This is a genomic window from Paenibacillus sp. NPDC056579 (assembly GCF_042793215.1).
GTDB lineage: Bacteria > Bacillota > Bacilli > Paenibacillales > NBRC-103111 > Paenibacillus_S.
This window is the reverse complement of record NZ_JBHTVD010000010.1, coordinates 173,014-230,684: the sequence shown is the minus strand read 5'-3', so window position 1 is coordinate 230,684 and position 57,671 is coordinate 173,014. Positions and strand designations below refer to the sequence as shown.

Annotated in this window: 54 protein-coding genes (2 of these 54 only partly in view); 42 read left to right on the top strand and 12 right to left on the bottom strand. The window is 53.1% G+C overall.

From position 1 onward, the window contains the following. Nucleotides 1–489, top strand: the 3' end of a protein-coding gene (locus tag ACFQ88_RS30865; RefSeq protein WP_379460367.1) for a GTP-binding protein. The gene continues 1,221 nt to the left of window position 1, outside the view; only the last 489 of its 1,710 coding nucleotides appear in the window; its start codon lies off the left edge, out of view; the stop codon is at nt 487–489. A 208-nt stretch (nt 490–697) separates the two neighbouring features. Here the strand turns inward: ACFQ88_RS30865 and ACFQ88_RS30860 are convergent, their stop codons facing one another. From ACFQ88_RS30860 to ACFQ88_RS30850, 3 genes are all read right to left on the bottom strand, one after another. Next, nucleotides 698–1,324: a TetR/AcrR family transcriptional regulator gene (locus ACFQ88_RS30860; protein ID WP_379460365.1), complete on the bottom strand. Its 627-nt coding sequence runs from the start codon at nt 1,322–1,324 to the stop codon at nt 698–700. 9 nt (nt 1,325–1,333) lie between these two features. Then, nucleotides 1,334–1,795 carry a hypothetical protein gene (locus tag ACFQ88_RS30855; RefSeq protein WP_379460363.1) on the bottom strand — a complete coding sequence of 154 codons (462 nt, stop codon included), beginning with the start codon at nt 1,793–1,795 and terminating at the stop codon, nt 1,334–1,336. 199 nt (nt 1,796–1,994) lie between these two features. Next, nucleotides 1,995–2,255, bottom strand: coding sequence for a YkgJ family cysteine cluster protein (locus ACFQ88_RS30850; RefSeq protein WP_239634106.1), 261 nt, complete (start codon nt 2,253–2,255; stop codon nt 1,995–1,997). Between the two features lie 211 nt (nt 2,256–2,466). Here ACFQ88_RS30850 and ACFQ88_RS30845 point away from each other — a divergent pair, with 211 nt between their 5' ends. From ACFQ88_RS30845 to ACFQ88_RS30760, 18 genes are all read left to right on the top strand, one after another. Next, a complete protein-coding gene (locus ACFQ88_RS30845; RefSeq protein ID WP_379460361.1) occupies nt 2,467–3,207 on the top strand; it encodes a hypothetical protein in 741 nt (246 codons plus the stop codon). Nucleotides 3,208–3,404: 197 nt separating this feature from the next. Next, the gene (locus ACFQ88_RS30840; RefSeq protein WP_239634108.1) at nt 3,405–4,298 is read left to right on the top strand and encodes a LysR family transcriptional regulator; all 894 of its coding nucleotides are present in this window, start codon (nt 3,405–3,407) and stop codon (nt 4,296–4,298) included. Between the two features lie 145 nt (nt 4,299–4,443). Next, nucleotides 4,444–5,478 (top strand): LLM class flavin-dependent oxidoreductase, encoded by a 1,035-nt coding sequence (locus ACFQ88_RS30835; RefSeq protein ID WP_379460358.1) that lies wholly within the window; start codon nt 4,444–4,446, stop codon nt 5,476–5,478. An 89-nt stretch (nt 5,479–5,567) separates the two neighbouring features. Continuing rightward, the gene (locus ACFQ88_RS30830) at nt 5,568–6,902 is read left to right on the top strand and encodes an LLM class flavin-dependent oxidoreductase (protein ID WP_379460356.1); all 1,335 of its coding nucleotides are present in this window, start codon (nt 5,568–5,570) and stop codon (nt 6,900–6,902) included. A 30-nt stretch (nt 6,903–6,932) separates the two neighbouring features. Then, nucleotides 6,933–8,279 (top strand): LLM class flavin-dependent oxidoreductase, encoded by a 1,347-nt coding sequence (locus ACFQ88_RS30825; RefSeq protein WP_239634111.1) that lies wholly within the window; start codon nt 6,933–6,935, stop codon nt 8,277–8,279. A gap of 19 nt (nt 8,280–8,298) precedes the next feature. After that, nucleotides 8,299–9,936 carry an ABC transporter substrate-binding protein gene (locus tag ACFQ88_RS30820; protein WP_379460353.1) on the top strand — a complete coding sequence of 546 codons (1,638 nt, stop codon included), beginning with the start codon at nt 8,299–8,301 and terminating at the stop codon, nt 9,934–9,936. A gap of 19 nt (nt 9,937–9,955) precedes the next feature. Beyond that, nucleotides 9,956–10,882 (top strand): ABC transporter permease, encoded by a 927-nt coding sequence (locus ACFQ88_RS30815; RefSeq protein WP_379460351.1) that lies wholly within the window; start codon nt 9,956–9,958, stop codon nt 10,880–10,882. Nucleotides 10,883–10,952: 70 nt separating this feature from the next. Further along, nucleotides 10,953–11,846 (top strand): ABC transporter permease, encoded by an 894-nt coding sequence (locus tag ACFQ88_RS30810; RefSeq protein WP_239634114.1) that lies wholly within the window; start codon nt 10,953–10,955, stop codon nt 11,844–11,846. Nucleotides 11,847–11,860: 14 nt separating this feature from the next. After that, nucleotides 11,861–13,927 (top strand): ABC transporter ATP-binding protein, encoded by a 2,067-nt coding sequence (locus tag ACFQ88_RS30805; protein ID WP_379460348.1) that lies wholly within the window; start codon nt 11,861–11,863, stop codon nt 13,925–13,927. A 211-nt stretch (nt 13,928–14,138) separates the two neighbouring features. Beyond that, the gene (locus ACFQ88_RS30800; RefSeq protein WP_239634116.1) at nt 14,139–14,990 is read left to right on the top strand and encodes a transporter substrate-binding domain-containing protein; all 852 of its coding nucleotides are present in this window, start codon (nt 14,139–14,141) and stop codon (nt 14,988–14,990) included. Nucleotides 14,991–15,011: 21 nt separating this feature from the next. Further along, nucleotides 15,012–15,737 carry an amino acid ABC transporter permease gene (locus tag ACFQ88_RS30795; RefSeq protein WP_379460346.1) on the top strand — a complete coding sequence of 242 codons (726 nt, stop codon included), beginning with the start codon at nt 15,012–15,014 and terminating at the stop codon, nt 15,735–15,737. After that, nucleotides 15,727–16,437: an amino acid ABC transporter permease gene (locus ACFQ88_RS30790; protein WP_345774071.1), complete on the top strand. Its 711-nt coding sequence runs from the start codon at nt 15,727–15,729 to the stop codon at nt 16,435–16,437. The genes ACFQ88_RS30795 and ACFQ88_RS30790 overlap by 11 nt, the downstream gene beginning before the upstream one ends. Continuing rightward, nucleotides 16,434–17,186, top strand: coding sequence for an amino acid ABC transporter ATP-binding protein (locus ACFQ88_RS30785; RefSeq protein WP_239634119.1), 753 nt, complete (start codon nt 16,434–16,436; stop codon nt 17,184–17,186). The genes ACFQ88_RS30790 and ACFQ88_RS30785 overlap by 4 nt, the downstream gene beginning before the upstream one ends. A 33-nt stretch (nt 17,187–17,219) precedes the next feature. Continuing rightward, complete coding sequence (locus ACFQ88_RS30780) at nt 17,220–17,729, top strand: GNAT family N-acetyltransferase (protein ID WP_239635355.1); 510 nt, start codon at nt 17,220–17,222, stop codon at nt 17,727–17,729. A gap of 12 nt (nt 17,730–17,741) precedes the next feature. Next, nucleotides 17,742–18,209, top strand: a complete 468-nt coding sequence (locus ACFQ88_RS30775) for a DinB family protein (RefSeq protein WP_379460343.1) — start codon at nt 17,742–17,744, stop codon at nt 18,207–18,209. After that, nucleotides 18,206–19,396: an amidohydrolase gene (locus ACFQ88_RS30770; protein WP_379460341.1), complete on the top strand. Its 1,191-nt coding sequence runs from the start codon at nt 18,206–18,208 to the stop codon at nt 19,394–19,396. Before ACFQ88_RS30775 ends, ACFQ88_RS30770 begins: the two co-directional genes overlap by 4 nt. A gap of 11 nt (nt 19,397–19,407) precedes the next feature. Further along, on the top strand, nt 19,408–19,998 hold the full coding sequence (locus ACFQ88_RS30765) for a GNAT family N-acetyltransferase (protein ID WP_379460339.1): 591 nt from the start codon (nt 19,408–19,410) through the stop codon (nt 19,996–19,998). Further along, a complete protein-coding gene (locus ACFQ88_RS30760) occupies nt 19,995–21,221 on the top strand; it encodes a M20 metallopeptidase family protein (RefSeq protein ID WP_379460337.1) in 1,227 nt (408 codons plus the stop codon). The genes ACFQ88_RS30765 and ACFQ88_RS30760 overlap by 4 nt, the downstream gene beginning before the upstream one ends. 80 nt (nt 21,222–21,301) lie before the next feature. Here ACFQ88_RS30760 and ACFQ88_RS30755 read toward each other — a convergent pair whose 3' ends face one another. Continuing rightward, a complete protein-coding gene (locus ACFQ88_RS30755) occupies nt 21,302–22,168 on the bottom strand; it encodes an aldo/keto reductase (protein ID WP_239634124.1) in 867 nt (288 codons plus the stop codon). Between the two features lie 84 nt (nt 22,169–22,252). Between ACFQ88_RS30755 and solA the strand changes: the two genes are divergently transcribed. The 3 genes from solA (at nt 22,253) to ACFQ88_RS30740 (ending at nt 25,229) form a co-directional block, all read left to right on the top strand. Beyond that, nucleotides 22,253–23,389: an N-methyl-L-tryptophan oxidase gene (gene solA, locus ACFQ88_RS30750; RefSeq protein WP_239634125.1), complete on the top strand. Its 1,137-nt coding sequence runs from the start codon at nt 22,253–22,255 to the stop codon at nt 23,387–23,389. A 109-nt stretch (nt 23,390–23,498) separates the two neighbouring features. Continuing rightward, nucleotides 23,499–24,071, top strand: coding sequence for a xanthine phosphoribosyltransferase (locus tag ACFQ88_RS30745; RefSeq protein ID WP_239634126.1), 573 nt, complete (start codon nt 23,499–23,501; stop codon nt 24,069–24,071). A gap of 342 nt (nt 24,072–24,413) precedes the next feature. After that, nucleotides 24,414–25,229, top strand: a complete 816-nt coding sequence (locus ACFQ88_RS30740; RefSeq protein WP_239634127.1) for a phosphotransferase — start codon at nt 24,414–24,416, stop codon at nt 25,227–25,229. 79 nt (nt 25,230–25,308) lie between these two features. On the opposite strand, the gene ACFQ88_RS30735 is transcribed toward ACFQ88_RS30740, so the two are convergent. Together ACFQ88_RS30735 and ACFQ88_RS30730 are read right to left on the bottom strand one after the other, a co-directional pair. Next, a complete protein-coding gene (locus ACFQ88_RS30735; protein ID WP_239634128.1) occupies nt 25,309–25,470 on the bottom strand; it encodes a hypothetical protein in 162 nt (53 codons plus the stop codon). A 79-nt stretch (nt 25,471–25,549) separates the two neighbouring features. Then, nucleotides 25,550–27,478, bottom strand: coding sequence for a PAS domain S-box protein (locus tag ACFQ88_RS30730; RefSeq protein ID WP_379460333.1), 1,929 nt, complete (start codon nt 27,476–27,478; stop codon nt 25,550–25,552). A 180-nt stretch (nt 27,479–27,658) separates the two neighbouring features. On the opposite strand from ACFQ88_RS30730, the gene ACFQ88_RS30725 reads away from it, so the two are divergent. The 3 genes from ACFQ88_RS30725 (at nt 27,659) to ACFQ88_RS30715 (ending at nt 30,154) form a co-directional block, all read left to right on the top strand. Further along, on the top strand, nt 27,659–28,336 hold the full coding sequence (locus tag ACFQ88_RS30725) for a response regulator transcription factor (RefSeq protein ID WP_379460331.1): 678 nt from the start codon (nt 27,659–27,661) through the stop codon (nt 28,334–28,336). After that, on the top strand, nt 28,333–29,418 hold the full coding sequence (locus ACFQ88_RS30720) for a sensor histidine kinase (RefSeq protein WP_379460329.1): 1,086 nt from the start codon (nt 28,333–28,335) through the stop codon (nt 29,416–29,418). The genes ACFQ88_RS30725 and ACFQ88_RS30720 overlap by 4 nt, the downstream gene beginning before the upstream one ends. Before the next feature lie 163 nt (nt 29,419–29,581). Continuing rightward, nucleotides 29,582–30,154, top strand: a complete 573-nt coding sequence (locus ACFQ88_RS30715) for a C40 family peptidase (RefSeq protein WP_379460327.1) — start codon at nt 29,582–29,584, stop codon at nt 30,152–30,154. 83 nt (nt 30,155–30,237) lie between these two features. Here the strand turns inward: ACFQ88_RS30715 and ACFQ88_RS30710 are convergent, their stop codons facing one another. The 3 genes from ACFQ88_RS30710 to ACFQ88_RS30700 form a co-directional block, all read right to left on the bottom strand. Beyond that, nucleotides 30,238–31,914: an ABC1 kinase family protein gene (locus ACFQ88_RS30710; RefSeq protein WP_379460325.1), complete on the bottom strand. Its 1,677-nt coding sequence runs from the start codon at nt 31,912–31,914 to the stop codon at nt 30,238–30,240. After that, the gene (locus tag ACFQ88_RS30705; protein ID WP_379460323.1) at nt 31,911–32,258 is read right to left on the bottom strand and encodes a phasin family protein; all 348 of its coding nucleotides are present in this window, start codon (nt 32,256–32,258) and stop codon (nt 31,911–31,913) included. Before ACFQ88_RS30705 ends, ACFQ88_RS30710 begins: the two co-directional genes overlap by 4 nt. A 146-nt stretch (nt 32,259–32,404) precedes the next feature. Further along, nucleotides 32,405–33,529 (bottom strand): ROK family transcriptional regulator, encoded by a 1,125-nt coding sequence (locus ACFQ88_RS30700; RefSeq protein WP_379460321.1) that lies wholly within the window; start codon nt 33,527–33,529, stop codon nt 32,405–32,407. A 593-nt stretch (nt 33,530–34,122) separates the two neighbouring features. On the opposite strand from ACFQ88_RS30700, the gene ACFQ88_RS30695 reads away from it, so the two are divergent. From ACFQ88_RS30695 to ACFQ88_RS30670, 6 genes are all read left to right on the top strand, one after another. Next, a complete protein-coding gene (locus ACFQ88_RS30695; RefSeq protein ID WP_379460319.1) occupies nt 34,123–35,055 on the top strand; it encodes an ABC transporter permease in 933 nt (310 codons plus the stop codon). A gap of 14 nt (nt 35,056–35,069) precedes the next feature. Then, the gene (locus ACFQ88_RS30690) at nt 35,070–35,954 is read left to right on the top strand and encodes a carbohydrate ABC transporter permease (RefSeq protein WP_379460317.1); all 885 of its coding nucleotides are present in this window, start codon (nt 35,070–35,072) and stop codon (nt 35,952–35,954) included. A 128-nt stretch (nt 35,955–36,082) separates the two neighbouring features. Then, nucleotides 36,083–36,877: a sugar phosphate isomerase/epimerase family protein gene (locus ACFQ88_RS30685; RefSeq protein WP_379460315.1), complete on the top strand. Its 795-nt coding sequence runs from the start codon at nt 36,083–36,085 to the stop codon at nt 36,875–36,877. A gap of 25 nt (nt 36,878–36,902) precedes the next feature. Continuing rightward, nucleotides 36,903–38,033, top strand: a complete 1,131-nt coding sequence (locus ACFQ88_RS30680) for a Gfo/Idh/MocA family protein (protein ID WP_379460313.1) — start codon at nt 36,903–36,905, stop codon at nt 38,031–38,033. 29 nt (nt 38,034–38,062) lie between these two features. After that, nucleotides 38,063–39,277: an MFS transporter gene (locus ACFQ88_RS30675; protein WP_379460311.1), complete on the top strand. Its 1,215-nt coding sequence runs from the start codon at nt 38,063–38,065 to the stop codon at nt 39,275–39,277. A 144-nt stretch (nt 39,278–39,421) separates the two neighbouring features. Next, nucleotides 39,422–40,930 carry an ABC transporter substrate-binding protein gene (locus tag ACFQ88_RS30670; RefSeq protein WP_239634140.1) on the top strand — a complete coding sequence of 503 codons (1,509 nt, stop codon included), beginning with the start codon at nt 39,422–39,424 and terminating at the stop codon, nt 40,928–40,930. A gap of 84 nt (nt 40,931–41,014) precedes the next feature. Here ACFQ88_RS30670 and ACFQ88_RS30665 read toward each other — a convergent pair whose 3' ends face one another. Together ACFQ88_RS30665 and ACFQ88_RS30660 are read right to left on the bottom strand one after the other, a co-directional pair. Continuing rightward, a complete protein-coding gene (locus ACFQ88_RS30665) occupies nt 41,015–41,737 on the bottom strand; it encodes a response regulator (protein WP_239634141.1) in 723 nt (240 codons plus the stop codon). Beyond that, nucleotides 41,727–43,346, bottom strand: coding sequence for an ATP-binding protein (locus ACFQ88_RS30660; protein WP_379460308.1), 1,620 nt, complete (start codon nt 43,344–43,346; stop codon nt 41,727–41,729). Before ACFQ88_RS30660 ends, ACFQ88_RS30665 begins: the two co-directional genes overlap by 11 nt. Nucleotides 43,347–43,583: 237 nt before the next feature. On the opposite strand from ACFQ88_RS30660, the gene ACFQ88_RS30655 reads away from it, so the two are divergent. The 9 genes from ACFQ88_RS30655 to trxB all read left to right on the top strand — a co-directional run bounded on the left by ACFQ88_RS30655 (nt 43,584) and on the right by trxB (nt 54,122). After that, nucleotides 43,584–44,636 carry a tripartite tricarboxylate transporter substrate binding protein gene (locus ACFQ88_RS30655; RefSeq protein ID WP_239634143.1) on the top strand — a complete coding sequence of 351 codons (1,053 nt, stop codon included), beginning with the start codon at nt 43,584–43,586 and terminating at the stop codon, nt 44,634–44,636. A 14-nt stretch (nt 44,637–44,650) separates the two neighbouring features. Further along, entirely contained in the window at nt 44,651–45,115 is a 465-nt protein-coding gene (locus ACFQ88_RS30650) for a tripartite tricarboxylate transporter TctB family protein (protein WP_379460306.1), read from the top strand. 63 nt (nt 45,116–45,178) lie between these two features. Then, nucleotides 45,179–46,696: a tripartite tricarboxylate transporter permease gene (locus ACFQ88_RS30645; RefSeq protein ID WP_379460470.1), complete on the top strand. Its 1,518-nt coding sequence runs from the start codon at nt 45,179–45,181 to the stop codon at nt 46,694–46,696. Between the two features lie 76 nt (nt 46,697–46,772). Continuing rightward, nucleotides 46,773–47,012, top strand: coding sequence for an HPr family phosphocarrier protein (locus ACFQ88_RS30640; protein ID WP_239634146.1), 240 nt, complete (start codon nt 46,773–46,775; stop codon nt 47,010–47,012). Nucleotides 47,013–47,246: 234 nt separating this feature from the next. After that, nucleotides 47,247–48,710, top strand: a complete 1,464-nt coding sequence (locus tag ACFQ88_RS30635; RefSeq protein ID WP_379460303.1) for a sulfatase family protein — start codon at nt 47,247–47,249, stop codon at nt 48,708–48,710. Between the two features lie 171 nt (nt 48,711–48,881). Continuing rightward, a complete protein-coding gene (locus ACFQ88_RS30630) occupies nt 48,882–50,204 on the top strand; it encodes an ABC transporter substrate-binding protein (RefSeq protein WP_379460301.1) in 1,323 nt (440 codons plus the stop codon). A gap of 82 nt (nt 50,205–50,286) precedes the next feature. Beyond that, nucleotides 50,287–51,207, top strand: coding sequence for an AraC family transcriptional regulator (locus ACFQ88_RS30625; RefSeq protein ID WP_379460299.1), 921 nt, complete (start codon nt 50,287–50,289; stop codon nt 51,205–51,207). 116 nt (nt 51,208–51,323) lie between these two features. Continuing rightward, entirely contained in the window at nt 51,324–53,039 is a 1,716-nt protein-coding gene (locus ACFQ88_RS30620) for an ABC transporter ATP-binding protein (protein WP_379460297.1), read from the top strand. Between the two features lie 132 nt (nt 53,040–53,171). Then, on the top strand, nt 53,172–54,122 hold the full coding sequence (trxB, locus tag ACFQ88_RS30615) for a thioredoxin-disulfide reductase (RefSeq protein WP_239634151.1): 951 nt from the start codon (nt 53,172–53,174) through the stop codon (nt 54,120–54,122). A gap of 85 nt (nt 54,123–54,207) precedes the next feature. Here the strand turns inward: trxB and ACFQ88_RS30610 are convergent, their stop codons facing one another. Further along, nucleotides 54,208–55,401 carry a GntR family transcriptional regulator gene (locus ACFQ88_RS30610; RefSeq protein WP_379460294.1) on the bottom strand — a complete coding sequence of 398 codons (1,194 nt, stop codon included), beginning with the start codon at nt 55,399–55,401 and terminating at the stop codon, nt 54,208–54,210. Between the two features lie 197 nt (nt 55,402–55,598). Here ACFQ88_RS30610 and ACFQ88_RS30605 point away from each other — a divergent pair, with 197 nt between their 5' ends. Both ACFQ88_RS30605 and ACFQ88_RS30600 read left to right on the top strand, forming a co-directional pair. Next, nucleotides 55,599–56,972, top strand: a complete 1,374-nt coding sequence (locus ACFQ88_RS30605; protein ID WP_379460292.1) for a metallophosphoesterase family protein — start codon at nt 55,599–55,601, stop codon at nt 56,970–56,972. 69 nt (nt 56,973–57,041) lie between these two features. Next, nucleotides 57,042–57,671, top strand: the 5' portion of a protein-coding gene (locus tag ACFQ88_RS30600) for an HAD family hydrolase (protein WP_379460290.1). Its footprint extends 108 nt past the window's final position; only the first 630 of its 738 coding nucleotides appear in the window; it begins with the start codon at nt 57,042–57,044; its stop codon lies off the right edge, out of view.

Genomic DNA, 57,671 nt, shown 5'->3' with positions numbered 1-57,671 from the left:
ATCGACCAAGCCATTCAAAGATCCGAACGAGTGGCACAGCTGGATACGGAGATTACGAGAGAGGTTCGTGCTCAGCAAAAAGGACAAACCCCATTGACGCTCTGGTTTACCGGATCGGTTGCGGATCAATCGCCCCTTGCGAAGGAAGTCGAGAAACGTTTGGTATCGTCAGGCTACCATACTATGCTGCTAGAGAACCGCCAGGGAGAGCCGGCGCGGCGAGTGGCGGAAGTAGCCAAATTAATGAATGATGCGGGACTTATTGCATTGGTTTCTAATTCCTTGCATGAAAACGACCGGGCAACGGTGAGAGACATCCTCGGCAAAGAATATACGGAAGTGAATCTAGACGGTTCGTTCGCAGGCAGCTCGAGCACCGATGATGCAGCCGGAAACCCGGTAATCGAAATCGATACAAGCAGAACTTCTATCGAAGAAGCTGCTCGGGTTGTAGTTAGACGGATTACGAATTATGTAGTCAACTTGTAGACGCGTAAGCAAACCGATTGACGTTAGCGAAGTGGGTTTTGAAAAAAATAGTATCCCTGCATCATCGTAACCTAGTGATGCAGGGATATTTTTACATTGATAACATTTATTCGATCGGGGCACCCCGCAAAGTATCACATTTACTTCGAACCTAAAGCTCCACTTTGTGGGGTTATTTTGCGTCCGCGATAGGGTACCGGCATATGGATTACAATGTCCGGACAGCCCGGTTGATGATGGCGACCAGCTCGCTGCTATAAGTCTCCAGGTCGACTTTGCGGGTCAGAGCCGTGTTCAGCATATATTCTCCAATGCCGCCCTGAATCAGATTCGCCATGACGTCGATATGGAATGCACCAAACACCCCCTGCTCCTGTCCTTCACGCAGAATATGCTGCAGCTCCTTCATCAATGAATCCTCTTCATCGTCGCTTATCTTGTAGTACGGGATATCATCGGCCGTCCGGGCGTTAAAAATAATTTCCAGCAGTGCGGCGTTATGGGCGGGATGCGTACCTTGGTAGGCCAGACTCGCCGTAATAAAAGTACTTAGTTTCTCTTGCGGCGTATGTTCCTGACGCACACGGTTCAAAATATAAGTGGTGGACCTTTCCACAAGCTTCATCAGAAGATGGTTCATCAGATCGTTTTTATCGGCAAAATGATAGGAAATCAACGCTGTGCTGATCCCCGCTTTTTTTGCGATCTGAGCAAGGCTGGCTTTGACATAGCCGATCTCGTCCAAGGTCCGGATCGCTGCTTCAATAATCTGCTCACGCCGGGCTTCTGCGATAAATGAGGATTTGCCTTCGTCTTTCTTGTTCTCTTCCTTCATGGCCTCTCCTTATTGACTGTTGTTTGGGTTACTCCTTTTATTCAACACTCCTAGTAAAGCAAATGCTACCACAATGACGGGAATAATCAAATGCTTCGGCTCGCTGAACAGGCGGTCCCAGAACGGTTGAGCTTCTCCTTGAACCAAAGCAAGGACGCCGCGAATGAGGAGTATCATTAAATTGGTCATCAGCATAATCGGAATCAAAGACAACCCGCCTTTTAGTACGGACCAGCCGGAAGAACGGCCTGCTAAGAACAAGACTGCGGCCGCCAAACACAAGATCCCCGCCCCAGCCATGAACACGGCCTTGATCAGACCATGCCAAGCCAACCCGGATAACGCCATTTCGTGATATAGAAGCCAGCTATACCATAAGGCTCCTCCGCCTAGCGCTGAGCTCAGTACAGGAATCCATTTCAATAGCCAGACGGGGTTCTCGTTACTTGTCTTGCTTTCATTGCTGCTCATGCGAATCCCTCCATGATAGACAATTGATTATATGATCAAAAATTTGATCAATCGATCAATAAAATCATAACATCCTTGGACTCCCCGGTCAAGGAGACGAGTACCTATATGTATTCAAAAAAATAAAAAAGCCCTATGCCGCAAAGTCGGCAGGGCTATTGAGTCATGGCTGGTACTGCTGTAGATGCTTCTTCTCAAGCTAGGTGGATGGCTTGGTCGCTTCTTCCATAGCAAGCAAAATTCTGAACGCGTCCTCGTTCGATGGACCGCACATCTCTTCCGTTGGCCGCAAGCTGCCGCAAACGTCCGGACGCTCCGGTTTACCGAACAACAGGCATCGATTCTCTTCCGAAAGCTGGATGCACCGGACGCCGGCCGGCTTCCCCTCCGGCATACCGGGAATAGGGGATGAGATGGAGACGACGATACAGCATGCGGCACAGCCTGGCCTGCACTCCATAGAACAACAACTCCCTTCGCCTGATATGCCTATTATAGCAAAGGATGTACGGACAAGTCATAATGCAGACGGCTGAAAAGGAATCCTTTTTGGCCAGGAAGCCTGTGCAAGCGGTTGTACTTAAGAAAATAGTAAGCAAAACCATACGTAGTTGTTAAGATCACTCTGTTACATTGGTTATGGCTATTTCACGATGTGAGGAGGTTGTGACATGAAATGTGATGTTCAAGAAGTCAGTCAAGGCGGGGGCGGATGGATGTTTCCCGGCCGCTGGATCGGAGGCGCAGCGTTGGTTCTCGGGCCGCTGCTGCTCATGGCGGGAGTGCTGCTCCGGGTGAAATTCCATTTCTTTTTCCCCAATCAGCTTGAAGCAGTACGTACGCATCCGGTCCTAATGACGGTGTCCTACAGCCTTTTCTCCACAGGCACGGTGCTTATGTGGCCCGCTGTAATCATGCTTGTCGGGTTGATCCAGATCAAGCAGCGGGGTTGGGCGCTTTGGGGAGGCGTCTTTGCCGTATGCGGGTTGTTCGCCCGTACGTTTCATTCCGGTGTGGACCATCTTGCTTTTCAGCTCGTACGCCACCAAGGTCTTGATCCGGCAGTGAAGGCTGTGGCGGATTCCTATGGGGCGTTCCACATATTCAGCAGCTTGAATCTTGCCATTCTGCTTGGATGGATCGTGCTCGCTATTGGCGCTTATCGCGCAGGAACGCTCAATTTATTTGGTGCTGCCGCACTTGCCTTGATGTCAGGCCTTCCCTTGGGGGTGCTCAAAGGGACGACGCTGTTCTCGATTGTCGCAGCGGCAGGAGCATGCATTGCGCTTGTACCGTTGGGAATCCGGGTGCTCCGCGACGGGCCGATGCCGAAGGGGAGAACGGCGCTCGGTTGGATCGCAGGAGTACTGGCAGCGGGAGGCGCATTCTTTGCCATAGGCCAGCTGGGGTGAGTGAACGGCGGAAGTGCATGTCTGATAAATAAACTGAAAATTTGTAAAAAATATGATTGACAAACGAACCGTTATCGAATTAAATAATATACAAGTAAACACATTGGAATAATGAAGTATCGACCGGATAACTGGAGATACATCTGCCAAGGAGGCGGGTGTGTCTCTTTTTTTCTCTCAATTAGGAGGCTGATCACATGAACATTGAGAACATAGAAGCATTCGTCTATGTGATCCACTACAACAGCTTCAATAAGGCCGCTGACGCCTTGTTCCTGTCCCAGCCTTCCATCTCGGCCCGGATTCAGACGCTGGAGCGGGAGCTGGACGCCAAGCTGTTCGATAGGGAAGGGAGACATTTTACGTTAACGGAGAAAGGGAAGCAGTTCCTGCCTTACGCCCAGCAAATACTGCAGTCGCTGAAAAAAGGCAAGCAGCAGCTCCGGCAAATGAAAACGGCGCTGCACGAGGTGCGAATCGGCTGCACCGTCTCGGTATCGAATTATATTATTCCCCAAATCCTTCCTCTATTCAAACGAAAGTATCCGGATATCCAGATCAAGCTGATTACTGCGCCTAGCGAGGCGATCATGGAAAAAGTGCTTAATAAAGAAATTGAATTAGGGCTGGTGCGCAACATTACGCATCCGCATGTCGATTCCATCAAATTTTACGAAGATCCCATCAAGCTGTTTGTGTACGAGGACCATCCGTTTCGCCGAATGAACAGGGTGGATATTGAAGATGTTGCGGGTCAACCGCTTGTATTCTTCGAATGCGGTTCTCTGGACTGGATGAAGATTCACCGGTTGTTCGAGACGCTGGACCGTCCGCCGAACATAGAGTATCACATCGATAATGTGGAGACGGCCAAGAAATTGGTGCTGCAAAAAATGGGGATCGGCTTCCTGCCGGCCTTATCGGTTGCTCAGGAATGCAGGGAAAAGCAGCTATTCCCTATCGATGTAGCCTCCCTTGCCAGCCTGTCGCTGCGGACGAATCTGATCGCTCTCAAGGGAGAATGCTCGGACATGTATAAGACCATTCTCGATGTCGGCAAAGAGCTGCATGTGGAGGCGGCGGTAAGATAGATTTGTTCTATTGAAGAATAGAAAAGCCTTATTATCTGGCCCGTTGACGCTCTATAGGCTCGATGATAAGCTTTATCCATGGATGAAAACCAAGCAATCCAATAGGAAATATTGTTTATAAAAATGCGGGAGTGAGGTGTGGAACGTGGGACTGAAGCTAAGCATATTGGATCAAAGTCCAATCGGCGAGAACGAGACGGCGGAGAAAGCGTTTCGCCATACGATTGAGCTAGTAAAGAAGGCCGAAGAGCTCGGCTATTACCGATTCTGGGTATCGGAGCATCACGATTCGGATAACGTGGTCGGATCGTCTCCGGAAGTGCTGATCTCCCATCTGCTGGCGCATACCCGGACGATCCGCATCGGTTCCGGCGGTGTCATGCTGCAGCATTACAGCCCCTATAAGGTAGCGGAAAATTTCAATGTGCTATCGGCGCTGGCACCCGGCAGGGTGGATCTTGGCATAGGGAGGGCTCCCGGAGGACTTCCCCGATCTACAAGAGCATTGCAGCAAGGTGAAGATGCTTCAGCCAAACCGCTTGAAGAGAAGTTGATCGAGCTGGAGCAGCATTTACACCGGAAGCTTCCGGAGGATCATCCGAATTACGGAGTAAAGGCAATACCGCATCCGGAACAGCCGGCCTCTCTCTATTTGCTCGGGACCAGCGTATCCAGCGCGCAATTGGCGGCAAAGACCGGCATTCCGTACGTATTCGCGCAATTTATAAACGGGGATGAAGCGGCGATTCGGGAATCGCTCGACACGTACCGGAAGCAGTTCAATACAGAGGGATCCGTTGTTGCCGGCGCAGCCGCCGCCCGTACACAAGCGCTGCTGGCCGTCTCTGTGATCGTAACGGATACGGATGAGGAGGCCAAAGAGCTTGCCGTTGATTCCAAGCATGTGAAGATCCATTTGGCAAGCGGCCGGACCATTAACGTAAAGACGCTGGAGGCGGCGGAGGAATACGGCCGGCAGACCGACGAGCCTTTCACCGTAGAGGTGAAGGATGCTCCGATCATTCATGGATCCAAAGAAACCGTCCGCAAGCGGCTTCTGGAGCTGCAGCAAATATATGAAGTCGATGAGCTGATCATCGTGGCGGCTATGAAAGGCTTCGATAAGCGGCTTCATGCGTATGAGCTGCTGCACGAGGCGTTTTCGCAACAAACCGTCTGAAGCAGCTGTGCGAACCATATTGTGAATCGATAGTGTGAAACAATTTGTTGTGAAACAACTGAATGAACAAATCATGGGAGGAATATACGATGTCCAAACAAAGACAAATCAAATTCGGAGCGATTATTCATGGAGTGGGGGGCAACATGTCGGCTTGGCGTCATCCGAAAGCGGTAGCGGACGCAAGCGTCAACTTCGAATTTTACAAGGAGCAGGCGCAAAAAGCGGAAGCAGGCAAATTCGACCTCGTATTTATCGCCGACGGCTTATACATTAACGAAAAATCGCTGCCGCACTTCTTGAACCGTTTCGAGCCGATTACGATCTTATCCGCTCTGGCTGCGGTAACCTCCCGCATAGGGCTCGTCGGAACGTTGTCGACCTCGTACAGCGAGCCGTTCACCGTCGCGAGACAATTCTCCTCGATTGACCATATCAGCCACGGCCGGGCGGGCTGGAATGTCGTCACCTCTCCGTTGGAAGGGTCGGCGCTGAACTTCAGTAAAGCCATCGAAGAGCATCCGGATCATCCGAAGCGGTACCGGATTGCCACCGAATATTTGCAGGTGACCAAAGGGCTGTGGGATTCGTGGGAAGACGATGCTTTCGTTCGGGATAAAGAGTCAGGAGTGTTTTTCGATCCGAGCAAGCTGCACCGGCTCGACCATAAGGGAGAATTTTTCTCGGTTCAAGGCCCGTTGAACATCGCCCGCTCGAAGCAAGGGCAGCCGGTCATTTTCCAGGCGGGATCGTCGGAGGACGGCAAAAACCTTGCGGCCAAAGAGGCAGACGCCATCTTCACCGGTCATCCGACATTGGCGGATGCTCAGAAGTTTTATCAGGATGTGAAGAGCAGAGCGGCAGCATTCGGACGTTCGCCGGAGGACATCGTCATTCTGCCCGGCATCAGTCCTATTATCGGGCAAACCGAGGAAGAAGCGGAGCGCAAATATCAGGAAATCGTCGAGCTGGTGACGATCGACAAGGCGCTGGACTACCTCGGCAGATATTACGATCACCATGACTTCACGCAATATCCGCTGGATGAACCGTTCCCTGATCTCGGCGATATCGGGAAGAACAGCTTCCGCAGCACGACGGACCGGATTCGGCGCGAAGCGCAGGAGCGGGGATTGACGCTGCGTCAGGTGGCGTTACGAGAAGCGACACCGAAAACACAGTTCATCGGGACGCCGGAGCGCGTGGCGGATTTGGTGCAGGAATGGTTCGAAGGCCACGGAGCGGACGGCTTTATCGTCGGATCGGCCGTGCCGAACGGGCTGAACGATTTTGTCGATTATGTGGTGCCGATTTTGCAGGATCGGGGCATTTACCGTACGGAGTACGAAGCCGATACGCTGCGCGGCAATTTGGGCCTGCCATTCCCGATCAACCGGTATGCGAAGGAAGCCGTGACCAAGTAACGGACAGACGAAGCGAAAGGGGAGTTTACGATGGCACAAGAACAACGGCAACGAAAGCTGAAATTCGGAGCGGGGCTTCGCGGACCGGGAGGCAATATGGCCGGCTGGAGGCATCCGGATGCGGTGGCGGACGCCAGCACGAATTTCGAATATTATACGAGGCTGATTCGGAAGGCGGAGGAAGGGAAGCTGGACTTCGCGTTCATTCCCGACGGGCTCTTCATTAACGAGAAGTCGATCCCGTTCTTTCTGAACCGGTTCGAGCCGGTGACGATCTTGTCGGCGCTGGCTGCGGTCACGTCGCGCATCGGCTTGGTCGCCACGCTGTCAACCTCATACAGCGAGCCGTTCAACGTAGCGAGGCAGTTCGCCTCGCTCGATCAGATCAGCGGCGGCCGTGCGGGCTGGAACGTCGTGACGTCTCCGCTGGAAGGCTCGGCGGCGAACTACAGCAAAGCCGAGCACCCCGCTCACGAGAAGCGGTACCGCATCGCATCGGAGTTTCTTCAAGTCGCCAAGGGATTGTGGGACTCGTGGGAGGAAGATGCGTTCGTTCGCGACAAAGAAACCGGCGTCTTTTTTGACCCGGCCAAACTGCATCGATTGAACCATCAAGGAGAGTTTTTCTCCGTGCAGGGTCCGCTCAATATCGGCCGGTCCGCACAAGGGCGCCCGGTTGTGTTCCAAGCAGGCTCCTCGAACGACGGGCGGGATTTGGCGGCGCGGGAAGCGGACGGCGTCTATACGAACCCGGAAGGCCTGGAGCAGGCGAAGGAGTTTTATCGCGATGTGAAGCAGCGTGCGGTGGCCTACGGCAGGTCGCCTGACGATATCGTTATTTTGCCGGGACTCATCCCGATCATTGGAGCGACGGAAGAGGAGGCGGAGCGCAAATATCAGGAGGTTGCGGGGCTTGTGACCATAACGGATGCGCTCAACTTTCTCGGGCGGTTCTTCGATCACCACGATTTCTCCCAATATCCGCTCGATGAGCCGTTCCCGGAGCTCGGTGAGATCGGCAGCAACAACTTCCGGAGCACGACGGACAACATCAAGAGACTGGCCAAGGAACGCCGGTTGACGCTCCGCCAAACCGCTCTCGAAGTGACGACGCGCCGGAGCGAATTCAGCGGGACCCCGGAGCAGGTAGCCGACCGTATCCAAGACTGGTTCGAGCAAGAGGCGGCGGACGGATTTATTCTCGGCGAGGCTTACCCGGGCGCTCTGCATGATTTCGTCGATCAAGTCATCCCAATCCTGCAGCAGCGCGGGTTGTTCCGGACGGAATACGAAGCAGCTACGCTGAGAGGGAATTTAGGGCTGTCTTACCCGGTTAATCGGTATGCTCAGTCTCAGGAGCACCAATCAATTTCGTAACGAGAGCGGAGTGGACCTCATGTTAAAATCTGTGCATCATTGGATGAAATATATCGCATTGGCTTCTATCCTTATGCTTGTCTTGTCAGGCTGCGCCAAAGACAGCGGAGTGACGGCGACCGGGAGCGCCACGGACGGCAAGCCCGTGCAGGGCGGCGAGCTGAGCTTCGCGCTGGCGACGTCTCCCGATACGCTGGATCCGCACCGCAGCGGATTGGCCGTAGCGGTCCGGGTCATCCGGACGATCTACGACAATCTGGTCGTCCAGCTGCCGGATAACACGATCAAGCCGTGGCTCGCCACCGAATGGTCGATTTCGCCCGACGGCAAGAGCTACACGTTCAAGCTGCGCAAGGACGTGAAGTTCCACGACGGAACGCCGTTCAATGCAGAAGCGGTCAAGTTCAATTACGACCGCATCATTAATCCGGAGACGAAGGCGGCGAACGCGCTTGCGCTGCTCAGACCTTACAAATCGGCGGAAGTCATTGACGAATACACGGTCAAATTAAATCTGGAAACGCCGTCCGCCGCCTTCTTGGGCAATTTGAGCCAGGCGCTGCTCGGGATCGTCTCCCCGACAGCCGCAAAAAAGTATGGCGACGACTTCGGCAAGCATCCGGTCGGTACCGGGCCGTTCTCGTTCGTCAAGTGGAACGAGAATGCGGATATTCAGGTTGCCAAAAGTCCCGAATACAATTGGGCGCCTGAGCTCGTGTCCAACAAGGGGCAGGCTTACTTGGATAAAATCACGTTCAAAATCGTACCGGAGGAAGCGACGCGTCTCGGCAGCGTACAGAGCGGTCAAGTGCTTGCCGTAGAAACGGTGCCGCCGCAAAATGTCGTAACGCTTAAGAACGATCCGAAAACGCAGCTTCTTCAAGCCAATACGGTCGGGCTGCCGTATACGTTATTTTTCAACCTGCGGCGTCCTCCCTGGAATGACGTGAAGGCCAGACAGGCGGTACAGGCGGCGCTGGATGTCGACGCTATCGTCAAGACGCTGTACCTGGGGACGTACCAGCGGGCCTGGTCGGCACTGACGCCCGGCATATTCGGTTACGACGCGTCGCTCGAAAACTCGTTCAAGCAGGACCTTCCCAAAGCGAACCGGCTGCTCGATGAGCTGGGCTGGGTGAAGGGAGCGGACGGCATCCGCGAGAAAGGCGGGAAAAAGCTGACGCTCCATTACGTAGACGCGTCGCCAAACCGCGAGAAGCGCAACGATATTGCCGTTATCGTGCAGCAGCAGTTGAAGCAGGTCGGCATATCCGTAGAGATTGAGATTACAAAGGATGTCGCCAACGTCGTTTACAAGAACGGCGCCCATGATTTATACGGCAACAGCCAGGTCAATTCCGACCCGGATGCGCTGAAAAACTTTTACCGCACGCAGGATCCTAATGCTACCAGACTCACAATCGCAGGCTTAGCCGATCCGGCGTTGGATCAATTGCTGGATCAAGGGACCTACGAGCAGGATCCGGCGAAACGTGAAGCCATTTATAAGAAAGTGCAGCGATATTTGCATGACAACGCGGTCATCATTCCGATTTATGTATTCCCGTATACAGTGGCGGCTTCCAAAAGCGTCAAGGGCTTGAAGTTCGATTCACTCGGCTATCCGCTGTTTAACGATGTATCGATTCAAAAATAAGTCGAAGGAGTAGATGGAAATGGCTAAATCGATGCTGGAAAGGCTGATTACTTCGCTGCTTGTCATCATCGGATCGATGGCGCTCGTGTTTTGCATCATTTACGTCCTCCCCGGGGACCCGGTGCTGTCAATGCTCGATCCGGCTTCCGCTACTCCGGAGATGATCGCCAACCTGCGCCAGCAACTGGGGCTGGATCAGCCGTTCTACGTGCAGTTCGGCAGCTATTTCGCCGATGTTATGCGGGGCGACTTCGGCAGATCTATGATCAACAGCGATCCCGTGCTGCCGAAGATCATCACGCACTTTCCGGCTACGCTCGCGCTGACGCTGGCCAGTACCGCCATATCGGTTATATTCGGGGTGCTGCTGGGCGTGCTGTCGGCCATTCACCGGGACCGCTGGATCGATGTGATTGCCCGGCTGGTCGGCTTGTTCGGCATCTCCATGCCGACATTCTGGTCCGGCATTCTGCTCATCCTCATCTTCTCCGTGTCTCTCGGGTGGTTCCCGGCCATGGGCTCGGATGGGCTGGCGACGCTAGTTCTGCCTGCGCTTACGCTTGGCATCGTGGGGGCCGGCTTCATCGTCCGCATGGTCCGCAACAGTATGCTGGAAGTGATCAACGAGCCGTTTATCGTGACGCTGCGGGCTAAGGGAGTCTCGGAGAAGCTCGTCATGTACCGCCACGCCCTGCGCAATGCGCTGATTCCGGCCATCACGGTCATAGGTATACACATCGGGGATCTGATGGCGGGAACGGTCGTTGTCGAAACGGTCTTTTCGAGGCAGGGGATCGGAAGGGTGATCGCCGACGCGATCATGGCCAAAGACTTACCGGTCGTGCAGGGCGTTGTCTTTTTCTCGGCAATCGTCTATGTACTGGTGAATCTGCTCGTGGACATTTCGTATTCGTTCATCGATCCCAGGGTCAGACGCTCCCAATAGGCTAACGAGCAGCCGTTGCAAGTTTATGCATCATCGCGAACATTGAACGACCATTAGGAGGGATTTGAACATGAAGGAAGTGGTAACCGCCGGGACGTATTCGCCCGCCAGTAAGCTCCGGAAAGCGGATACGGCAATCCGCAGACGGCCTGCCGTATCGGAGCTGTTCGTATTCGGCGCGGGGCTTGTGGTACTGTTCATGATTTTATGCGCCGTCATACCGTCCGTAATTGCCCCGTATCCGCCGACGCAAATGTTTACGGACCGCATATTGCAGGGGCCGAGTGCAGCCCATTGGTTCGGGACGGATTATTTCGGCAGAGACGTATTCAGTCTCGTCGTCCACGGAAGCCGGGACTCGCTGTTTATCGGCGTCGCGTCCGTGCTGGCCGGCGTCTTGCTGGGCGGAGCGATCGGCGCTCTGTCCGGCTACATCGGCGGTTTTCTCGATGCGGCATTGATGCGATTTATCGACGTTTTGATGACGATACCGGGCATCCTGCTCGCACTGGCTATTGCAGCCGCACTCGGACCGCACTTGTTCAATATCGTGTTCGCGGTAGCCGTATCGGCCGTTCCGGGTTATGCAAGAGTGATGCGGGGACAGATAATGAGCATCAAAAGCCGGCCATACATTACCGCATCGCAGTCCATAGGCACGTCCCGGCTGCGGATGTTCTGGTGGCACGTGCTTCCGAACGCGTGGTCTCCGCTCCTCGTTATGGCGACGATCGGGCTGGGCTCTGCGATTCTGATAGGCTCCGGGTTAAGCTTTCTCGGACTCGGGGTGATCAAGGAGGTTCCGGATTGGGGCGCTCTGCTCTCCCAAGGAAGAGGCTACTTGACCGTCGCCTGGTGGATAGCAACCTTCCCGGGACTCGCGATTACCTTGTTCGTGCTCTCCATCAATTTGCTGGGAGATAAATTCCGGGATGCTGCGGATCCCAAGAAAAGCAGGGAATAGCAGGGGGGACAGCGATGAAACAGCTTTTGGACATTCAGCAATTGTCGGTAGACTTCGCGACGAAGAGCGGGGCGCTTACGGCGTTAAGCGACATCTCTCTGCACATCCGTCCCGGTGAAACGGTATGCCTGGTAGGGGAATCGGGGAGCGGCAAGACGATCACCTCCAAGTCGGTGATGCGGTTAATCGATTACGAGAACGGCAAAATTACCGGTGGAAGCATTGTACTGGACGGCACGGACTTGACGGCTTTGCCGCAAAAGGAATTGAAGAGCTTGCGCGGGAAAAAGATGGCGATGGTGTTCCAGGAGCCCATGGCGGCTTTCGACCCGGTATTTACGATCGGCAGTCAGATCATGGAAGTGATTCTGGAGCATAAGCTTGGGAGCAAGCAGCAGGCTTACGAACGCGCCGTTCATTTGCTTCGAAGGGTGGGCATCCCCGAGCCGGAGCTGCGGATGAAGCAGTATCCGAACGAGTTGTCGGGAGGGATGCTCCAGAGGGCAATGATCGCCATGGCTCTGGCGTGCGGCCCTGAGCTGCTGATCGCCGATGAGCCTACGACGGCGCTGGACGTCACCATTCAGGCGCAAATTTTGCAGCTGCTGAAGGAGCTTCAAGCGGAATATCGCATGGCTATTCTGCTGATTACCCACGATATGGGCATTGCGGCGCAAATGGCGGACCGGATCATCGTCATGTATGCCGGGAGCATCGTGGAGCAGGCAACGGCCCGGCAGCTCTTCGAGCAGCCGCATCATCCTTATACGAGAGGACTGCTTCAGTCCATCACGACGTTGGACAGCGAACGCGGGTCCAAATTGTTTTCGATAGAAGGCGCGATCCCGAACCTGTCGGAACTCCCGCCAGGCTGCCGGTTTCATCCACGCTGCCCCTTTGCGACGGACCGGTGCTCGAAGGATAGCCCTCCTTTGTTTCCCGTAGGAGGAAGGCAGACCGCTTGCTGGTACGCCGGTGAGCTGGTCCAGCGGGAGGATTGGTACCGCCCGGCTGCGATACCGGCAGAGGATGAGCCGGAGCCGAAGCAGCAAGGGCCGGAACGGACGGCGGCTGCAGCCGATCGGGATCTGCTCCCGGATGAAGCGCCGGGCAAGCCGGATCACCTATGGGAGATCCATAACCTCAGCAAATATTATCCGGTTAACAAAGGCTGGCTGAACCGGAACGGTTCATACATTCGGGCAGTGGACGACGTATCGTTCACGATCGCCAAAGGCGAAACGTTCGGTCTCGTAGGCGAGTCCGGCAGCGGCAAATCGACGCTGGGAAGGCTGCTCCTGCAGCTGGAGAAGCCTACGGCCGGCAAGGTGCTGTTCCAAGGCAGCGAGCTGACTACGCTCGGAGCGTCCGGTCTTCAGGAAGCGCGCAAGCATATGCAGATGATATTCCAGGACCCGTACGGCTCGGTGAATCCGCGCTGGAAGGTTGGGGATATCATCGGGGAGCCTCTGCGCGTTCACGAATCGCTGAATCGGGAGGAGACACGCAGTCGGGTGGAGCAGCTTCTGGAATCGGTCGGGTTGAATCCGGCCTGGTATGACCGGTATCCGCATGAATTTTCGGGCGGACAGAGGCAAAGAATCGGCATTGCCCGAGCCATCGCGCTGCGGCCGCAGTTTCTGCTTGCGGACGAGGCGGTATCGGCGCTGGACGTATCCGTACAGTCGCAAATCGTCAATTTGATGCAGGACCTTCAGGACCGGCTGGGACTGACCTACTTGTTCATTGCCCACGGTTTGAATATCGTAAGGCACATTTCGGACCGCATCGGCGTCATGTACCTCGGCAAGCTCGTAGAAATCGCTCCGAGCGAGGAGCTGTTCCGGCATCCGGCGCATCATTATACGCGGGGGCTGATCGCTTCCATCCCTGTCGCCGATCCGGCCCGGAAGCGCGAGACGATATCCGTTCAAGGGGAGATACCGTCCCCGTCCAATCCGCCTTCGGGCTGCCGCTTCCATACGCGGTGCCCTGCAGCGACGGACAGATGCCGGCAGCAGCAGCCCGAGTGGCAGGAAATCGGCCCGGGGCACTGGACAGCGTGCCATCATCCGGCCTAGCGCACTTCGTTCGGGATGGGGACAGAGGTCCTGCATCCCTTGGGCTAGGGCATACCCTAACGCATCCGGCGCTCGGAACATTGGATTCATTGTAATTTCCGGCTAGCTGTACACCATTCGGATGTAGACAATTGCTGCTTTAAATCCAATTATTCCGGTTGGTTAACAAAGAATAAATCGATCGATTGTTGAAAAGGGAGAGGGTATTCGTATGAAAAAGAGAGGCATTGCAGCATCCGTATTAGCTTTATTATTCATTGCAGCAGGCTGCGGGACGGCCCCGGCCGGCAAAGACGCAGCATCGGGAACAGCATCCACCACTGCTTCGGCAGGCGCTGCCAATGCTCCGAAGGTACAAAAAATCGTCGTCGGCACCGGAACCCAGTTTCCGAACATCTGCTTCATCGACGACAAAGGAAATTTGACCGGGTACGATGTCGAGCTCGTCAAGGAAATCGACAAGCGATTGCCGGAATACGAATTCGAATTCAAGACGATGGATTTCTCCAACCTGCTGTTAAGTCTGGAGACAAAAAAGATTGATTTTATCGCGCATCAAATGGAAGTGAACAAGGAACGGCAGGAGAAGTTTCTGTTCAATGACGAGGCCTACAATATTTTTCCGAACAAGGTTGTCGTTCATAAGGACCGTAACGATATTCAATCCATAGACGATCTGAAAGGCAAGAAGGTGATCGTAGGTGCTACGAGCAACGCTTCGGTTCTCGTGCAGGACTATAATAAAACGCACGACAATGCGATTCAAATCGTCTATTCGGGAAGCGGAGGCACGAACGATGTCATCGCCCAGCTGAAGGCGGGCCGGGTTGACGCTACGATCAGCACGCAATTTGCCGTGGATCAACGCAATGCAACCGCCGATGCGCAGCAAAAAACGGTAGGCCCGGCCATATCCAATTCGAAGGTGTATTTTATACTCCGCAAAGAAGGAACCGATCTGAAAACGAAAATCGACGAGACGCTGAAATCGATCAAGAAAGACGGCACCTTGTCCAAATTAAGCACCAAATGGCTCGGAGCAGACTATACGGTGTCGGAATAACCGTTCGGAAAGGGCAGCGCGATGGGCAAAGCGTTCGATATTCAATTGGTGGGAGTGTTCCTGCCCAAGCTTTTATCTTATTTGCACATTACCCTGTTCATACTGGCCGCCTCCTTGCTGATCGGTTTGGCCGTAGGCTTTCTCATTGCCATTCCGAGATTGTACCGGTGGCCGGTGCTTAACAGAGTAATTATGATCTATGTGTCATTCATAAGGGGAACGCCGATTATCATTCAAATGTTCCTCGTCTATTACGGTCTCCCCGAGCTGCTGAAGTGGTTCCGGCTCGATGTGACGGACGTGGAGGCCATCGTATTCGTCATCATTACTTACGGACTTCATATAGGAGCTTATGTGTCCGAAATCGTCCGCTCCTCCGTCAACAGCGTGGACCGGGGGCAGCTCGAGGCCGCCTATTCGACGGGAATGACAGGCAAGGATGCGTTCGTGCGCATTGTGCTGCCTCAAGCGATGGGGATTGCCTTGCCGAACTTCGGCAACCTGGTCATCTCCAGCATGAAGGATACGTCGCTCGCGTTCTCGCTAGGCGTAATGGATATGGTCGGCAGGGCGGAAACGCTGTTTACGACGAACCATTTTCTCGAAATTTATTTGGCGCTAGCGATCATCTACTATACGATATGCATTGCGCTGGAATGGCTGTTCGCCGTAGCGGAGCGCCGATTGCTGAGGCATGAAAGGAAGCTGGCCGCAGGTCCGACTGGAGGGGTGACTTATAACGCTTGATCCCTTATTTATCATAGAAGCCTTTTGGGACATTTTGGAGGCGCTGCCGCTCACGTTATTTATTTCGATCATCCCTTTGCTGTTCGGATTTGTGATCGGCACGGCGATAGCCTTGGTAAGAATTTACAAGGTGCGGTATATCCATTGGATAGCAAGCTTTTACGTGTCCTTCATCCGGGGCACTCCGCTGCTGCTGCACATTATGATTATTTATTTCGGCCTGCCGATGCTGTTCGACTATTTGGCGGAGCTGTACGGCTGGGGGTTCCGCTCGAAGTCGATTCCGCTAGTTACCTTCGTGCTGATCGCGTTCTCGATCAATTCCGGCGCTTACATGTCCGAGGCGATCCGTTCCGGTATTTTGTCGGTATCGAGCGGTCAAATGGAGGCTGCCTACTCGGTCGGGATGACGACGGCGCAAGGGCTGAGGCGCATTGTCATTCCGCAGGCGCTGATGGCGAGCTTGCCGAATTTGCTTCATAAATTTGTCGGGCTGCTGCACGGTTCTTCGCTCGCGTTCACTATTTCCCTGCAGGAGCTGAACGGCAAAGCCAACATTGTGGCGACTTCGAACCTGAAATTTCTCGAGGCGTTTATTGCTGCCGCATTGATTTATTGGGCGCTGACGTTCGCTGCGGAGAAGGTGACGTACATGCTGGAGCGCCGTTTGAATGTTTATAACCGGGGAGGAGTCGTATGATCGAGCTGAAAAACATCCGGAAGACGTTCGGAAAGCAGGAGGTGCTGAAAGGAATCGATCTGACGGTCAGCAAAGGGGACGTTGTAGTCATCCTCGGGCCGAGCGGTTCCGGTAAAACGACGCTGCTCCGCTGCATTAATTTCCTGGAGCGGCCGAATGATGGGGAGGTGGCCATAGGAGACTTCCGCGTTTCCTGCAAGCACCCGAGCAAAACGGACATTTTGACGGTGCGCCGAAAAACGGCGATGGTGTTCCAGCATTACAATCTGTTCAAGCACAAGACGGTTGTGGAAAATGTCATGGAAGGTCTCGTCGTCGTGCAAAAGCTCCCGAAGGAGGACGCCCGGGAGAAAAGCCTGAAAATGCTGGAGAAGGTGGGCTTGTCGCATAAGGTGGACGCATATCCCGTCGAGCTGTCCGGCGGACAGCAGCAGCGGGTGGGCATCGCACGAGCGCTGGCGCTGAATCCCGAGGTGATCTTGTTCGACGAGCCGACTTCCGCTCTCGATCCGGAGCTTGTCGGTGAAGTGCTATCCGTCATCCGCAAAATCGCCCACGAGGGCGTGACGATGATTGTGGTGACTCATGAAATGAGCTTCGCACGAGACGTTTCCAACCATGTCGTCTTCATGGATGACGGCAAAATTGTAGAGGAAGGGAAGCCGGACGATATTTTTGCCCGGCCCAAAGAGGAGAGGACGAAGCAATTCTTGAAACGAATTACCCCGGAATGGAGCTATGTCATTTAGATTGAAACGATTTTGCTGGGAAAAGGTTCGGAGGTGTGCCGATTGAGCGAGGTTTACCGGTTGGCCCGGCCGGAGGATGCAGAAGAGGTGCTGCGAATCATCCGCGGAGCCTATGCGTCCCTTGAGCGTCTGGGTATAGAATTTCGTGCCGTCCATGCCGATTTGGCCATGGTCAGAGACAATATTATTCATCATTCCTGCTTTGTCCTTTTTCAAGGCGATGCGATGACGGCAACCATCTCCTTACGGTCGCTGGAAGAAGTGACGGAATATCCTTTTTTGTACTGGTTCGCCGTCGATCCGCTTGTAAATGGCCGGGGTGTCGGCACGAAGCTGCTGACGTTTGCGGAGGAAACGGTCGTAAGGGATACGATGGGAGCCCCTGCCGTTACTTTGGCGACATCGCTAAAGCATCCTTGGCTGCTGCCGATGTATGAACGGAGAGGCTACGAGCGCTTTTACGAGCGGGAATTGGGGAAGGACGACAAGCTAGTATTTCTAAGTAAGCGACTGCTGCCTGAGGCGCAAACCATTTTATCCTAGGAGGACGGTCTTATGAGTCAACAAGTGATCGATCTTGTACCGTATACGAACACGTATCACCAATTAAAGGCTGCTGTAGAAGGATTATCGGAGGAGCAGCTGAAATTCAAGCCGGCGCCCGACAAATGGAGCGTTACCGAGGTGCTGTCCCATCTGGCGGATCACAGTATCGTATTCTCGTTTCGCATCCGCAAAGTGATCGCGGAGACCGACGTTCAGCTGGCGGCTTTTCAGCAGGACCCATGGGTCGCCCATTCCAAAGCCAATGAAGGGTCGGCTGCGGATATTTTGGACGTGTTCGGTGCGCTGCTGGCCTATAACAGCCTGCTCTTTAAACGGCTGTCCGCTGCCGATTGGCACAAATCGGGGGTGAATGGGAAAGGGGAAACGGTCACGCTCGAGGACTCCTTGCTGGCCTTTGTTCGCCACGTACAGACGCATTTGGGCCAGATTGAGCGGATCAAGAGTGCGCTGCAATGAGCGTTACCGATGTAACGAATTGGCTGACGGAACCATGGCTGGAGCATTCGAGAGCGTTGTACCCGAAATTGGTCGAGTTTCGCCGCGATCTGCACCGGCACCCCGAATTATCGATGCAGGAAGTAGAGACGACTCGCAAAATAAGGGAATTTTTGGAAAATGAATCGATAACCATCCTTCCTCTTGATTTGCCTGTGGGTGTCTTGGCCGAAATCAAGGGAGCTTATCCCGGGCCGACGATTGCGCTCAGAGCCGATATCGACGCGCTGCCGGTCCAGGAGGAGACCGGATTGCCGTATGCTTCTACGGTGAGCGGCAAAATGCATGCCTGCGGGCATGATTTTCACACGGCTGCGATTCTCGGCGCCGCCGTGCTGCTGAAGAAGCACGAGAGGCTCTTGCACGGCAGCGTGCGGCTCTTGTTTCAGCCCGCCGAAGAGAAGGGGACCGGAGCGCAGGCGATGATAGAAGCCGGAGCGCTGGAGGGCATCGCAGCGATCTTCGGCATGCACAACAAGCCGGACCTGCCGGTAGGCACGATCGGCTTGGCGCCCGGCCCGCTGATGGCGAGCGTCGACGGCTTCAAGATCAAGGTGCGCGGCAAAGGGGGCCATGCCGCCGTACCGGATGCCGCCATCGATCCAATCGTGGCGGCAAGCGCTATCGTCGGCGGCATCCAGACGGCCGTGAGCCGCAACACGAGCCCGTTCGACCGCGTCGTCGTGAGCGTATGCAGCTTCCACGCGGGTACGACGTGGAACGTGATCCCGGACACGGCCGTGCTCGACGGCACGGTGAGGACGTTCCGCCCGGAGGTGAGGCACGAGATGCCGGACCGGCTGCAGCGTATCGCGACGGGGATCGCCGCAGGCTACGGTGCTTCCGTCGAGCTGAGCTGGTATTCGGGCATTCCGACGGTGAATAACGATGCAGCCGCCGTAGACATTGTCCGTGAAGCGGCCGACGGCTTGCGGTTGACGGTCGTGGACGCAGTACCTTCCGCCGGGGGAGAGGATTTCGCGCATTATCAGGAGAAGATCCCCGGCTGCTTCCTGTGGATGGGGACGGGCGGAACGGAGGAGTGGCACCACCCGAAATTTACACTGGATGAGGAGGCGCTGATTCCGGGAGCGGCATTATTCACGTTGACGGCGGTTCACGGGCTGCACAAAGTGAAGGCGGAGTAAGGGGGAACTTCATGGGAAGCTTGAAGCTGATTACAATTCGGGATGCAGGAGCTGCGGATGAGGAAGCGGTCCGTCAATTGATGCTCGGTGCGTACGAGCAATATGCTGCCGTGCTGCCTCCTGCCCGCTGGGAAGCGTACCGGGAGTCCATCGCAAGCTCTGCGCACGGCGACGGTCCCATTGCCCGGATCGTTGCCGAAATAGAGGGGGAAATCGTCGGCAGCGTGCAGCTGTTCGACTCCTCCTTGGCGGCTTACGGCAGGCCTGAGCTGGATATCCGGTCACCGATTATCCGGCTGTTGTCGGTATCGCCTCAGTCCCGGGGATTGGGAATTGCTACGGAGCTTATTAAGGAAAGCGTTCGCCGCTGCCTGGCGCTGAAAGCCTCAGCGCTGCATTTGCACACGTCCGACATGATGCAATCCGCCGTAAGGCTGTATGAAAGGCTGGGCTTTGAACGCGCGGCGGACAAAGATATCCGCAACGGAGACGCTTTGATCAAAGGGTATCGCCTGCTGCTGAACGAATCGATTTTGCTGCAATGGCAGGAAAGGCTGGTAGGGCAGGAAGCAGCGCATCCAAGGACGGGTGGAGAACAATGACGATAGCGGATCTAGCGTATCCCCTGTTTGACTATATAGATTCATTGGAAGAGGAGCTAATATCCATCCGCAGAGAGCTGCACCAGCATCCAGAGCTGTTGTTCGATGTTCACCGGACATCGGCCCGTGTTGCCGAATTGCTGGAGCAATGGGGACTCGAGGTGCGAAGGCACGTTGGAAAGCACTTCGGAATGGGCGTCGTCGGTATCCTTAAGGGAGAACGGCCTGGCCGCACCGTCCTGCTGCGTGCGGATATGGACGCGCTTCCGATCCACGAGGAGAACGATTTGCCGTATCGTTCCCGCCTCGACGGCAAGATGCACGCGTGCGGGCATGATGTGCATACAACGATGCTGCTAGGCGCAGCCAATGCGCTTAGCCGATTCAAGGAGCACCTGAGGGGAACCGTCAAGTTCGTCTTCCAGCCGGCCGAAGAAGGCGCCAAGCCGAGTCCGCTGGACGGGAGACTGATCAGCGGCGGGCGGGACATGGTGGAAGCCGGCGTGCTGGACGGGGTGGACCTATGCTACGCCCTGCACGTATGGCCGGAGCTTCCCGTCGGCACAATCGGTGTACATTCGAAATATGCGATGGCGGCCTCGTCCCATTTCACGGTCGAATTTCAAGGCGTTACCGGTCATCACAGCACGCCGCAGTTGGCTGTCGATGCGATCCTTATGGTCTCTCAGTTCATCACCGAGATGAAGGTGATGATGGCGTCGGAGATCAATCCGCTGGAGCCGGCCGTATTGTCGTACGGCACCCTGCATGCAGGGACGGCGATCAATACGATTGCGGATAACAGCGTATTGACGGGCACATTCCGTGCCTTTGACAAGGAGACGGTGGACAAAATACGCCACGCATTGGAGAACCGCTCGCAGTCCATTGCGGAGAGCTATGGCGGAACCCGCTCGGTCCGGCTGCGTGTGGGGACCGCTTTACGGAATCATCCTGAGGCCGTCCGGCAAGTGATGGAAGCGGGAAGCCGCGTATTGGGCGCAGAGCGAACGATCCTGATGGATACGCCCAGCTTGGCGGGTGAGGATTTTGCCTTGTACGTAGAGCAGGTTCCGGGTGCGTTTGCTTTCATCGGCGTTGGCAATGCGGACAAGGGGATCGTCCACTCCATCCATCACCCGCAGTTTGACGTGGACGAGAGGGTGCTTATACACGGGGCGAAGCTTCACGTTCAGCTGGTGCTGCAGGCGAGTGAGGAATAGAAAGAGGGGGTCCAACTTGACGGACCCCCTCTTTTTTTGTGATATAATTAAAACTTGTCCGGACTGTCTGGACGCGCCATTTACGTTCGTTGGTACCATTGGCCGGACATCCATTCGGTCGCTTTCCAGCGTAGGACATCGGGATTCGCAAGGTGAATGATTTGCTTAAAAAACTCCAGCTGCTCGATATCCGTCAAAGGCTTGAAGTTTTTGACAACCGCAAGGTTCTTCTCCAGCTGCTCCATCGACTCCATACCTACAATGGTCGTCGATACAGGCAGCGCCAGCGTATAGCGCAATGCCTGCTCGTACCAAGGCGCGAGCTTGCCTAGCGCAAATACTTTCATACCGATGACGGCGATGCCTTTCGCATTCGCCTTCGGAAGGAACTCATGCGCGAAGCTGTAGATGAAATGATCCGCTGCCGACAAAGCGACCAACGCGCTGTCAAAAGGGAAACGATCGATCGCTTCCAGCTGCACGTTCGGGTTCGTATGCCCGCTGATGCTGAGCTTTTTGACGAGTCCTTGCTCACGGGCTTCCAGTAGAGCTTCCATAGCGCCGCCCTTGGCGAAGCACTGGTTCAATTGCTCCAGCGTCATAATGTTGTGCAGCCGCCATTCATCGACGTGATCCGTCTGAAGACGCTTCAGGCTCGCTTCCAACAGCCTCAATGAGCCGTCCCGGGTACGGTCATGGGTCTTGGTAGCAATCCATACGTCCTTGCGGCGGGATTGAAGGGCTAGCGCTTTGCCCAGTCGTTCTTCCGATTGTCCGTTAGAATAGCTCGGAGCCGTGTCGAAGTAGGTGATTCCTTCATCAATGGCCCGGTTCACGATCTTTAAAGCCTCTTCCTCGGTGCATTGATGCTCGTCTACAATTCTTTGTGCGCCAAAGCTGAGGATAGGAAAGGAACGGCCGGTTTGTCCAAACGATCGTTGTTCCACATGATTCACTCCCTGTCATTATGAAATCATTTCCTGCAAATAGTATACCATAAGGAATGCTATGAAAAGAAAGGTGGACGTTCTATGCGTACGTCATATGATGTTATCGTTATCGGAGCCGGCTCGATGGGGATGAGCGCCGGCTACTTTTTAGCCAAGCAAGGGGTCAAGACATTGCTGCTGGATGCATTCGATCCTCCCCATACATCGGGCAGCCATCATGGGGATACTCGTCTCATTCGGCATGCTTACACGGGTAGCGCGGCTTATACGTCCCTAGCGCTTAGGGCGGACCGGCTGTGGACCGATCTGGAAGCAGCAACCGGAGAGCGGCTGCTTGTACGGTCCGGGGTACTGAATGCGGCTTCCGCCGATGATCGTTCCATGGAAGAGAAGTGGAATCGCGCTCAAGAGTTCGGCCTCCAGGTCGAATCGTTGTCAGCTGACGAGATAAGGAAGCGCTGGCCGGGAATGGAGCTCCCGGAGACGTATCGCGGACTTTACGAGAATGAAGCGGGCTATGTATTCAGCGAAGCGTGCGTCCGGGCCTACCGGCAGCAGGCGCTGGCCCATGGGGCTGTGCTGCTAGCCAACACGCCGGTAAAACGCATCGAAGCCGCTAACGGCGGCGCAACGGTATATACGGATGCGGGAGTCTTCACTGCCGACCGGCTGATCGTCAGCCTGGGAGCCTGGTTCGGCAGCATCGGTAATTTCCTGCCGCTTCCGATCCGGGCGGTAAGAAAAGCCGTAGCCTGGTTTGCCTCGGAGAAAGGCTTGTTCGAGGAAGGCTCGTTCCCCGGATTTACTATAGGAGGGGAAGGGACGGGCACGGATTACTACGGATTTCCGAGCATGAACGGCTCCGGCGTCAAGATTGGCCGGCACGATTCCGGGCAGCTGTGGACGCCCGGCCAGCCGTTTGAGCCCTTCGGGGCATACCCGGAGGATGAGCAGGATCTGCGTCAGGCGCTGCAAGCGTTCATGCCTCGCGCCGCCGGCAAAGTGCTCCGGGGTGTCGTATGCAAATACGAGCTCACCCCGGATGAGGATTTCATCATCGATAAGCATCCCGAGCACGATCATATATGGATCGCCGGCGGCTTTTCCGGCCATGGATTCAAGTTTGCCAGTGCCATAGGGGAAGTATTGAGCGAGCTGGCTACCAAACAAACGACGGAGCAGGATTTGAGCCCGTTTGCCATTTCCCGGTTCAAGTAAGCGAGAGCAAAGGTTGCTTTTCCGGTCCCGTTCGGTTTATGCTTCTTGGTATATGCTCACAGAAGAACTGCATACAACTGAAGGAAATCGTGAAGGAGAAATCAATGTTATGAAAGCATTGCAGGACAAAATCAAAGCGGAAGGCACCGTATTAAGCGAGAGCGTATTGAAAGTGGATTCATTCCTCAACCATCAGGTGGATCCGGAGCTTATGCTGGCCATCGGACAAGAGTTCGCGAAGCGTTATGCCGAAGCAAGAATCGATAAAGTGTTGACGCTGGAATCGTCGGGAATCGCGCCGGCCGTGATGACCGCTCTGGCTTTGAAGGTACCTTTAATTTTCGCGCGAAAACAGAAATCGTTAACGTTGAACGAGGATCTCATCGTGAAAACCGTATATTCCTTCACCAAGCAGCAGCAAAACGAAGTGGCGGTTTCGAAGAAATTTCTGAATCCGGGCGAGAATGTGCTGATCATCGATGATTTTCTTGCCTACGGCGAAGCCGCGCTGGGGATGGCACAAATTGTGGAATCGAGCGGTGCGGTCGTATCCGGCATCGGCATCGTTATCGAGAAGGCGTTCCAGGATGGAGCGGCTAAGCTTAAGGAAGCGGGATACCGGGTCGATTCTCTTGCTAGAGTCGCTTCGCTTAAGAATAAAGAGGTTGCTTTTGTAGAGTAGCGGCAGCGTCCGCCTTTGAAGCTCGTGAACTACCGCAACAAGCCTATCATTCAAAGGAACACGACTTCAACAGCGGCCGGAATCCTCTCCCTACGCACAAAAGTAAATTGTACATCAAGAACGCCGCAAGGCGTTTTTTTCTTTTTTCCACCAAGTAAGCAGTTCTTTGGAAACCACATTGCCAGGAAAACAACACTCATGGTATGGTATAGGAAATTATTGGAGGAGGCGATGGTTTATGGAAAGCATAGTCGCGGCAGTGGGCACAAATCGAAGGGATAAACGCATCACGGCCCTATAAACTGCGGGAATCCCCTGAACGTGTGAGAGGGGTATCGTATTTTGAATCGGCAACCAAACGATAATTCGCTATATAATGAAGAAATTGTACTTTCCGACGAAAAGTCCGTTTCCCAAAAGGGAAATGTAGTGCTTCGGCCTTCCGGTCCATGGTCGCCCTATGTGTTCTCATTACTCCGGCATATCAGGGAAACAAGCGGCTTATTGGTACCTTCCATCGTTGGCCCAGGCTTTGACTCCGAGGGCCGCGAAATGCTGAGCTACATAGAAGGGGAGTTCGTACACCCCGGTCCTTGGAGCGATGACGCGTTAGTGGAGGTCGGCAGGATGCTGCGAAGGCTTCATGACGCCGGCGCAAGGTTCGAGCCTGAGGCCAATGCCGTCTGGAAGCCATGGTTCTTGCGGGATGTGGGCGAATCGAAACGAGTGTACAGCCATGGTGATATCGCACCGTGGAACATGGTTACGCGAGATGAAATGCCCGTTGCCTTGATCGATTGGGAATTTGCCGGACCTGTCGATCCCATGGCAGAACTGGCGCGAGTGTGCTGGCTGTTCCCTCAGCTTCATGACGACGATGTCGGCGAGAAGGTAGGCCTGCCGTCTCTTGAAGTGCGGGCGAGGCAGCTTCGTTTGCTGGCGGATGCTTACGGCATTGATCCTTCCCAAAGGAGCTCATTATTCGATCTTATTTTAGAGGTTGTTGTGCGCGAGACCGCTGAAGAAGCGATCGAGAAGCGGGTTACCCCGGACTGTGTCGGGCCGCTGTGGGGAATTGCGTGGAGGGCGCGGGCTGCATCATGGATAGTGCGCAACCGGGTTGTTTTGCACAATGCATTGGATCGTCAGCTATTTTGATTTGCGCTGCTGAAAGAGGCTGCAGACCTGATCGGGTCTGCAGCCTTTTTTGCTTTTCTCCGGTATCCCTATGTAGCTTCTAATCCTTGATGAGATCTATATCAGCGAGCAAATAATATTTCTGCTCTCCGGCTTCATACACGACAATACGCCCCTCCGCGTCCTCTTCCATGTTGATGACATCGGCGCGAGATAGGGTTTTTAATTGCAGCGTCTCGCAATGGATAACGTGATACTTCATCTTGGCTCCCCCTTAATTAAGCTATAAGTCCATCATAGGGAAGATCGTTGATGAAATCTATTAGTTAATCATGGAAAGTCTATCCGTTCGCGGTGCTAAGTTGAAGGTATTTTTCAATAATAGCTGAAACGGCCTCCAGACTCACCGGCTTGCTTATATACTCGTCCATTCCCGCAGCCATATATTTTTCGCGGTCTCCCTTTATGGCATGAGCCGTTACGGCAACGATAAAAGGACTTTTCTTCGACGATGCATGGTTTTTAATTCTACTGGTTGCTTCTAATCCATCCATCAAAGGCATTTGGACATCCATAAAAATAATGTCATACGGATCGCGAGCGGCCGCTTCGACTACTTCCTTGCCATTCTCGACAATAGTGGAAGGATAGCCGAGCTTTTCAATCATTTTTTTCAATACAAATTGATTCACTGCGTTATCTTCCGCGATCAGGATGTTCAGAGAATTTGCCAATAGCATCTCCGAATGGGTCGACCTGTCATCCTGCATGGCTTCCGGATCGGTATATTCGTGAAACCGGGTAGTGAACATAAAAGTGGACCCTGACGGATCCGCACAGGGCTCGTACCAGATGGTTCCGCTCATCAGCTCGACGAGCTTCTTACAGATAGCCAAGCCTAGTCCGGTTCCTTCCGTCTTGCGCGTCATGAAATTATCCACCTGGTAAAACGGTTCAAATAGATGGGCTACCTTTTCTTTAGGCACGCCTATGCCCGTATCCCGGATGGAAAATTGCAGGCACACCGTTTTCTTGTCGGCTTGGGTGACACATTCTACGGAAATCGCGATGGCCCCGTTAGGAGTAAATTTGACGGCGTTGCTAAGCAGATTGATTAGCACTTGTCTTAGCTTCGTATCGTCACCAACTACAATATTCGGGACGGCCGAGCCGACGGATGTGGTGATTTCCAAGCTTTTCTCCAGCGCTTTCGGCATAATGATATTCAATGTCTCGGATATAACCGAGCGAACGCTGAACGGATCTTCCTTTATGTCCGCTTTGCCCGACTCAATTTTGGAAAAGTCCAGAATATCGTTAATGATGGTAAGAAGCGACGAGCCGCTCTTTTTAATAATTTGAGCGTATTCCTGCTGTTCCGAATCCAATGCTGTTTCCAGAAGCAAATCCGTCATCCCGATCACACCATTCATTGGAGTCCGGATCTCATGGCTCATCATGGCCAAAAATTCGCTTTTCGCCTTATTCGTTTTTTCGGCGGCCTCTTTCTCCACCAGCAGTCTCTTTTGCTCCGTCATGTCTTTGGCGATCATGTAGAAGCCCATATTTTGACTATGTATAATAATAGGCGCTAAAGTGACCAGCACCTCCACCGAGCGGCCGTCTTTGTGCCGGATATAATTGATGTTTTTTTCTACGGATGAATAATCTTTGGAAGAGGCAAGCAGGCTCGACAGATGCTCTTCTCCCATTAATTTGCCGATGCTAGCACCGATCAGCTCCTCGATTTTATACCCGGACAGCTGTTCCGCCATTTGATTTCCGTTGATAATGCTGCCGTCCAGGCCGAAGGAGATGATGGCGTCGTGGTTGTATTTTTTGAGAGAAGTATAGCGTTCGATGCTCTCCTGCAGCTTCTGCTCCGCAAGCTTGCTCTTCGTATTGTCGATAATTTGCAAAATAAAATAAAGCGGCTTTCCATTCACTTCATCGCGTATGAGGGACACATGCAAGGAAGTCCAAATGGCATGGCCGTTTTTATGGAGAAACCGTTTTTCCACTTCATATGACGTCATCGTGCCTTTCAGCATCGCTCTGATTAGAGGCTCGGTCAGAGTCGTATCCTCGGGATGGGTAAAATCGGCCGCAGGGTGCTTTATCAATTCATCCTCGGTATAGCCGAATATGGTGCACATGGCCGGATTCGCCCGTATCCATGTCCGATCCATGGAAATGAGGGCAATCCCAATCGGAGAACATTTATATACGTGTTCAAATAAAATTTGATGGTCAATTACGCCCGACTGCATACTCCTTCTCCTCCTCATCTGCTCTACCTCCTAAATTACCACAAACAGGTCTGGTTGAAACGGGCTGAACCGTTTTTATTTCGAACGGTATTTGGAATGCCTACGATTCAAGAGGATGCTAATTGGGAATAAAAGTTTATAGTACAATCAACTGCTGCGGGACAAAGGAAGAACCAATAGATGAAAAAAGTGCTGCTTATTGAGGACGAAAAAAACTTGGCCATGTTTATCGAGCTTGAGCTCCAGCATGAAGACTTCTCCGTTACCGTAGCTTATGACGGCCAGCGAGGCGTCGAATTGGCGCTAGAACAGGAATGGGATCTGATCCTGCTCGACCTTATGCTCCCGGATTTGAACGGACTGGACGTGTGCCGCCGGGTGCGTGCGGTCAAGAAGACGCCGATCATTATGCTCACGGCCAGAGACAGCGTCGTAGACCGGGTTTCCGGCTTAGATAGCGGCGCCGACGATTATATTTCCAAGCCATTTGCCATTGAGGAGCTGTTGGCCCGAATGCGCTCGCTGCTCCGCAGGGTCGACATGGCGGATGAACCCGAGAATCAGCAGGTGATATCCTGCGGGGACATCGTCATCGATCTCGCGGCCAGAACCGTTATGCGGGGAGACGAGACTATTGAGCTGACCAAACGGGAGTTTGATCTGCTCGTTGTTTTCGCGCAAAATCGGAACATTGTAATGACCCGGGACATGCTGATCGAGCGGGTATGGGGATTCGACTCGGAAGCGGAGACGAACGTGGTGGACGTGTATGTGCGTTATTTGCGCAACAAGCTGGACTCTGACAGCAAGGAAAGATTTATCGAGACCGTAAGAGGAATCGGGTATGTGATGAGATGATTAGAACAATACGGCAATGGTTCGCAACGATCCCGATCAAATGGAAAATGGTGCTGTGGTGCTCCATTACGATTAGCGTTTTATTCGCAGCCTATAACCTCGTTCAATATTTGGCGATCAATCAATGGATGGTCAACCACGAGAAAGCATCGGATATGATGGTTTGGATCATGATATTGGCCGGCTGCGGAGTGGTGGTGATAAGCTCGCTCGGGGGCTACTTCCTGGCGAAGCAATTTCTTAAGCCGGTGCAATCGCTAGCGGAAGCGATCCGCAATGTGAAGCAGAAGGGGCTTCATGAAAGGGTCGAGCAGCGTGGAGCGAAGGATGAGCTAAGCTCGTTGGCTGCTTTATTTAACGATCTTATGAGCGAGCTGGAGCGGTCGTTCAAGCAGCAGAAGCAATTTGTAGAGGACGCCTCCCATGAATTGCGCACGCCGATTTCCATCATTAAGGGGCATCTCTCGCTATTGAACCGATGGGGGAAAAACGACGCCCAAATAGTGGACAGCTCTTTGACCGCCTCGCTTCAAGAAATCGACCGGCTGGAAGGAATTATTAAAGAGCTTCTTGTCCTTACCCGCTCCGAGAACGAGCTCGTGGCCGATGAGATTACATGGCTGAAGCCTGCAGAGCTGATGGAGCAGACGATTCAGCGGATGGCCGTCCTTCATCCCGATAGGCAGTTCAAGCCGGACCTGATTTCGCTTGGCGATGATGTCGAGATTAAGATCGTCCCTCACCATTTGGAGCAAGTACTGCTTATTTTGCTGGATAACGCTGTTAACTATTCAGAGGCAGGCACGACGATTACGGTTACCGGCAGAAGGCAAGCCGGCCGCATGATAGTGGAAATCAGCGATCAGGGTATCGGCATCCCCTCAGAAGACTTGCCTCATGTGTTCGACCGGTTCTATCGTGTCGACAAGGCGAGGAGCCGGAAGCAGGGCGGGACAGGCCTTGGCTTGGCGATTGCCAAACGGCTCGTCGAACGCAGCGGCGGAGAGATTTCCATTGCCAGCTTGGACAAGGAGGGAACCAAGGTTACCCTTGTATTTCCGCTGGCGGCTTCGATTCCTTAAAGCGCTAGTCTTCTTCCACATTCTTCCCTTCGCCCGTTTTCTCATTAAAATCTCATTTTCCTAATCTATACTGAACGAACGGAAGGGGAGGACAAGCCATGAAAGGGTGTCCATTACCTCGAAACCCAATTCCATACACGATAACTGGTGAGGAGATGACCGAATGAAAAAAAAGATCACGCTAATGATGGCAGCCGTATTCATGTTCAGCTCATTGGGCACGGTATCGGCAGCAACGGCAAGGACGACGACAACGTCGACGGCGACTGCAACTGCAACCGCAACCGCAACCGCTACACAGCAGAGCTTAACAGCCAAACAACAGAAGCTGATTCAAGTAGGCAAGACTCAACTGGGCGTTCCTTGGAAATACGGGACTAAGAAGCCGGGGATTGGCTTCGATTGCTCGAACTTTACATCTTGGGTTTATGAAAAAGCGTTGGGGATTAAGTTCACCAGCTCTTCCAGAAAGCAGCGTTACACGACTTCATTAGGTACTCCGGTTCCTATCGATAAGAATAATAAGTTCAAAAATTTGCAAGTAGGAGATCTGCTGTTCTTCGCTAATTCCGCGGATGCCGGCGGCGGCGGCCATGTGGGGATCTATGCGGGGGTTAAGAACGGTAAGCATTACGTCCTTCAGGAAGGCGGCGGACGCGGTAAAGTGACGTATGAGCCGATGGAAGGAACATGGTTTGCCAGCAAGCTGGTCTATGCCAAACGTATTATTAAATAGCTCGTTGTCAGCGAGCCGTTAGAATGAGAGGCTGTCGAAATATTACTTTCGGCAGCCTCTTTAGTATGTCGGCGCCATGATGCTCAAAACCGCCCTGACTTGAAAATCGAGTAGAACATCCACAGAAACATAAGGGCTGCTACGCTAAAGCCGATCTCGATAACCGGAAAGTTCCACAGCAGCGTCGATTGCCTGCCGAGCGACGAGCCGATAATGAGCCCGACCATGATGATACTGAAGGAGAGCAGGACAATACTGAAGGAAAGCCGGTTGCTGATGCGGTCCATTTTCTTCATGAAGGTGTCCAGCTCGGAGACGGAGACGTCCATCCTCAGCTTGCCCTTCTTCATCATCCCGAACATTTCCCGCAGACGGGAAGGCATCTCCGACAATAGCTCCGCATATTCGCCCATCTGATTCCAAACGCTGTCTGCGACATTGCGGGGACTGAAGCGCTCGGCGAACAGCTTGCGTCCGAACGGCTCGGCGATATTGACGACGCTGAACGTCGGATCGAGCGCGGTCACTACGCCTTCGAGCGTCAGCAGCGTTTTTCCAAGCAGCGTCAGATCGGACGGAACGCGGATCCGGTGCTCGTAGGCGACGCTGAGCAGGTCGCTGACCGACTCGCCCAGGCTGATGCGGCTTAGCGGGACGTCGTAATATTTCTCCCGCAGCTCGTCAATATCTCCGCGCAAAGAATCCATATCGACATCCTCAGGAATTATGCCGATGCCGTCGATCGCTTTGAGCACGCCATCCGTGCTATTGCGCCTCAACGCTATGACGAGCGAGCCGAAATGATACTTCATCATCGGGGTCAGCCGTCCCACCATGCCGAAATCGATGAGTCCGATGACCCCTTCGGGAAGAACGATAATGTTGCCCGGATGGGGATCGGCATGGAAAAATCCGTCGATGAAAATTTGCCGGAATACCACACGGGCTATTTGCTCGGCAATACGCTTCCGGTCATAGCCAAGCTCGTCGAGCCGCTGAACCTCCGTCGTCTTCACGCCTTCGATGAAGTCCATCGTCAGCACGTTCCGGCTCGTATAGTCCCAATAGATCGAGGGGAAGCGGACGTGGGGATCGCGCTCGAACGATTTGGCCATCCGCTGGGCGTTTCTGCCCTCGTTCGTATAATCCAGCTCGGCGCGCAGCGATTGCGACAGCTCGTACACCATATCGCGGAGCTGATATTTCGCCGCCCATGCCAGGCGATGCTCGGCAAGCCGCGCCAAATCGTCCAAGATTTCCAAATCGGTGGCAACGATAGCGGGAATATTCGGGCGCTGTATTTTGACGGCAACCACCTCGCCGGTATGCAGACGGGCCAGGTGGACTTGACCTATGGACGCCGCGGCCATGGGCGCTTCCTGAAAATCGGCGAACAGCGTATCGAACGGTTCGCCGAATTCATTCTCTATCACTTCGCGCACCTGCTCGAAGGGGAACGGGGGCACTTGATCCTGAAGCTTTACCAGCTCTTCGATAATATGAGCGGGGAGCAGATCGGGCCGGGTGCTCGCGATTTGCCCGATCTTGATGAAGGTCGGCCCCAGCTCCTCGAGAAAGATGCGGATCCGTTCACCGAGCGTTCGGGAGCGCGCATCCTGCCGCTCCTTCAAGCCGATCCGCGAACCGGTCAGATCGGGCAGGCCGAGCTCCTTGATAAGAAAGCCGAACCCGTTGCGGGCGAACGCTTTGGCAATGTCCCGGTACCGCTGCAAATGCCGAAGCTTGCGGCCGAGATTCATGATTCGGCTGGCGGCAATGGCTCCCCGGGCTGCCGGAGCTGCTCCTCAAGCTCGGCGACCCGCCGCTCCAGCTCGCTGACGCGCTGCTTCAGGCGAACGTAGTCGTCCTTGGTCGTAAGGTTCAGCTCGTGAGCCGCCGAAATCATATAGCCGCGTACCTTCTCCTCCAAGGAGGCTTGGGCTTCCTGGCCTTTGCGCACCAATTCGTCGACGAATTGCTTGGATTCATCTTTGTTGACTTCGCCTTTCTTGACAAGCTCCTCAACGACCTTTTCCGCTTGCTCTTTACTCGCAATGGCAAATCCGAGTCCCAGAGATACGGCTTTTCCTAACAGATCTCTCATCGTCTCATTACCTCCTGCAAAATGTAGTGATAGGCTGATTTTACCATACGCGGCGGCAAACGCAAAAACGCCGGACCGATCGCAGAATCAGCCCGACATCCGACATCACTTTGAGAAGCCACGCCCGCTCCCCAAGTTCACAAATATTACTGCACGGTTTTTCGTTTGAATATTTCATGTAAACCGAATGTAGCGGCACCCATGGCCGCTCCGTATTTTTTCCAATGGGAAGCCACTACCGGGGTTGTTGCAACAAGGGAGTTCTCCCGTTTCTGGATGGCCGTGACGAGCTTGTCGAAGAAGAGCCCGTTATCCGTAATCCACCCGCCGAGAATCATTTTTTGCGGGTTTAACAGCTGCAGCGCTTTGCCGCAATAATCGGCCATATCCGTAATGATTCGATCCGCTTGCTCACGGAACGGTTCGGTTCCCATCAGCGCCAAATCGATAAAGGAGCGTATGGTCTCCTCCGCCGTCATGCCGTCGAACGCTTCGGGATACTCGGCCTTCAATTTGGTCGATAGGGTAGGAGTGCAGAACGGATCGAAAGCCTGAATTCTTCCGGCCGTTCCCCTCGATCCGTGATAAATCTGATCGTTTAATACAAGACCGGCGCCCGTACCGTAATCGATCATAATGAAGATCGTCGTGTGGTCCCCCTTGGCGGCGCCGCTGAATCGTTCCGCGAAGCCCGCGGCGTCCAGGTCGTTAATTAGAAGCGCAGGGATGGACAAAGCATCTTCGAGGCACGACTGCATCGGAAAATTCCGCACCTTCAGATAGGTCGATGCAAGGATGGTGCTCTGGATATCGTCGAGCCTTCCGGGAATAGAAATGCCGATCCTTTTGATCAGGTCGAGGGGGATGTTCTGCTTGTCGATAAAAGCCGTAATGCTCTCCGGCAGTCCGCTGCGGAGCTGCTCTTCTCCTATAATAGGCTTCAGCCCTTGGGTGGCGACAAGCTCCCCGTTCAAATTCAGGAGCACGCAGTGGGCGGGGGAGCTTGCGAGATCGACCCCAACGATGTAGCCGCCTTGGGAATCGATATTGAGCAGCGTCATTTTACGGCCGACGCCGCTGCCGGTCGTACCGATTTCGCGGACGATGCCTTCCCGGATAATTTCTTCCATCAGAATGGAAACGGTAGTTGGGCTGAGCTTTGTCTTCCGCGACAAATCGATGCGGGAAATCGGCCCGTGATGGAATATGGTATGGAGCAGCGTCGATTTATTAATATCGCGGAGCATTTGCTGATTTCCAATTTTTATCATAGAACTCTCCCATAGGACTTAAGATTAGAATCGGATAAGGCAATCAAATACGAATTGGGGAAGGGAAGTAATCTGGGTTTCTAAGCATATTATTTTTATCGATGAAATAACCAAGGATAACCAGCAGCTGCTGTAATGCTCATTATAGGGACAACCAAAGCCGATGTCAACTAATGGGCCTGCTGAGCCGCAGCACGCTTCATGCCGGGGAATAGCAGCAATATATGCAGAAGAATCCCCGTAGTATGCCGGGAAATCAGTGATTTTAACGATAAATTTTTTAATGGATCAGCCCGTTTCATCTGCTTGAAATTTGATTGCAGATCCCGTTGACAAACTATCATTCACCCCCATATAATGGACTCATTCGTTGGTACCATTTGTTAAAAAATTATTTTTTTTGATTAATTATTTTTACTCATGGAATAATTAGTTGTCCTACTCCAGCTTGCGGCATCATCATTGGAAACGCTGTACCACATTCGAGGGAGGTGAGCGCGGTTCGGCCGGCAGTTTACGGTACATATCGCCATCGCAATCAGGCAGTCTTATTCTTGAAGCCAGGTAACTAATCATTAGGAAGGAGCAGCACTATGTCCTCTTGGTTACATTTAGCGAGCTTACATAAGATCAGGAAATATAAAATGCTGTACATCATGATACTGCCTGGGATCGTCTATTTGCTTATTAACAATTACCTTCCCATGTTCGGCATCGTTATTGCGTTCAAAGATATCAATTTCTCCAAAGGGATTATGGGCAGCGATTGGGTCGGGTTCAAAAATTTCGAGTATTTGTTCAAGACGGATGACGCCTTCATCATCACCCGAAATACGATCCTGTACAACGCCTTGTTTATCGTTCTGAATCTGGTCATTTCGGTTACGCTCGCCATTTTGCTCAACGAGCTGAAGAACAGGCTCTTCTCCCGGATGTATCAAAGCATCATACTGCTCCCTTACCTCATCTCCTCGGTTATCATAGGCTATCTTGTCTTTTCACTCCTCAGTATGGAAACCGGATTTGTTAACAAAACGGTCCTGCCTTGGCTCGGATTACAAGAAATCATGTGGTACAACGAGCCCCGATATTGGCCCTACATCCTCACCCTCGTAAAAATTTGGCACAGCGTCGGCTATCTATGCATCATCTATCTTGCCGCCGTGGTCGGAATCGATCAGGAATATTATGAAGCGGCAACCATAGACGGAGCGAGCAAGGTGCAGCGGATCCTGAGCATTACGATTCCCATGATTATCCCTGTTATTACCATCATGACGCTCCTACAGATAGGGCGGATCTTTTATGCCGATTTCGGCCTGTTTTATCAAGTACCGTTGGATTCCGGGGCGCTGCTGCCCACGACCAATGTGCTCGACACCTATGTTTACCGGGCTCTGCTGAAAAACGGAGATATCGGCATGTCCTCAGCCGCAGGTCTGTATCAATCCATCGTCGGCTTCATTCTCATCCTGATTTCCAATTATGTTGTGAAGAAAATCAATGCGGACAACGCGTTGTTTTGAGTGGAGGGGAATCCATGAACACAAGCAGGCTGGAGCAGTGGATCTTGCATTTGTCTTTTGGTTTCATTTCCTGTCTATGCCTCATTCCTTTCTTGCTGCTAGTCTCGGCTTCCATTACCGATGAGAATGCCATCATTCAGAACGGATATTCGTTTATTCCCCAAGCCTTCAGCACGGGAAGCTACGAAATGCTGTTTCATGACGCGCGAATGATATTCCATGCATACGGCATTTCCATCCTGGTTACCGTGATCGGTACGATCGCGAGTCTCACCATCATGGCTATGCTGGCTTATCCCATCTCAAGAAGGGAAATGCCGATGCGCCGTGCGATCACCTTTTTCGTATTCTTTACGATGCTGTTCAACGGAGGACTGGTCCCCACCTATTTGATGTATACCAATCTGTTCGCGATCAAAAACACGCTGTTTGCATTAATCGTTCCGGGATTATTGGTAAACGCTTTCTATGTCATTCTGATGAGAACCTTTTTTACCGTATCGATCCCCGCACAGGTAGTGGAGTCGGCTTATATAGACGGAGCGGGGGAGTTCAAAATTTTTTATAAGATCGTGCTGCCGTTATCGCTTCCCGTTCTTGCAACCGTAGGGCTGTTTCAAATCATCAATTATTGGAACGACTGGTTTAACGGATTGATTTATACGACGGATAACCGGTATTACAGCATTCAAGTGCTGCTGAACACGATTCTTTTGAACGTCCAATATTTAATCGACAATGCCCAATATTCCAGTCAAATGGAAGAGGCGGGAGTCATCCCGACACAAGGCGTGCGGCTCGCTATTGCGGTAGTCGGCGTAATCCCGATCTTGATTGCTTACCCGTTCTTTCAACGATTTTTCATCAAAGGCTTGACGGTTGGAGCTGTAAAAGGGTAAAGGCCAACGTAATGGATCTTCCCTTGAAAGGGGGTGATGCAAGAACACGGAACATGCGAATCATGCTGTGTGCTGGCTGGCTTGAAGGCTGTGAACTATTCTAATTACTTTACGGAGGGATAGCGACAATGAAAATAAGTATAGGCGGCTTTTCATTCTTCAACATGATGAGAGCGGGCAAAATGGATACGTTCGGCTATTTGGAATCGTCCAAGTACAGGTATCATCTGGATACGGTTGATTTATGGAACGGGACCTTTGCGGAAACGAGCCAAGACATATTTAAACTACCTGACGAATCCTACATCCAAAAGGTCCGCGAAGCGCTGGATGAAAAAGAGATGACGGTCATCAACCTGGCCGTTGACGGAGCCCACCTGTGGGACGCTGACCCGGAAAAGCGGAGCATGCTGTACGGGAATGCCGTCGCTTATCTCGGCATCGCCTCCAAGCTTGGGGCCAAATCGGTGCGGGTCGATGCCGGCGACAAGCAATCCGTTCCGTTAACCGAGGAGCAGTTCGAATATACCGTGACGAAATACCAGGATTATTGCCGGCGTGCGGCAGAGCTCGGGCTGGTGGTCGGACCGGAGAACCATATGGGCTCCTCGCAAAGCCCGCATTACTTGAAGCGGGTTGCGGAAGCGATCGATCAGCCGAACTTTGGCATCCTGCTGCATATGGGCCGCTGGTCGGAGGATGCGGAGATGGGCGACGGTCTGGTTGCTCCTTGGGTGTACCACACTCACTTTGACGGGAAAACGGTAGGATCGGAGCAAGCGGAGCAAAGGGTGAGAACGCTGCTCGACGCCGGATATGACGGCTATTGGGGGATTGAATACAATGCGCCCGACAATCAATATACCGAGATGGAATGGGCCATTGCTTCGGTCAAAAGGATTTTGCAGAAAGTGAATAAGTAACTCTTAATAAGGGAGAGATGTTCACATGGGGAGAAAAGTAAGGATTGGAATCGTCGGCGCAGGATTGATCGGCAAGGCGCACTTAAGAAATTACGCTAAAATTGCGGATGCCGAGGTTGTAGCCGTGTGTGACGTGAATGAACGGGAAGCTCAAAATGTAGCGGAGCAATTTCAAGTCCCGCATGTGTATTCCGACTTTAAGGAATTGCTGAAGCGCGACGATATCGAAGCGATCGACGTTTGCCTGCACAACAATTTGCATGCTCCGGTAACCGTGGCGGCCTTGCAGGCAGGGAAGGACGTCTATTGCGAAAAGCCGATAGCCGGCACCTATTACGATGGAACCGTTATGCTCGACATGGCCGCACAATGCGGGAAGAACCTACATATTCAGCTCGGGACGCTGTACCGGAAAGAGACCAAGGCGGCCAAAGCGCTGATCGACGGCGGCATGCTGGGGAAGCTGTACCATGCCCGCGCTACCGGACACCGCCGCAGAGGCCGACCGTTCATTGACGGCTATGGGACCCCGGCGTTCTTGAACCAAGAGATTGCCGCAGGCGGGGCGCTGATCGACATGGGCGTCTACCATATTGCGCAGATGCTGTATTTGCTCGATACCCCCAAAGTCGAGAGAATCTCGGGCAAAGGATACCGTGAAATGGAAGTGGACGCTAAGCGTGCACAGCAGGCGGAATTCAATGTGGAGGAGCTCGGCCTTGGCTTCGTGAAATTTGCCGGAGGGGCAACGATGGACGTTTGCGAGGCGTGGAGCATTCACTTGGGAAGCATAGAGGGCTGCAGCGTCGTCGGGACGAAAGGCGGCATCCGGATGCCCGCCTACTCGGATCAGGCCGTACTGGCTCCTTTCAGCTACCATACGACAGCTTGCGATATCGACTTGAATTGCACGGTGAATTTGGACGAAATGGACGGCCGATGGAACCAGCTGAAAGAGAACTACGATGCCTATGCTTCCTCCCAGCATCACTGGATTGCTGCATTGCAAGGCCGGGTGGAATTGCTTCCAACCGCTCATATCGCTCTTCAGACAATGCTGATCAGCGAGGGCATTTATTTATCGGATCGGCTGGGGCGCGAAGTCAGCTTCGATGAGATTATGGAGCATTCCCGCTCGACGGCGATTCCATTGTAATTTAATCCCGAAGGAGGGATGTGCATCCAATGGCAGCTCCTGCAGCAGGCGCTAATGCTCAATCGTTAGCCACCTTGAAGAGATTTAACTTTTTTCTGTATGGCACCATTGCTATCTTGTCGTCGTTCTTTCCGCTTTATTTCCAGGAAATCGGACTTAGCAAAATAGAGATCGGCATGGTCATGGCCGGAGGTCCGTTCATCTCCATTTTCGCGAATCCGTTCTGGGGCTATTGGAGCGACCGGCTGCAAAATGTCCGCAAAATACTGATGATGCTGTTAATCGGCAATCTTCTATTTACCATTATTGTCTTTCAGGTCAGGGATTATGCCGTCATCTTCATGCTGATGCTCGTTTTCTTCTTCTTTAACAGCCCGACGTTTTCGCAGAGCAACAGCTTGATCCTGAACGCGATTGAAGGAACGAAATACAAATTCGGTGCGTTCCGTTTATGGGGATCGCTGGGATGGGCGATTATCGCCGTGCTGGCGGGTCCGGTCATCAGCCGGATGGGCATCTTGAATTTGTGGATATTGTACGGTGCGATGATGCTTGTCTCGCTTCTGTTCACCGCCGGATTGCCTAGAGGAAACATAGGGACTCCGAAACCGAAAGCGGAGAGGCAAAGCTATTGGAAAGTGATGTTCTCAAGTAAAATCTTCTTCGTCTTCGTCGTGTTAGGCGTATTGATATCCGTGCCCAATTCGATCAATCAGACGTTCGTTTCGCTGTATATCGCCAATCTGGGAGGCTCGAAGGAGCTGATCGGCTGGTCGGTCTTTTTATCCGCCATCTTCGAGATTCCCGTCTTCCTGCTGTTCGATAAGTTTTTGAAGAAATCGACCCGGGTCATGTTCGGCTGTCTGGCGGCCATCAGCGTATTATTCGTCATCCGCTGGCTGCTGATGTCCGTGGTCGGCGGGCCGGTGCACATCGTGTTCATTCAAATCTTGCACTGTATAACCTTCGGCGGCTATTACTATCTGGGCACCAGCTTATCGGCGCATCTGATCCCCGGCGAATACCGGGCGACAGGCCAGGCCATCTATGCCTTGACATGGGGCGGTATATCGGGAATTATCGCCGGCTTGGTCGGCGGGTGGATGTTCGATCAGCTCGGGCCGAGAACGTTGTATGAGATTTGCACCATCATTTCCATCGTCGGTGTGCTGGGCTTCCTGATCATGTGGCTTCGGGTGAGGAGATCGGAATTGGAACCGGAGCCTAAGCCGAAATCGGCCTAAAAAGCGTTCCGCAGTATTTCGCGGGTACCGGCCGTTTATTATGACCGGTATCCGTCGAACTTATAACAGCTCAAGCGGTCAAAGGATAAAGCTCTATTCAGTTCTAGCCTGATAACTTAACCAAACCGATCAGGAGGTCGTTATATGATCAAAAGAATGTGTTATCCTTTGTTGGCAATCCTGCTGACAGCCAGCATCCTTATTGCAGGCTGCAGCGATTCAGGTGCTCCTGCGGGGAAAACCGCGACGGAACCGGGCGGCAGCGCGCTTGCTCCTTATGAGCTTTCCATCTTGTTTTACGGGAGCAACCAGAAGGATCTGAAGCTGGTGGAGGAGGAAATAAGCAAGATTACGAAGCAGAAGATCAATGCCACGGTGAAGCTGAACCGGATCGAGCCCGCAGCCTGGGAGCAGCAAAGAATTCTTATGCTCGCCGGCAACGAGAAGGTGGACCTGCTCTTTACCGGAGAGAAGGAGTTTGTGACGGAGGTTACGCAAAGACAGCTGCTGCCTTTGGACGATCTGCTGAAGAAGCACGGGCAGGATATTATTAAAGCTTTCGAGCCGGAAGTGCTGGCAGCCTCGAAGATTAACGGCAAAACTTATGCCGTACCGAGTATAAGGGATTTTGCATCCTACTCCGGTATGCTTGTCCGGACGGATTTGTTAACCAAGTACAACCTGGATGTCAGCAAGGTAAAAACGCTCGATGATATGGACCCCATATTCGATACGATCAAGAAAAATGAACCGAACGTGACCGTCCTCGGCAAGGCGAGTGCCGGAGCCTCCATTGCTTATACGCCCATCATCACAACCGTCGATACCCTCGGCGATTCCATAGGCGTACTGTCCAGCCTCGACAATCTCAAAGTGGTCAATATGTACGAAACCCCCGAATATATCAAATTGGTCAAAACGATGCGGCGATGGTTTAATGCCGGGTATATCGCCAAGGATGCGGCCACAAGCACGCAAACCGGAAGAGACTATATTCAGGCCAACGTTGGCTTCGCCGTAATGAGCAAAGGCAAGCCCGGAATCAATACCCAAACCTCGCAGCGGATCGGCGTGCCTTTGACGGACGTTCGGTTTTCCCAGCCGAAGACGGATACGGTAGCCATCACCAACGCGATGTTCGGTATCTCCGCCAATACGAAGGATCAGGACCGGGCGATGATGATGCTGAACCTGATGTATTCGGATAAAGACATCGTCAATTTGCTCCATTGGGGAATCGAAGGGAAGCATTATGTGAAAAATGCGAACCAAACGATCGATTTTCCGCCCGGAGTCGACGCTTCCAAAAGCGGCTATAATTTGCGGCAGGGGTGGATGTTCGGCAATCAGCTGCTGTCCTACCCGTGGGCGACCGACGATCCGCAAATTTGGTCGCAGATGGCCGAGTTCAACAAAGGCTCCAAGAAATCCGCTGCGCTAGGATTCATGTACAATCCCGATCCGGTGAAAACCGAAATCGCAGCCATTAACAACGTTGTTAAGCAGTATGCGATGGGCTTGGAAACCGGGACGTCGGATCCTGACGAAAATTTGCCCAAATTTAACGCCGCTCTTAAGGCGGCCGGCATTGATAAAGTCATTGCCGAGAAGCAGAAGCAGCTGGACGAGTGGGCGAAAACGAACAAAAAGTAAACATGCCAAACAGGAACTTTCGGCGAAGGAGAGGCGAAAGTTCCTGTCTGTGTGACGGCATAGGCTCCGCTTCCGGGCTCCTTTTCACGTCTGCTTTTTGTTCCGGTATACCCGCTCAGGCCTCCCGACGACGCCGTAGGACAGATCGGCATAAACGTCGCCGAGGCTGACCAAATGCTCCAAGTAGCGGCGGCCCGTTGACCGGCTTACGCCGATAAGCTTCGCGATCTGGTCGGCTGTCAAACCGTCGCCGGCATTGGAGATGGCTTGAACGACCTTGACCAGCGTCAGCTTGTCGATCCCTTTGGGCAAATAAGGCTCTTCAGGGCCTGATTCCTTCTTCATCGTCCCTGAAAGCAGCCGGTCTACGTCGCTTTGATTCAAGCTTCCTCTGTCATTGAGGCGGGTCATCTCGCGACGAAATTCCAGATACCGGAGCAGCGTCTCCTGCATCCGGTCGAATACGAGCGGCTTCATAATGTAGTCGAACGCCCCGCCGCGTACGGCTTCGCGAATGGGGTCGGCTTCCTTGGCCGCCGTGATCATAATGACGTCGGTCTCTTTGTATTGCTGGCGGATGAAGCGGAGAATGTCCAAGCCGTTGGCGTTGGGCAAGTAAATGTCGAGCAGCACCAGATCCGGCTTGAAAATATCGAGCTGTTCTTTGGCCTGCGCTTCGTCGGTAGCGATGCCGATAACCTGGAAGCCCTCGACCTTTTCGATAAAGCGCCGGTTAATCTCCGCAATCCGGCTATCATCCTCTACGATGAGCACTTCCACGGCAGGCATCCTGCGGTTATCCTCCATCCGGGTTGCCCCCTTCCATATTTTTCGGAATCGCAACGGTAAATATCGTTCCCCCGACCGGGCTGTTATGAAATGTAATGTACCCGTTCAATTTGCGTACGGCATGCAGCACAAGCGCAAGACCGATGCCGCGATGCTCGCCTTCCTTGGTAGAGAAGCCTTTCTCGAATACGGCGTTCCGGGCTTCCTCCGGAATACCGACGCCGGTATCCTCGCATTCAATGATTAAATCTTCCCCCAGATCGGTCAAAAATAGCACGACGCTTTTCACTTCTTTATCGCGGCATGCCAGAACGGCATCCATCGCATTATCGATCAAATTGCCGATGATCGTTACTAGCAAGTTCCGGTCAATCGTATCCGGAATATCGCGAAACGAGCTTTGCGGATCGATCTCGAAGGAGAGCTTCAGCTCCTGGGCGTGATTATATTTGCCTATCAGCAGTCCGCCGATCATCGGATCGGGAATGTCGCGCATAATGAACTGCACGAAATTTTGATGCACATCGACTTCGCGGGATATGAGCTCAACCGCCTCCTGGTACGATTCAAGCTGGATTAGCCCCGAGATCACATACAGCTTGTTGGAAAACTCATGCGTCTGCGCTCGCAGCGCTTCCGCAAACCGCTTGACCTGGGACAGCTCTTCGGCCAGCCGGTACAGCTCGGACTTGCTCCGGAAGCTTGAGACGGCGCCGGTAACGCGGGAGTTTCTATCAACGACAGGCACCCGGTTGACCACTACTTCATGATCGCCCAGCAGCATTTCGCGGTCGACCTCCGCTTGACCGGTCCGAACGACTTCGTTCAATCGCGTATTGGGGATCAGCTCTTCGATATGCCGCCCGGTAATCGTAGCGTCTTCAGGCAGCTGCAGCAGCTGCAGCGCATAGCGGTTGGCCATCGTAATCATTCCTTGCCGGTCTACGGCGATAATGCCTTCGTGGATCGATTCGAGAATCGCTTTTTTCTCCGTATAAAGAGCGCCTATCTCCTCAGGCTCAAGACCGTGGATGGAGCGCCGCACATTGCGCGCAATCAACGTCGCGCCGGCCATGCCTACGGCAAGGGCGATGAGCGAGACCCACTCGATTTGCGATTGATATTGTTCGGTGATCAAATCGATATCCTCGGTAAGAAAGCCGACGGAAATAATGCCGACGACCTCGCCCTGATTACCGAATACGGGAGCTTTGCCGCGCAAGGAAGGACCCATGGAGCCGATCGCCCTGGAGATGATGGACCTTCCTTCCAGCACCGGCCCGTTATCGCCCCCGACCATTTCCTTGCCGATGCGATCGGGGAGGGGATGGGCATACCGTATGCCTTCCCGGTTGCCGACGACGATAAACTCGGCGTCGATTGTCTCGCGGACGCTTTCGGCAATCGGTTGAATGATAGCGGAAGGGTCCGGCTGATAAAAGGCTTGGCGAATTTCGGGCATGCCGGCTATCGTCTCGGCGACTTTCAGCGCTCGGGTGCCGATCTGATCTTCAAGGACGGACGACATGACGTAATTGAAGATGCCTCCGATGCTGGCGATGACAAGGGCAAGAAGCGTACATATGATCAAAATCAGCTTGGTTTGCAATCGAAGCTTTAGCCGCATCCACAGGTGCCTCCTTGCCAAAAGATGAGTTACATCATTGTAACATAAAGCGCTGTCATTTTGAGTTCCGACCGGCGCAGCGTGCCGTGAACAATATGAACAAAATGCCCGTAAAGGCGTTATTACATTTAATTTTGTTAAACTTTCCTATTCCTTATTCCGGTGTTATTCTGAAAGCGCTTCAAAGAAAGCGTATACAAAAATGAATGGAATGACCATTATAACGGAGGGGTTCTCATGATAAACAATGTATGGAAGGCATCCTGTAAAGTAACGGCAATCAGCGTGCTGGCGCTCAGTCTGGCGGCATGCGGCAGCGGCGGCAACAGCGCCAAGCCGGCGGCCGGAGGCGATAAAGGCGGTTCGGCGCAATCCAAATATCCGGAAAGAGCGATCAGCCTTATAGCGCCTTCAGGAGCAGGTGGCGGCTGGGATATGACAGCCCGTACGGTAGCCAAGGTGCTGACCGAGACGAAAGCCGTAGAGAAGCCTATTACGGTAGAGAACAAACCGGGCGGCGGCGGCGCCGTATTCATGGCCGAATACGCGAACAAGGATACGAAAGACAACTACAAGCTGTTCGTCAACTCGCCTCCGATTCTCATTAACAACCTGAAGAAGGAAGGAAACACACCGTTCGGTTACAAGGATACCACTCCGCTGGCTCAATTAACCAAAGATTACGGCGCCATCGCCGTAGCGGCCAATTCCAAATACAACGATCTGAAATCGCTCTTGAACGATATGAAGGCGGATCCAACGAAGCTGACCGTAGCAGGAGGCTCCGCGCCGGGCTCCATGGACCATCTGGTATCCATTTTACCGGCATTCAAATACGGCATCGATCCGAAAAAAGTAAAGTACTTGTCTTATGACGGAGGCGGCGAGGCGATCACGGCGCTGCTTGGCGGCAATGCCGATGTAATCGGAACCGATGCATCGTCGCTTGATCAATACGTGAAAGCAGGCAAGATCAAAGTGCTTGCCGTAGCCGCACCCCAGCGTCTTGGCGGCAGCATGAAGGACGTTCCTACGATGAAGGAGCAGGGAGTCGACGCCGAGTTTCTGATCTGGCGCGGTGTTTTCGGTCCCAAAGAAATGAGCGCCGACGCCAAAAAGTTCTGGGACGAAGCTTTGAAGAAAATGGTCGATTCCGAGCAATGGAAAAAAGAAGTGCAGGCGAACAACTGGGAGACCGATTACAAGAAATCGGACGATTTCAAAGCGTACCTGGCGGCACAAGAAACGCAAGTTAAAGACATCTTGACGGCACTGGGCATGCAGAAATAAGGAGATGGTAAGGAATGAATAAAACGTTCGACCGTTATTCCGGCATCGTATTCTTCGCCATCGGCATAGCGTTCGTGTTCGGGAGCAGGAGCATCTCGACCAGCGCTTACGGCAGTAACGTAGGAGCCAACATCTTTCCGATGATTCTCGGCTCCTTCCTCGCTCTCTTGAGCTTGCGGCTTATTTATGAGACATTTCGCAATCAGCAGAAAGAAGCCAGGAAAAAGCAGCAGCTGGATTACAAACGCTTCGGCATTATTTTCACGGCGGCGGTATTATATGCTTTGCTGCTGGAGCCTATCGGCTTCGTTCTATCAACCTTTCTATTCTTGATGGTCGGCTTCCAAACAATGCAGAGAGGAAGAATGATCATCTCGCTAGTGATTTCCGCTGCATTTTCCTTGGGGGTCTACTATTTGTACGTTCACGTGCTGGACGGCTCTCTTCCCGGCTTTCCGGAATGGCTGGGCCTTTCGTAGATTGAAGACAGCTTTTGGCTTGGCTTAAGCAAAAGCTTGCAGGAGGTTATTATTGTGAACACAATGGAATATTTACTTCATGGATTAGGCACAGCGATGCAATGGCAAAACCTCATCTTTGTGTTCGTAGGCGTGCTGATCGGGACCGTAGTCGGGGTACTGCCGGGCATCGGGCCGATGAGCGGCGTCGCCTTGCTGATACCCATCACGGCGACGATGACGAGCGGCTTGAGTCCCGAGGAAGCGGCAACCAGCTCCATCATCTTGTTGGCCGGCGTTTATTACGGCGCGATGTACGGCGGCTCGACGACATCGATTTTGCTTAACACGCCAGGAGAATCCTCATCCGTCGTCACGACGCTGGACGGTTACCAAATGGCCAAACAAGGCAGGGCGGGAGCCGCGTTATCGATTTCGGCCATCGGCTCGTTCGCAGCGGGGATCGTATCGCTGGCGGGGTTGATTTTTCTCGCCCGCCCGTTGTCGGCCGTCGCTATCAAATTCGGGCCCGCCGAATATTTCTCGCTGATGGTGCTGGGTCTGCTGGCTATCAGCGGCCTTGCCGGCAAGTCGATGGTCAAAGCTTTAATGATGACCGCGTTCGGATTGCTGCTCGCGACGATCGGGATCGACAGCGTATCGGGCGTCGAGCGGTTTACATTCGGCTTGCCCGAGCTGTATCAGGGGCTGGAGTTTCTGACGATTGCCGTCGGTATGTTTGCTGTAGGCGAAGTGTTCAAGACGATCCTGGAGCGGGAAAGCAACGACGGAGAAATCGCCAAGATCCATCGCATATTGCCGACGAAGAAGGACTTGAAGGACAGCGCGGCGCCTATCGCGAGAGGCTCGGTGCTCGGGTTCTTCATCGGCCTTCTGCCTGGAGCAGGCGCGATTCTGGCCTCCTTTTTCGCTTACATTGTCGAGAAGAAAATTAGCAAAAATCCCGAGAAGTTCGGTAAGGGCGCCATTGAGGGCGTCGCGTCTCCGGAATCGGCCAACAATGCCGCATCCGGCGGCGCCATGATTCCCCTGCTTAGCCTAGGCATCCCATCCTCGGGGACGACGGCGATCTTGATGGGTGCGTTCATCATGTACAACGTGCAGCCGGGTCCGCTCTTGTTCACGGATCATCCGCAGCTCGCATGGGGCGTTATTGCAAGTATGTTTGTCGGCAACCTGATGCTGCTTATTCTAAACATGCCGCTGGTCAAATTGTTCGCCAAAGTGATCGAAACGCCGACCAAATATTTGATTCCGCTGATTATTGTGTTCTCGGTGTTCGGCGTGTATGCCGTGCAGTATTCGACCTTTGACCTGCTTCTGATCATGGGCTGCGGCATTATCGGCTATTTTCTGGCGAAGAACGATTATCCGCTCGCACCGCTGGTGCTGGGGCTTATCCTGGGACCGATGATGGAAAACAACATGAGACGCGCGCTCACGATTTCCAACGGGGATTTCATGATTTTTCTGCAAAAGCCGGTTTCCCTCGTGTTTCTGATCATCGGGCTGCTATGGGTCACGATTCCGCTCATACTGAAGATGAGAGGCAAACATGTTCTCGTCAATGAAGAAGGCTAATCGTTGGCTGAACCCAATATGGTGGTGTAAGCGTAAGCGTAAGAGCCATACCTAGGCAAGCAAAGGAGGGAAGCATATGGGCGGAATGCCGACCAAGGCTATCGTTGAAATTAACCAGACGGCCAACCGGTTTCAGTCCAGTATCGTGATCAAAATCGGGGAGCGGGCCATTGACGTCAAGAGTATCCTTGGCCTAAGCATCACGCTGCTCGGCAACCAGCAGTATGAGCTCGAAATTCACGGGCAAGACGATGCGGAAGCGAAGCAAGCCATGGCCGAAGTGTTTCAAAAGCATGATTTGTCCGTTATCGTATAATCGGCGGATGCAACAGGTCCGGCAGGAGCGCTGCTCTTGCCGGGCTTTTTTGCGTTTGCGGAGGGGACTTGCATGCAAAAGGCGAGCTTTTGCCTCTTCTAGTCAAATCGTAAGATTTGTCAAAAAAATCAACGGCGGCGTCATGGGCTCCAAGGTGCGTGCATGCTATGATTTTGTTACATATGGAAGCGTTAGTTCAACAAGGGAACAAAAACGGATCGCAGGAGGATGGTCATGACAAGCGTAACCGACAAGAAGAAACAGCCGAATCTTATTTATATTCTGGCCGACGATATGGGCTACGGCGATATTAGCTGCTTGAACGAAAATTCCAAAATCAAGACCCCTCACCTGGATCAAATGGGCCGGGAAGGGATGATCTGCACCGACGGTCACTCAAGCTCCGCAGTCTGCACACCGTCCCGCTACAGCATTATGACGGGGAGATATAACTGGCGCTCCGCCTTGAAGAAGGGCGTCACGAACGGTTACTCCCGCCCGCTCATCGAGGAGGGCCGGATGACGGTAGCCTCGATGCTGAAGCAGGAAGGCTATCATACATCGATTGTCGGCAAATGGCATTTGGGACTGGAATGGACGAAAAACGGCGAAGAGCCGCAAGATGTCGATTACAGCAAGCCTATTACGAACGGGCCGGTCACTCACGGCTTCGATTATTATTACGGCATCAGCGCATCTCTCGATATGCCGCCGTACGTGTACATCGAGAATGACCGTGCAACGTCCTTGCCGAACCGCATCACACGCGGGGAAGAGGAGATGGCTTTTTGGAGGGAAGGACCGACAGGGGAGGACTTCCAGCATGAGGAGGTGCTCCCGCGCTGCACGGAGAAAGTGCTGGAGCTGATCGAGAACGCCGGGGATTCCCCGTTCTTCATTTATTTCCCGCTGCCGGCGCCGCATACGCCGATTTTGCCGTCGGCCGAGTTCGAGGGCAAATCGGGGACGAACCGGTACGGCGATTTCGTCCTCATGTGCGACGATGTCGTCGGACAAATTGTGCGGAAGCTGGAGGAGCGCGGTCTATCCGACAATACGATCGTCGTCTTCACGAGCGACAACGGCTGCTCTCCGAAGGCGAATTATCCGGAGCTCGCTCAGCTCGGGCATAATCCGAGCTATGTGTTCCGCGGGCAGAAGGCGGACATTTACGAGGGAGGCCACCGCGTTCCGCTGCTGGTGAAATGGCCCGATCGCATCAAGGCGGGCTCCGTATCAAGCGAGCCGGTATGCTTGGTCGACCTTATGGCCACGATGGCGGATTTGCTGGGGGTAGAATTACCCGAGCATGCGGGCGAAGACAGCATCAGCAATGCGCCGGTTTGGCTGGGCGAAGCAATTACAGGCCCGCTCAGGGAAGCTATTGTGCATCATTCCATTGACGGATCGTTCTCTATCCGCAAAGGGGACTGGAAGCTTGAGCTGTGTCCGGGCTCCGGAGGATGGAGCAGCCCGAGACCGGGGCAGGAGCCGGAAGGGTCTCCGCGGATCCAGTTGTACGATTTGTCCCGGGACATCGGCGAAACGGAGAACGTATACGACCGCCATCCGGAAGTGGTCAAAGAGCTGACTGTACTGCTTTCCTCATATGTTCGGAATGGCCGGAGCACCCGGGGGGCTGTCCGTTCGAACGCCGGCGGAGCGGAGTGGGAGCAAGGGCTCGATTGGATGCGGTAAAGCTATCATATTTGGAAACGGAATGACAGGCTGCATAGATCAGCCGTATAAACAATTTTCATAGAATAATTTGCACCGGCTGCAGATTGCTACCAGACTACTGGAGACTTCTACCTACAAGGTTGTTAGTCTCTTTTTTTTCTCTAAACCGTATTGAAGGGGAGATATCTTATGAAAAACAAAACTCGTTATACAGCTGCGACAGCCGTATTGCTGCTGCTGCTTCAGGGCTGCAGCTCGGGCAAGGAGGCGGCAGCGATTGAAGAGCAGAAGGGGGAGCAGCAAGCGGAAAGCAAGGAACCGGTCACGCTGACACTATTCGTCCAAGCTTCCTCGGCCAATTTTACCGAGAAGGATTTTCAAACGTTTGTCGGCGATCCCGTTGCCAAGAAATATCCCCATATTACGATCACTTATGTTCCGAAGGGGCAGGGAAGCCAGCTGAACGATCTGATCACGGCAGGGCAGACGCCGGACATTATTTACGGATCGCTCGGCGATTTGACCGGGCTGAAGAAGATGAATTTGCTAAGCGATCTTGCTCCGCTGATTAAGAGTCACCGATTCGATCTGGGGCGCCTGGATCCCGATGCGCTGGATAATGTCAAAGCGAACAGTCCGGACGGGCAAATCTCGTTCATGCCCCACACGATCAACGGTGCGGCGTTATACTACAATAAGGACCTGTTCGACCGGTTCGGAGTCGGGTATCCGAAGGACGGGATGACATGGGACGAAGTGCTCGATCTTACCCGCCAGATGAGCAGAACCGACAATGGGGCACAGTACCGCGGGTTTGGCATGGATCAGTCGTTCTTCATTCAAAACAACCAGCTGTCCCTTCCATTTGCCGATCCGGCGACTAAAAAAGCTGTGGTTAACCGCGACGGCTGGTTCCAATGGTTTACGACGATGAAGCGGTTTTATGAAATCGACAACAATAAGGTAGACGATACGACCAAGCTCAGCAATGCCGCGTTCTTGAAGGATAAAACAACGGCGATGTGGGCAGGTTCCAACCTGCTGAATGTGCTGCCTGAGGCGATGGCGGGCGGGCTTCAATGGGATATGGTGACGCTGCCTTCTTTTCGCGAAGCGCCCGGGGTCGGGATCCAGCTGAACGCGCCGTTCTATTCGATCTCTCCGACCAGCAAGCATAAGGATGAGGCGTTCCAGGTTATCGAGGTGCTGCTGTCCGATGAAGTACAGCTGGTCCAGACGAAGCTCGGGAAGATGACGACGCTGAAAAATCAGGATATCCGCAGCCGGTTCGCGAGCGACCTCTCCTTTACAAGCGGTAAAAATGTGAAGGCCATGTTTGCAGCCAAAGCTGCCAAACCGATGCAGCCAAGCTATTACGATGCTTCGGTTCGAAGTGTCGTCAGCGCCAAGTTCGGCGAGGTGATGAAAGGGGCCAAAGACGTCAATACCGCACTCCGGGAAGCGGAGGATGAGGGCAATAAAGTCATTCAGGAGCTGGCAACCGCCGAATAGAGCCGGTCTTGCGGCATACTCGAAGAAGGGCGATTGCTGTATAATAGTGCTGTTGCCATAAACAGCGTAAAGGAGGACCGGCATGTTCACGTTGAAGGATGAATCGTTTTATATTGACTATTTGCGCTTCAGAATACGATGGATTCGCAGCATGCCGAAGACGGCCGACTATTCCGTGCATCGGATGAGCTTTCCTTATACGTTGTTCTGGCTTGTAATGGAAGGACCGATTGCTATGGTCATTCAAGGTGAAGAGCATTCAGTCGCGGCAGGGAGTCTGATCGTGCTCCCTCCCAATACGACGTTCAGCCTGCTGCCGCGCCAAGGGGAGCGGACGATCCGTTACTTGTCGCTGTGTGCCGATCTCAAGATCGGTAATTCCGATCTGGTTACGGTGTATGGGCTTCCAACGGTGTCGAACGCAGCTTCTTCCTCAGAAGGTTATGAGCAGCTGGTCCAGCTATGGATGGCCGCACTGGAGTCCTTCGATCAGCTGGGTGAGCTCATCACGGAAGAAGGTCCGTCGCCCGGCTCCGGCCCCCAGCACACCTATATCATCAATACGGGCATTTCAGCACAATTCTTGGGGCTGCAGGGCCTGTTATACCAATGGCTTCAGCAATTGTTGACCGTCATGCGGGATCGGCTTCCTAAGGAGCCGGTCCGTCTGGAGGAGCGGGTCATGAAGGTTTGCGACTATGTCCGCCATCATATCAGCCGTCCTTTAAATCTGCAGGAGCTGGCGGAGCATGTCTTTTTGAGTCCAAGCCATCTCAGCTATTTGTTTATGCAAACGATGGGGATGCCGCCCATGGAATATGTCAGGGGGGTCAAGATCCAGACGGCCAAAACGCTGTTAATGGACTCTGTGTATACGATAAAAGAAATCGCCGAGAAGGTCGGCTATGGGGAGCAAAGCCAGCTGAGCCGCGCCTTCCATCAGGCGGAGGGAATGAGTCCGTCGCGTTACCGGCAGATGATTCAAAACTCCTCCACCCTGTAAACTCTCCAATATGGATTGCCAAATATTGTGATGAGCAGTAAGATGTACACAGAACAGGCTGACCGTACTTCATGAGGGATTGCAACCAAATCTGTGTATAGAAATGAGGGTGCTCGATGCTAAAACGATTCTTTTCCTATTATCGCCCTTACAAGGGCTTATTTGTGCTGGATTTCAGCTGCGCGGTTATCGCGGGCATTCTCGAGCTCGGCTTTCCGCTCGCCGTGAACCAGTTCGTGGATAAACTGCTGCCAGGCAAAGACTGGTCGCTGATTACATGGGCTTGCATAGCATTGCTGGGCGTGTATGTGCTGAATACGGCGCTGCAATACATCGTTACTTACTGGGGTCATATGCTTGGCATCAATATCGAGACGGATATGCGCAAAAAGCTGTTCGATCATATCCAGAAGCTGTCGTTCCGGTTTTTTGACAATAACAAGACCGGCCATCTCATGACCCGAATCACGAACGATCTGAACGAAATCGGGGAAATCGCGCATCATGGACCCGAGGATGTGTTTATTGCCATTATGACGCTGATCGGCGCGTTCATCCTGATGCTGTCCATCCATGTCAAGCTGGCGATCTTAACGTTCATCGTTATCCCTCTGATGGCGTGGTTCGCAATATTTTTCAGCAAAAAAATGACCCGAACCTATGAACGGCTGTTCGGCGACGTAGCGGAATTCAATTCGCGCGTCGAAAACAACATCGGCGGCATCCGCGTCGTTCAAGCTTTTACCAACGAGGAATATGAAAAGGAACTGTTCAAAGGGACAAATAAGCAGTACCGTCTCACCAAGCTGCTTGCTTACAAATTAATGGCGAAAAGCATGTCCATCACCTATATGATGATGCGCTTGGTATCGCTGTTCGTGATGATTTGCGGGACGTGGTTCGTCATCCGCCAGGAGCTGACCTACGGGGAATTCGTCGGTTTCCTGCTGCTGTCCAACGTGTTCTTCCGTCCGATTGAGAAAATCAATGCCGTTATCGAGAGCTACCCGAAAGGAATCGCCGGGTTCAAACGGTATATTTCCATTATGGATACCGAGCCGGATGTAGCCGATGCGCCGGATGCGGTGAAGGTCGACAAGCTGAAGGGAGATATCCAGTTCCATTCCGTTACGTTCGGATACGACGAGCAGAAGAACATTTTGAACCGTCTGAGCCTGTCCATCAAGGCGGGGCAAACGGTCGCTTTCGTAGGGCCGTCCGGAGCCGGGAAGACGACGATCTGCAGCTTGCTGCCGCGCTTTTACGACAGCACCGAGGGCACCATTACGATTGACGGCATGGATATACGCCGGATGACGCTGCAGTCGCTGCGCAGCCAGATCGGGATTGTCCAGCAGGACGTCTATTTGTTCGAAGGGACAATCAGGCAAAACATCGCGTACGGCAAGCTCGAAGCCAGTAACGAGGAAATATGGGAAGCCGCGCGGCGGGCGCAGCTGGAGGAATTTATCTTGAAGCAGCCTGACGGTATGAATACGCTGATCGGGGAGAGGGGAGTCAAGCTGTCCGGCGGTCAGAAGCAGCGGCTCGCGATAGCCCGAATGTTTCTGAAAAATCCGCCGATCCTCATCCTGGACGAAGCGACGTCGGCGCTGGACACGGCTACGGAGGTAGCGATCCAGGAATCGCTGGCCGAGCTGTCTGCAGGGCGGACTACGCTGGTCATTGCGCATCGTCTTGCGACCATCAAGAACGCAGACCGCATCGTCGTGGTGACGGAGGACGGCGTCGCCGAGGAAGGGCCTCACCGCGAGCTGGTCACTGCCGGCGGCATCTACAGCCGACTGCACGAAGCGCAGTTCGGCAGGTAAAATCTTCATCAAATCTTCATGAAATATTCATTATTCCTTCATTACGAGATTTACGCTGACTGGTATGATACTACTATACTTTTCAAGTGCAATTTTTGATTAGCAGCTATGTTTTCATAAGGAGTGATAACTATGTATAAATCCGTTATTATAGGCACAGGCCCTGCCGGGCTGACTGCAGCTATTTACTTGGCAAGAGCCAACCTGAAGCCGCTCGTTATCGAAGGTCCGGAGCCTGGCGGCCAGCTTACGACAACGACCGAAGTCGAGAACTTCCCGGGATTTCCGGAAGGTATTCTGGGACCGGAATTGATGGATAATATGCGTAAGCAAGCCGAGCGATTCGGTGCGGAATTCCGTACGGGCTGGGTGAACAAAGCCGACTTGTCCAAGCGTCCGTTCACGTTATCCGTAGAGGGAATTGGCGAAATTCAGACGGAGACGGTCATCGTTTCCACCGGCGCTTCCGCCAAATACTTGGGCATTCCGGGCGAAAGAGACAATGTCGGCCGCGGTGTCAGCACTTGCGCGACCTGCGACGGCTTCTTCTTCCGCAACAAAAAAATCATCGTTGTCGGCGGCGGAGACTCCGCAATGGAAGAAGCGAACTTCCTGACTCGTTTTGCGTCTGAAGTGGTGCTGGTGAACCGCCGTACCGAGCTTCGCGCTTCGAAGATCATGCAGGACCGCGCTCGCGCCAACGAGAAAATCAGCTGGCAGCTGAACAAAACTCCGTTGGAGGTTTTGGCGGGAGACAGAGGCATTACCGGCCTGAAAGTTAAAAACAACGAGACCGGTGAGGAAGAGGTTATCGAAACCGACGGCTTGTTCGTCGCAATCGGTCACACCCCGAACACCAAATTCCTGGACGGTCAGCTCACTACCGACGACCACGGGTATTTGCTGGTGAATCCGGGCACAACGGAAACGAACATTCCGGGCGTCTTCGCTTGCGGCGACGTACAAGATAGCCGTTACCGTCAGGCGATCAGCGCTGCGGGAACCGGATGCATGGCGGCATTGGATACGGAACGCTTCCTGGAAGCGAACGAGATCGAGCATGCCGAAGCGGCATCGAAATAACAATCGCTATAACATATAATGACGGATTGCCTAATCCGTTCAGAAATACAAGCTTGATGGGAAGGGACGATAGGTCCCTTCTCGGTCAAGCTTTTTCTATTTTTATCGCAGAGGATGCTTCTTCGCTTGCCATGCTGCACGGATTTACCGGAGCAGTCGAGGCCCTTACGATCAATCGGGTCGGGACGACGACCTTTCTGCGTTTCTGCCGGGGATTTTCCATAATGGAGACAAGCAGCTTCACGGCCTCTCGGCCCACACTGTACTCTTCTTGGCTTACGCAGGTTGGAGGAACGGCAGTAAAGCTGGAGAGCTCATAATCATCCAAGAAAACAACGGACAAGTCTTCGGGAATACGGATAGACATTTCTTTGACCGCTTCCATTAACGTCAGCCCGACAGCGGTATTTACTGCCAGCAGAGCGGTAATATCGGGGTTATTGCGCAAAAATAACTTTATTTGCTCCTTGCTGTCCGTATCTCCCATGCCTTCCGTATAGATCATATTAACTTTTTTTCGGTCCAGATTCATAAGCCGCATATGCCGGTCGATGAGGATGCTGTGCTCGAACAAACCTCTCTCATAGCCGTTAAGCCGATCCTCTATGCTCGTTGTGCCTTCCGGCTTGGTGGATACGAAGCCGATCCGGCGATGGCCGAGCTGGATCAAGTGGCTGCAAGCATCAAAGGCGCCTTCTGAATGGTCCGAGCTTACATAGTTGGTTTCGACGCCTTTTAAATAGCGGTCGACGACAACGACTGGAAATCCGTTCAAAATAAGCTTTAAAATCTCTTCATTGTAAGTTTGCCCATGGGACGGATAGATGATAACACCTTTGACATGAAGCTGGACCATTCTTGTCATCAATTCCTTTTCCGCCTCCTGGGAATCGCCCGTCTCGCTAAACAGGAGATGGTAGCCTTCTTCAGCCAGCTGATTTTCAATGCCGTTCAATAAACGCGCCGTAAACCGGTTGTCCAGCCGCGGCATCAGATAAGCGACAAGCCGTCCTGACGGAGAGGAGCTGTAGACCGGGACTTCACCGGACTTGTCCTTCGCAACGAAGGAGCCTTTTCCCTGGATACGGTAAATAATCCCCTCTTCCATAAGAGCTGACAGTGCGTTCTTAATCGTAATTCTGCTGACGCGAAATCGGGCGGCCAACTCATTCTCGGACGGAATCCGCTCGTCGGGCAGCCAGCTCATCCGGATAATGTTATCCAGCACATATTCCCGAATTTGCTTATAAAGCGGTGTGCGTCCCGGTTGTTTACTCATGACAGCCTCCAGACATAACAATAATACAACTTACTCCTTACCTAAACCGAAGTGTGTTTACAAAATATTAACAATGGAATTCCTATATAACAATTGACTGCCATCTCTTATAAAACATATACTTGTTCGTAATTGCAAAGAAAGAATAGCACAAATATTACAAATAATCAACTTGATAATCAAAGGGAGATGGCAGCGTGAATTCATTTCGTTTTGTAGTTATGGGAGATTTGCATTATGTGCAGGCTGAGTCGCATCAAGAGGTATTTAACGGCCGCGCGAAAGGCATTACGGAATTCGCGGATGTTACCCGGAATTTGTGGATGACGCACAACGTGACCCCGGAGATTATATCCGCTATAGCCGCACGAAAGCCGGATTTTATCATTCAAACCGGGGATATCATTCAAGGCCACTGCGACAACGAAGAGAGCGGTCTGCGCGAGATGAAGGAAGCGATGGAGCTGCTGGAGGGCTTAAAGGCACCGTTATTCTTCGCACTCGGTACCCATGACGGAGTTGTCGGCCGACGCGAGGAGCGGCAGGTCCGGCAGTTCGTATACCCTGCCATTGGAAAGGCATTAGGGACGTCTCCTTTAACGAAAGGCTATTACGCGTTTGAAAAAGCAGGTTCTTTGTTTCTTGTGCTCGATTATACAACCTTTGTAAAAAACGATGAGCAAGCTCAATTTATTCAGGATACTTTTGCCAAGTCTGCACAGTATGAGCATGTGTTCCTGTTCGCCCACCCGCCGCTCATATGCGTGGGAAGGCCTTTTTTCACTCACTACGATTTTGTCCAAACCGTTCTCGGGCAAATCGCCAAGTTCGAGGTCGACGCCTATTTTTGCGGGCATACGCACAATCAGGTTTCGACGCTGCATCGGATAGGCAATCATTGGCTGCCTCAGCTGAAAAGCTCGGTGCTGGGTTATCCTGACCGCCCGCCTGTTCCTTTGAGTGACGTTCGTCCGATTTTACCGGATCCGGCGGATATGGAATACGGTTGGGGCTATCTCGAAGACTCCGCACCCGGATGGTGGGAAATCACGGTGAACGGACCGTCCGTTCAAGCGGATTGGCATGTGCTGCGGCAGGGAGTACAAGGGCAGCTTTGCTGGCGAAGAGGGGAAAAGGCGACGTTTACCCGGAAGCCTTCGTTCTCCACGACATCAGGACAGCCGCTGCCTGCGCTGAACGATATCCGGAGGGTGCAGCTTAGAGCGGCAGGCACCAACTGCAAAGCTCCGAACGGCTACCGAGTCTCTCTTAACGGAATGGAAATCGGAGCGCTGCCGCGTCTTGAGTATTTCGACAGCCGTCAATCGATGGAGATTCGGCCGGAGTTTTGGCCGTTGCTCGCCTCTGTAAACGATCTATCTGTTACAATAGAGGATGAACCGATGTGCATCGGAGGGTTTGTCCTGGAGGTGGAGACGGCCAGCGGCTTTATCCGCAGTACCGTATCCGATTATTACGCCAATACGGACAAGTGGGATCATTGGGGGAAGCATCCGGTGGAGAAAATAGCTGCTCCATCAACCGGCAGGTTCGAGCTGAAGTTCGGTTAACTTTTCGTAGGGTGACGCATAGGGATTCTTATGCTGCCCGAATATTTTTGGACATGGGGAGAGAGTGGAGTGGCATACAAATTGATCGCGCTGGATATGGACGGAACGCTGTTGAACAAGGAAAAGCAAATTTCGGAGCAAAATCGAAAATGGATACAGGCAGCCATAGAAGCGGGAATCCACGTTACACTGGCGACGGGCAGACCGTTTAGGGATGCGGTCGTGTATGCCCGGCAGCTGAACCTGCGATCGCCGCTTATCATTAATAACGGCAGCGAGGTATGGTCATTGCCCGAGACGCTTCATACTAGATGTGAGCTGGATCCGCAGCTTGTGAACCGGATTCTGTCGGAGCTGCTTACCGAGTACGGCGAGAAGGTAGATTTCTGGGCGCATACCGTGGAGCAGCGAATAGACCGAAGCAATGTGCCGGAAAATACGGCTTCGCTTCGCTGGCTTCAATTCGCCGTTCGCAGCTCGGATGCGGTGGTATTGGCGGAAATCCGCAGTACGCTGGAATCGTGGAACGCATTCGAAATAAGCAACTCGCATATTACGAATATCGAATGCAATGCGCTCGGGGTTAGTAAAGCAAGCGGCTTGCTGGAAGCATGCAATAGGCTCGGTATCGATATGTCGGAAGTCATAGCGGTCGGCGACAGCTTGAACGATATTCCAATGATAAGGGCGGCAGGCTTA

Excerpts from the sequence above, each read along its gene's own strand:
- ACFQ88_RS30730 (WP_379460333.1), bottom strand. The coding sequence starts at position 27,478 with ATGCAGTCGGGCGTAATTGACCATCAAATTTTATTTGAACACGTATAT.
- ACFQ88_RS30620 (WP_379460297.1), top strand. The coding sequence starts at position 51,324 with ATGCTAAAACGATTCTTTTCCTATTATCGCCCTTACAAGGGCTTATTT.
- ACFQ88_RS30800 (WP_239634116.1), top strand. The coding sequence starts at position 14,139 with ATGAAAAAGAGAGGCATTGCAGCATCCGTATTAGCTTTATTATTCATT.
- ACFQ88_RS30795 (WP_379460346.1), top strand. The coding sequence starts at position 15,012 with ATGGGCAAAGCGTTCGATATTCAATTGGTGGGAGTGTTCCTGCCCAAG.
- ACFQ88_RS30845 (WP_379460361.1), top strand. The coding sequence starts at position 2,467 with ATGAAATGTGATGTTCAAGAAGTCAGTCAAGGCGGGGGCGGATGGATG.
- ACFQ88_RS30675 (WP_379460311.1), top strand. The coding sequence starts at position 38,063 with ATGGCAGCTCCTGCAGCAGGCGCTAATGCTCAATCGTTAGCCACCTTG.
- ACFQ88_RS30625 (WP_379460299.1), top strand. The coding sequence starts at position 50,287 with ATGTTCACGTTGAAGGATGAATCGTTTTATATTGACTATTTGCGCTTC.
- trxB (WP_239634151.1), top strand. The coding sequence starts at position 53,172 with ATGTATAAATCCGTTATTATAGGCACAGGCCCTGCCGGGCTGACTGCA.
- ACFQ88_RS30700 (WP_379460321.1), bottom strand. The coding sequence starts at position 33,529 with ATGATAAAAATTGGAAATCAGCAAATGCTCCGCGATATTAATAAATCG.
- ACFQ88_RS30725 (WP_379460331.1), top strand. The coding sequence starts at position 27,659 with ATGAAAAAAGTGCTGCTTATTGAGGACGAAAAAAACTTGGCCATGTTT.
- ACFQ88_RS30640 (WP_239634146.1), top strand. The coding sequence starts at position 46,773 with ATGGGCGGAATGCCGACCAAGGCTATCGTTGAAATTAACCAGACGGCC.
- ACFQ88_RS30660 (WP_379460308.1), bottom strand. The coding sequence starts at position 43,346 with ATGCGGCTAAAGCTTCGATTGCAAACCAAGCTGATTTTGATCATATGT.
- ACFQ88_RS30680 (WP_379460313.1), top strand. The coding sequence starts at position 36,903 with ATGGGGAGAAAAGTAAGGATTGGAATCGTCGGCGCAGGATTGATCGGC.
- ACFQ88_RS30860 (WP_379460365.1), bottom strand. The coding sequence starts at position 1,324 with ATGAAGGAAGAGAACAAGAAAGACGAAGGCAAATCCTCATTTATCGCA.
- ACFQ88_RS30655 (WP_239634143.1), top strand. The coding sequence starts at position 43,584 with ATGATAAACAATGTATGGAAGGCATCCTGTAAAGTAACGGCAATCAGC.
- ACFQ88_RS30720 (WP_379460329.1), top strand. The coding sequence starts at position 28,333 with ATGATTAGAACAATACGGCAATGGTTCGCAACGATCCCGATCAAATGG.
- ACFQ88_RS30645 (WP_379460470.1), top strand. The coding sequence starts at position 45,179 with ATGGAATATTTACTTCATGGATTAGGCACAGCGATGCAATGGCAAAAC.
- ACFQ88_RS30770 (WP_379460341.1), top strand. The coding sequence starts at position 18,206 with ATGAGCGTTACCGATGTAACGAATTGGCTGACGGAACCATGGCTGGAG.
- ACFQ88_RS30705 (WP_379460323.1), bottom strand. The coding sequence starts at position 32,258 with ATGAGAGATCTGTTAGGAAAAGCCGTATCTCTGGGACTCGGATTTGCC.
- ACFQ88_RS30765 (WP_379460339.1), top strand. The coding sequence starts at position 19,408 with ATGGGAAGCTTGAAGCTGATTACAATTCGGGATGCAGGAGCTGCGGAT.
- ACFQ88_RS30850 (WP_239634106.1), bottom strand. The coding sequence starts at position 2,255 with ATGGAGTGCAGGCCAGGCTGTGCCGCATGCTGTATCGTCGTCTCCATC.
- ACFQ88_RS30685 (WP_379460315.1), top strand. The coding sequence starts at position 36,083 with ATGAAAATAAGTATAGGCGGCTTTTCATTCTTCAACATGATGAGAGCG.
- ACFQ88_RS30760 (WP_379460337.1), top strand. The coding sequence starts at position 19,995 with ATGACGATAGCGGATCTAGCGTATCCCCTGTTTGACTATATAGATTCA.
- ACFQ88_RS30610 (WP_379460294.1), bottom strand. The coding sequence starts at position 55,401 with ATGAGTAAACAACCGGGACGCACACCGCTTTATAAGCAAATTCGGGAA.
- ACFQ88_RS30715 (WP_379460327.1), top strand. The coding sequence starts at position 29,582 with ATGAAAAAAAAGATCACGCTAATGATGGCAGCCGTATTCATGTTCAGC.
- ACFQ88_RS30695 (WP_379460319.1), top strand. The coding sequence starts at position 34,123 with ATGTCCTCTTGGTTACATTTAGCGAGCTTACATAAGATCAGGAAATAT.
- ACFQ88_RS30665 (WP_239634141.1), bottom strand. The coding sequence starts at position 41,737 with ATGGAGGATAACCGCAGGATGCCTGCCGTGGAAGTGCTCATCGTAGAG.
- ACFQ88_RS30775 (WP_379460343.1), top strand. The coding sequence starts at position 17,742 with ATGAGTCAACAAGTGATCGATCTTGTACCGTATACGAACACGTATCAC.
- ACFQ88_RS30745 (WP_239634126.1), top strand. The coding sequence starts at position 23,499 with ATGAAAGCATTGCAGGACAAAATCAAAGCGGAAGGCACCGTATTAAGC.
- ACFQ88_RS30840 (WP_239634108.1), top strand. The coding sequence starts at position 3,405 with ATGAACATTGAGAACATAGAAGCATTCGTCTATGTGATCCACTACAAC.
- ACFQ88_RS30710 (WP_379460325.1), bottom strand. The coding sequence starts at position 31,914 with ATGAATCTCGGCCGCAAGCTTCGGCATTTGCAGCGGTACCGGGACATT.
- ACFQ88_RS30670 (WP_239634140.1), top strand. The coding sequence starts at position 39,422 with ATGATCAAAAGAATGTGTTATCCTTTGTTGGCAATCCTGCTGACAGCC.
- ACFQ88_RS30635 (WP_379460303.1), top strand. The coding sequence starts at position 47,247 with ATGACAAGCGTAACCGACAAGAAGAAACAGCCGAATCTTATTTATATT.
- ACFQ88_RS30855 (WP_379460363.1), bottom strand. The coding sequence starts at position 1,795 with ATGAGCAGCAATGAAAGCAAGACAAGTAACGAGAACCCCGTCTGGCTA.
- ACFQ88_RS30650 (WP_379460306.1), top strand. The coding sequence starts at position 44,651 with ATGAATAAAACGTTCGACCGTTATTCCGGCATCGTATTCTTCGCCATC.
- ACFQ88_RS30830 (WP_379460356.1), top strand. The coding sequence starts at position 5,568 with ATGTCCAAACAAAGACAAATCAAATTCGGAGCGATTATTCATGGAGTG.
- ACFQ88_RS30785 (WP_239634119.1), top strand. The coding sequence starts at position 16,434 with ATGATCGAGCTGAAAAACATCCGGAAGACGTTCGGAAAGCAGGAGGTG.
- ACFQ88_RS30815 (WP_379460351.1), top strand. The coding sequence starts at position 9,956 with ATGGCTAAATCGATGCTGGAAAGGCTGATTACTTCGCTGCTTGTCATC.
- ACFQ88_RS30820 (WP_379460353.1), top strand. The coding sequence starts at position 8,299 with ATGTTAAAATCTGTGCATCATTGGATGAAATATATCGCATTGGCTTCT.
- ACFQ88_RS30735 (WP_239634128.1), bottom strand. The coding sequence starts at position 25,470 with ATGAAGTATCACGTTATCCATTGCGAGACGCTGCAATTAAAAACCCTA.
- ACFQ88_RS30690 (WP_379460317.1), top strand. The coding sequence starts at position 35,070 with ATGAACACAAGCAGGCTGGAGCAGTGGATCTTGCATTTGTCTTTTGGT.
- ACFQ88_RS30805 (WP_379460348.1), top strand. The coding sequence starts at position 11,861 with ATGAAACAGCTTTTGGACATTCAGCAATTGTCGGTAGACTTCGCGACG.
- solA (WP_239634125.1), top strand. The coding sequence starts at position 22,253 with ATGCGTACGTCATATGATGTTATCGTTATCGGAGCCGGCTCGATGGGG.
- ACFQ88_RS30630 (WP_379460301.1), top strand. The coding sequence starts at position 48,882 with ATGAAAAACAAAACTCGTTATACAGCTGCGACAGCCGTATTGCTGCTG.
- ACFQ88_RS30810 (WP_239634114.1), top strand. The coding sequence starts at position 10,953 with ATGAAGGAAGTGGTAACCGCCGGGACGTATTCGCCCGCCAGTAAGCTC.
- ACFQ88_RS30825 (WP_239634111.1), top strand. The coding sequence starts at position 6,933 with ATGGCACAAGAACAACGGCAACGAAAGCTGAAATTCGGAGCGGGGCTT.